66 protein-coding genes (2 of these 66 cut by a window edge) are annotated in these 56,756 nt (G+C 43.2%); 49 read left to right on the top strand and 17 right to left on the bottom strand.

What is annotated here, in order from left to right:
* The 8 genes from scpA to DFR59_RS13600 all read left to right on the top strand — a co-directional run.
* Positions 1–296: the final stretch of a methylmalonyl-CoA mutase gene (gene scpA, locus DFR59_RS13565; RefSeq protein WP_114746201.1), read on the top strand. The gene continues 1,864 nt to the left of window position 1, outside the view; only the last 296 of its 2,160 coding nucleotides appear in the window; the start codon falls outside the window, past its left edge; it ends in the stop codon at positions 294–296.
* Entirely contained in the window at positions 297–1,325 is a 1,029-nt protein-coding gene (meaB, locus tag DFR59_RS13570; RefSeq protein ID WP_114746202.1) for a methylmalonyl Co-A mutase-associated GTPase MeaB, read from the top strand. It begins immediately after the preceding gene.
* A 198-nt stretch (positions 1,326–1,523) separates the two neighbouring features.
* The gene (locus DFR59_RS13575; protein WP_114746203.1) at positions 1,524–1,961 is read left to right on the top strand and encodes a BrxA/BrxB family bacilliredoxin; all 438 of its coding nucleotides are present in this window, start codon (positions 1,524–1,526) and stop codon (positions 1,959–1,961) included.
* A 249-nt stretch (positions 1,962–2,210) separates the two neighbouring features.
* The gene (locus DFR59_RS13580) at positions 2,211–2,984 is read left to right on the top strand and encodes a transporter substrate-binding domain-containing protein (RefSeq protein WP_114746204.1); all 774 of its coding nucleotides are present in this window, start codon (positions 2,211–2,213) and stop codon (positions 2,982–2,984) included.
* A gap of 93 nt (positions 2,985–3,077) precedes the next feature.
* Positions 3,078–3,737 (top strand): amino acid ABC transporter permease, encoded by a 660-nt coding sequence (locus DFR59_RS13585; protein WP_114746205.1) that lies wholly within the window; start codon positions 3,078–3,080, stop codon positions 3,735–3,737.
* Positions 3,730–4,452, top strand: a complete 723-nt coding sequence (locus DFR59_RS13590) for an amino acid ABC transporter ATP-binding protein (RefSeq protein WP_114746206.1) — start codon at positions 3,730–3,732, stop codon at positions 4,450–4,452. The genes DFR59_RS13585 and DFR59_RS13590 overlap by 8 nt, the downstream gene beginning before the upstream one ends.
* Positions 4,453–4,537: 85 nt before the next feature.
* The gene (locus tag DFR59_RS13595; protein ID WP_114746207.1) at positions 4,538–5,527 is read left to right on the top strand and encodes an aromatic acid exporter family protein; all 990 of its coding nucleotides are present in this window, start codon (positions 4,538–4,540) and stop codon (positions 5,525–5,527) included.
* 23 nt (positions 5,528–5,550) lie between these two features.
* Positions 5,551–6,057: a L,D-transpeptidase gene (locus DFR59_RS13600; RefSeq protein ID WP_114746208.1), complete on the top strand. Its 507-nt coding sequence runs from the start codon at positions 5,551–5,553 to the stop codon at positions 6,055–6,057.
* Between the two features lie 36 nt (positions 6,058–6,093).
* On the opposite strand, the gene prli42 is transcribed toward DFR59_RS13600, so the two are convergent.
* Positions 6,094–6,189 carry a stressosome-associated protein Prli42 gene (gene prli42 / locus DFR59_RS20095; protein ID WP_158538390.1) on the bottom strand — a complete coding sequence of 32 codons (96 nt, stop codon included), beginning with the start codon at positions 6,187–6,189 and terminating at the stop codon, positions 6,094–6,096.
* A gap of 190 nt (positions 6,190–6,379) precedes the next feature.
* Between prli42 and mce the strand changes: the two genes are divergently transcribed.
* From mce to gndA, 6 genes are all read left to right on the top strand, one after another.
* Entirely contained in the window at positions 6,380–6,799 is a 420-nt protein-coding gene (gene mce, locus DFR59_RS13605) for a methylmalonyl-CoA epimerase (RefSeq protein ID WP_114746282.1), read from the top strand.
* Complete coding sequence (locus DFR59_RS13610; protein WP_114746209.1) at positions 6,796–8,346, top strand: acyl-CoA carboxylase subunit beta; 1,551 nt, start codon at positions 6,796–6,798, stop codon at positions 8,344–8,346. The genes mce and DFR59_RS13610 overlap by 4 nt, the downstream gene beginning before the upstream one ends.
* A gap of 231 nt (positions 8,347–8,577) precedes the next feature.
* A complete protein-coding gene (locus DFR59_RS13615; protein ID WP_114746210.1) occupies positions 8,578–9,699 on the top strand; it encodes a tripeptidase T in 1,122 nt (373 codons plus the stop codon).
* A 146-nt stretch (positions 9,700–9,845) separates the two neighbouring features.
* Positions 9,846–10,313 carry a chemotaxis protein CheW gene (locus tag DFR59_RS13620; protein ID WP_114746211.1) on the top strand — a complete coding sequence of 156 codons (468 nt, stop codon included), beginning with the start codon at positions 9,846–9,848 and terminating at the stop codon, positions 10,311–10,313.
* 130 nt (positions 10,314–10,443) lie between these two features.
* A complete protein-coding gene (locus DFR59_RS13625) occupies positions 10,444–11,703 on the top strand; it encodes a DNA polymerase IV (RefSeq protein ID WP_114746212.1) in 1,260 nt (419 codons plus the stop codon).
* Between the two features lie 114 nt (positions 11,704–11,817).
* Positions 11,818–13,230 (top strand): NADP-dependent phosphogluconate dehydrogenase, encoded by a 1,413-nt coding sequence (gene gndA / locus DFR59_RS13630; protein WP_114746213.1) that lies wholly within the window; start codon positions 11,818–11,820, stop codon positions 13,228–13,230.
* 54 nt (positions 13,231–13,284) lie between these two features.
* On the opposite strand, the gene DFR59_RS13635 is transcribed toward gndA, so the two are convergent.
* From DFR59_RS13635 to zwf, 4 genes are all read right to left on the bottom strand, one after another.
* Positions 13,285–14,004: a YebC/PmpR family DNA-binding transcriptional regulator gene (locus DFR59_RS13635; protein ID WP_114746283.1), complete on the bottom strand. Its 720-nt coding sequence runs from the start codon at positions 14,002–14,004 to the stop codon at positions 13,285–13,287.
* A gap of 176 nt (positions 14,005–14,180) precedes the next feature.
* Positions 14,181–14,618: a YueI family protein gene (locus tag DFR59_RS13640; protein ID WP_114746214.1), complete on the bottom strand. Its 438-nt coding sequence runs from the start codon at positions 14,616–14,618 to the stop codon at positions 14,181–14,183.
* A 141-nt stretch (positions 14,619–14,759) separates the two neighbouring features.
* Positions 14,760–15,380 carry a cyclase family protein gene (locus DFR59_RS13645; protein WP_114746215.1) on the bottom strand — a complete coding sequence of 207 codons (621 nt, stop codon included), beginning with the start codon at positions 15,378–15,380 and terminating at the stop codon, positions 14,760–14,762.
* 317 nt (positions 15,381–15,697) lie between these two features.
* A complete protein-coding gene (gene zwf, locus DFR59_RS13650; RefSeq protein ID WP_245948491.1) occupies positions 15,698–17,167 on the bottom strand; it encodes a glucose-6-phosphate dehydrogenase in 1,470 nt (489 codons plus the stop codon).
* Between the two features lie 265 nt (positions 17,168–17,432).
* On the opposite strand from zwf, the gene DFR59_RS13655 reads away from it, so the two are divergent.
* From DFR59_RS13655 to DFR59_RS13670, 4 genes are read left to right on the top strand one after another with little or no spacing between them, the layout of a single operon-like run.
* Entirely contained in the window at positions 17,433–18,131 is a 699-nt protein-coding gene (locus DFR59_RS13655; protein WP_114746217.1) for an ABC transporter ATP-binding protein, read from the top strand.
* Positions 18,128–20,383 (top strand): ABC transporter permease, encoded by a 2,256-nt coding sequence (locus DFR59_RS13660; protein WP_114746218.1) that lies wholly within the window; start codon positions 18,128–18,130, stop codon positions 20,381–20,383. Before DFR59_RS13655 ends, DFR59_RS13660 begins: the two co-directional genes overlap by 4 nt.
* 49 nt (positions 20,384–20,432) lie before the next feature.
* A complete protein-coding gene (gene rnz, locus DFR59_RS13665) occupies positions 20,433–21,380 on the top strand; it encodes a ribonuclease Z (RefSeq protein ID WP_114746219.1) in 948 nt (315 codons plus the stop codon).
* Entirely contained in the window at positions 21,377–21,916 is a 540-nt protein-coding gene (locus DFR59_RS13670) for a histidine phosphatase family protein (RefSeq protein ID WP_114746220.1), read from the top strand. Before rnz ends, DFR59_RS13670 begins: the two co-directional genes overlap by 4 nt.
* A 41-nt stretch (positions 21,917–21,957) precedes the next feature.
* Here DFR59_RS13670 and namA read toward each other — a convergent pair whose 3' ends face one another.
* Positions 21,958–22,980, bottom strand: a complete 1,023-nt coding sequence (gene namA, locus DFR59_RS13675) for an NADPH dehydrogenase NamA (RefSeq protein ID WP_281269365.1) — start codon at positions 22,978–22,980, stop codon at positions 21,958–21,960.
* A 115-nt stretch (positions 22,981–23,095) separates the two neighbouring features.
* The gene (locus DFR59_RS13680; RefSeq protein ID WP_245948488.1) at positions 23,096–24,235 is read right to left on the bottom strand and encodes a glycosyltransferase family 2 protein; all 1,140 of its coding nucleotides are present in this window, start codon (positions 24,233–24,235) and stop codon (positions 23,096–23,098) included.
* Positions 24,236–24,430: 195 nt separating this feature from the next.
* Between DFR59_RS13680 and DFR59_RS13685 the strand changes: the two genes are divergently transcribed.
* A complete protein-coding gene (locus DFR59_RS13685; RefSeq protein WP_114746223.1) occupies positions 24,431–25,414 on the top strand; it encodes an MBL fold metallo-hydrolase in 984 nt (327 codons plus the stop codon).
* Positions 25,411–26,208, top strand: coding sequence for an SDR family NAD(P)-dependent oxidoreductase (locus tag DFR59_RS13690; protein WP_114746224.1), 798 nt, complete (start codon positions 25,411–25,413; stop codon positions 26,206–26,208). The genes DFR59_RS13685 and DFR59_RS13690 overlap by 4 nt, the downstream gene beginning before the upstream one ends.
* Before the next feature lie 70 nt (positions 26,209–26,278).
* On the opposite strand, the gene DFR59_RS13695 is transcribed toward DFR59_RS13690, so the two are convergent.
* Positions 26,279–27,112: an alpha/beta fold hydrolase gene (locus DFR59_RS13695; RefSeq protein ID WP_114746225.1), complete on the bottom strand. Its 834-nt coding sequence runs from the start codon at positions 27,110–27,112 to the stop codon at positions 26,279–26,281.
* A gap of 188 nt (positions 27,113–27,300) precedes the next feature.
* Positions 27,301–27,669, bottom strand: a complete 369-nt coding sequence (locus DFR59_RS13700) for a YqzH family protein (protein ID WP_114746226.1) — start codon at positions 27,667–27,669, stop codon at positions 27,301–27,303.
* Positions 27,670–27,827: 158 nt separating this feature from the next.
* Here DFR59_RS13700 and DFR59_RS13705 point away from each other — a divergent pair, with 158 nt between their 5' ends.
* Positions 27,828–29,090, top strand: a complete 1,263-nt coding sequence (locus DFR59_RS13705) for a Y-family DNA polymerase (protein ID WP_114746227.1) — start codon at positions 27,828–27,830, stop codon at positions 29,088–29,090.
* A gap of 14 nt (positions 29,091–29,104) precedes the next feature.
* Positions 29,105–29,437 (top strand): YolD-like family protein, encoded by a 333-nt coding sequence (locus DFR59_RS13710; RefSeq protein ID WP_114746228.1) that lies wholly within the window; start codon positions 29,105–29,107, stop codon positions 29,435–29,437.
* 151 nt (positions 29,438–29,588) lie between these two features.
* Here the strand turns inward: DFR59_RS13710 and DFR59_RS13715 are convergent, their stop codons facing one another.
* Complete coding sequence (locus DFR59_RS13715) at positions 29,589–29,807, bottom strand: CDGSH iron-sulfur domain-containing protein (RefSeq protein ID WP_114746229.1); 219 nt, start codon at positions 29,805–29,807, stop codon at positions 29,589–29,591.
* Between the two features lie 134 nt (positions 29,808–29,941).
* Between DFR59_RS13715 and DFR59_RS13720 the strand changes: the two genes are divergently transcribed.
* Positions 29,942–30,274, top strand: coding sequence for an iron-sulfur cluster biosynthesis family protein (locus DFR59_RS13720; protein WP_114746230.1), 333 nt, complete (start codon positions 29,942–29,944; stop codon positions 30,272–30,274).
* A 165-nt stretch (positions 30,275–30,439) separates the two neighbouring features.
* On the opposite strand, the gene DFR59_RS13725 is transcribed toward DFR59_RS13720, so the two are convergent.
* The 4 genes from DFR59_RS13725 to DFR59_RS13735 all read right to left on the bottom strand — a co-directional run bounded on the left by DFR59_RS13725 (position 30,440) and on the right by DFR59_RS13735 (position 33,460).
* Entirely contained in the window at positions 30,440–31,336 is an 897-nt protein-coding gene (locus DFR59_RS13725) for an aminoglycoside phosphotransferase family protein (protein WP_158538391.1), read from the bottom strand.
* Entirely contained in the window at positions 31,333–32,265 is a 933-nt protein-coding gene (locus DFR59_RS13730; protein ID WP_114746232.1) for an alpha/beta hydrolase, read from the bottom strand. Before DFR59_RS13730 ends, DFR59_RS13725 begins: the two co-directional genes overlap by 4 nt.
* Before the next feature lie 106 nt (positions 32,266–32,371).
* Positions 32,372–32,506, bottom strand: coding sequence for a hypothetical protein (locus DFR59_RS20525; protein WP_281269366.1), 135 nt, complete (start codon positions 32,504–32,506; stop codon positions 32,372–32,374).
* Between the two features lie 60 nt (positions 32,507–32,566).
* The gene (locus DFR59_RS13735) at positions 32,567–33,460 is read right to left on the bottom strand and encodes a hydroxymethylglutaryl-CoA lyase (protein WP_114746233.1); all 894 of its coding nucleotides are present in this window, start codon (positions 33,458–33,460) and stop codon (positions 32,567–32,569) included.
* Positions 33,461–33,615: 155 nt separating this feature from the next.
* Here DFR59_RS13735 and DFR59_RS13740 point away from each other — a divergent pair, with 155 nt between their 5' ends.
* From DFR59_RS13740 to DFR59_RS13760, 5 genes are all read left to right on the top strand, one after another.
* Entirely contained in the window at positions 33,616–34,803 is a 1,188-nt protein-coding gene (locus DFR59_RS13740) for an acetyl-CoA C-acetyltransferase (RefSeq protein WP_114746234.1), read from the top strand.
* 45 nt (positions 34,804–34,848) lie between these two features.
* Entirely contained in the window at positions 34,849–35,541 is a 693-nt protein-coding gene (locus tag DFR59_RS13745; protein ID WP_114746235.1) for a CoA transferase subunit A, read from the top strand.
* An 18-nt stretch (positions 35,542–35,559) separates the two neighbouring features.
* On the top strand, positions 35,560–36,213 hold the full coding sequence (locus DFR59_RS13750) for a CoA transferase subunit B (RefSeq protein ID WP_114746236.1): 654 nt from the start codon (positions 35,560–35,562) through the stop codon (positions 36,211–36,213).
* A 64-nt stretch (positions 36,214–36,277) separates the two neighbouring features.
* A complete protein-coding gene (locus DFR59_RS13755; protein ID WP_114746237.1) occupies positions 36,278–36,535 on the top strand; it encodes a YqkE family protein in 258 nt (85 codons plus the stop codon).
* Positions 36,535–37,071, top strand: coding sequence for a GrpB family protein (locus tag DFR59_RS13760; protein ID WP_114746238.1), 537 nt, complete (start codon positions 36,535–36,537; stop codon positions 37,069–37,071). The genes DFR59_RS13755 and DFR59_RS13760 overlap by 1 nt, the downstream gene beginning before the upstream one ends.
* A gap of 38 nt (positions 37,072–37,109) precedes the next feature.
* Here DFR59_RS13760 and DFR59_RS13765 read toward each other — a convergent pair whose 3' ends face one another.
* Both DFR59_RS13765 and mciZ read right to left on the bottom strand, forming a co-directional pair.
* Positions 37,110–38,030: an aldo/keto reductase gene (locus DFR59_RS13765; protein ID WP_114746239.1), complete on the bottom strand. Its 921-nt coding sequence runs from the start codon at positions 38,028–38,030 to the stop codon at positions 37,110–37,112.
* A gap of 71 nt (positions 38,031–38,101) precedes the next feature.
* Positions 38,102–38,236 (bottom strand): Z-ring formation inhibitor MciZ, encoded by a 135-nt coding sequence (gene mciZ / locus DFR59_RS13770; protein WP_114746240.1) that lies wholly within the window; start codon positions 38,234–38,236, stop codon positions 38,102–38,104.
* Between the two features lie 76 nt (positions 38,237–38,312).
* On the opposite strand from mciZ, the gene DFR59_RS13775 reads away from it, so the two are divergent.
* The 19 genes from DFR59_RS13775 (at position 38,313) to DFR59_RS13870 (ending at position 54,761) form a co-directional block, all read left to right on the top strand.
* Entirely contained in the window at positions 38,313–38,867 is a 555-nt protein-coding gene (locus tag DFR59_RS13775) for an NUDIX domain-containing protein (RefSeq protein WP_114746241.1), read from the top strand.
* Complete coding sequence (locus DFR59_RS13780; RefSeq protein ID WP_114746242.1) at positions 38,864–40,024, top strand: endonuclease Q family protein; 1,161 nt, start codon at positions 38,864–38,866, stop codon at positions 40,022–40,024. The genes DFR59_RS13775 and DFR59_RS13780 overlap by 4 nt, the downstream gene beginning before the upstream one ends.
* Before the next feature lie 69 nt (positions 40,025–40,093).
* Complete coding sequence (gene spoIIM, locus DFR59_RS13785; protein WP_114746243.1) at positions 40,094–40,741, top strand: stage II sporulation protein M; 648 nt, start codon at positions 40,094–40,096, stop codon at positions 40,739–40,741.
* A 125-nt stretch (positions 40,742–40,866) separates the two neighbouring features.
* Positions 40,867–41,328, top strand: coding sequence for a ferric iron uptake transcriptional regulator (gene fur / locus DFR59_RS13790; RefSeq protein WP_114746244.1), 462 nt, complete (start codon positions 40,867–40,869; stop codon positions 41,326–41,328).
* 143 nt (positions 41,329–41,471) lie between these two features.
* Complete coding sequence (locus DFR59_RS13795) at positions 41,472–41,699, top strand: YqzK family protein (protein ID WP_114746245.1); 228 nt, start codon at positions 41,472–41,474, stop codon at positions 41,697–41,699.
* Positions 41,700–41,704: 5 nt separating this feature from the next.
* Positions 41,705–42,598: a site-specific tyrosine recombinase XerD gene (xerD, locus tag DFR59_RS13800; RefSeq protein WP_114746246.1), complete on the top strand. Its 894-nt coding sequence runs from the start codon at positions 41,705–41,707 to the stop codon at positions 42,596–42,598.
* Between the two features lie 206 nt (positions 42,599–42,804).
* Entirely contained in the window at positions 42,805–43,986 is a 1,182-nt protein-coding gene (gene deoB / locus DFR59_RS13805; RefSeq protein ID WP_114746247.1) for a phosphopentomutase, read from the top strand.
* An 11-nt stretch (positions 43,987–43,997) separates the two neighbouring features.
* A complete protein-coding gene (locus DFR59_RS13810) occupies positions 43,998–44,813 on the top strand; it encodes a purine-nucleoside phosphorylase (RefSeq protein WP_114746248.1) in 816 nt (271 codons plus the stop codon).
* A gap of 23 nt (positions 44,814–44,836) precedes the next feature.
* Entirely contained in the window at positions 44,837–46,147 is a 1,311-nt protein-coding gene (locus tag DFR59_RS13815; protein ID WP_114746249.1) for a pyrimidine-nucleoside phosphorylase, read from the top strand.
* A gap of 144 nt (positions 46,148–46,291) precedes the next feature.
* The gene (locus tag DFR59_RS13820) at positions 46,292–47,458 is read left to right on the top strand and encodes a D-alanyl-D-alanine carboxypeptidase family protein (protein ID WP_114746250.1); all 1,167 of its coding nucleotides are present in this window, start codon (positions 46,292–46,294) and stop codon (positions 47,456–47,458) included.
* 115 nt (positions 47,459–47,573) lie between these two features.
* Positions 47,574–47,924: an anti-sigma F factor antagonist gene (gene spoIIAA, locus DFR59_RS13825; protein WP_114746251.1), complete on the top strand. Its 351-nt coding sequence runs from the start codon at positions 47,574–47,576 to the stop codon at positions 47,922–47,924.
* 2 nt (positions 47,925–47,926) lie between these two features.
* On the top strand, positions 47,927–48,367 hold the full coding sequence (gene spoIIAB / locus DFR59_RS13830) for an anti-sigma F factor (protein WP_114746252.1): 441 nt from the start codon (positions 47,927–47,929) through the stop codon (positions 48,365–48,367).
* Positions 48,368–48,379: 12 nt separating this feature from the next.
* Positions 48,380–49,138, top strand: coding sequence for an RNA polymerase sporulation sigma factor SigF (gene sigF, locus DFR59_RS13835; RefSeq protein WP_114746253.1), 759 nt, complete (start codon positions 48,380–48,382; stop codon positions 49,136–49,138).
* 125 nt (positions 49,139–49,263) lie between these two features.
* Positions 49,264–49,884, top strand: coding sequence for a stage V sporulation protein AA (locus DFR59_RS13840; protein WP_114746254.1), 621 nt, complete (start codon positions 49,264–49,266; stop codon positions 49,882–49,884).
* Positions 49,874–50,296, top strand: a complete 423-nt coding sequence (locus DFR59_RS13845; protein WP_114746255.1) for a stage V sporulation protein AB — start codon at positions 49,874–49,876, stop codon at positions 50,294–50,296. The genes DFR59_RS13840 and DFR59_RS13845 overlap by 11 nt, the downstream gene beginning before the upstream one ends.
* A 36-nt stretch (positions 50,297–50,332) precedes the next feature.
* Positions 50,333–50,905 (top strand): stage V sporulation protein SpoVABEA, encoded by a 573-nt coding sequence (gene spoVAEA / locus DFR59_RS13850; protein ID WP_158538392.1) that lies wholly within the window; start codon positions 50,333–50,335, stop codon positions 50,903–50,905.
* Positions 50,892–52,376, top strand: a complete 1,485-nt coding sequence (locus DFR59_RS13855) for a spore germination protein (RefSeq protein ID WP_114746257.1) — start codon at positions 50,892–50,894, stop codon at positions 52,374–52,376. The genes spoVAEA and DFR59_RS13855 overlap by 14 nt, the downstream gene beginning before the upstream one ends.
* Before the next feature lie 147 nt (positions 52,377–52,523).
* Entirely contained in the window at positions 52,524–53,852 is a 1,329-nt protein-coding gene (lysA, locus tag DFR59_RS13860) for a diaminopimelate decarboxylase (RefSeq protein ID WP_114746258.1), read from the top strand.
* A 552-nt stretch (positions 53,853–54,404) separates the two neighbouring features.
* Entirely contained in the window at positions 54,405–54,761 is a 357-nt protein-coding gene (locus DFR59_RS13870) for a GNAT family N-acetyltransferase (protein ID WP_114746260.1), read from the top strand.
* A gap of 43 nt (positions 54,762–54,804) precedes the next feature.
* On the opposite strand, the gene DFR59_RS13875 is transcribed toward DFR59_RS13870, so the two are convergent.
* The gene (locus tag DFR59_RS13875) at positions 54,805–55,329 is read right to left on the bottom strand and encodes a DUF309 domain-containing protein (protein ID WP_114746261.1); all 525 of its coding nucleotides are present in this window, start codon (positions 55,327–55,329) and stop codon (positions 54,805–54,807) included.
* Positions 55,330–55,503: 174 nt separating this feature from the next.
* Here DFR59_RS13875 and DFR59_RS13880 point away from each other — a divergent pair, with 174 nt between their 5' ends.
* Together DFR59_RS13880 and scpB are read left to right on the top strand one after the other, a co-directional pair.
* Positions 55,504–56,271 carry a segregation/condensation protein A gene (locus tag DFR59_RS13880; RefSeq protein WP_245948489.1) on the top strand — a complete coding sequence of 256 codons (768 nt, stop codon included), beginning with the start codon at positions 55,504–55,506 and terminating at the stop codon, positions 56,269–56,271.
* Positions 56,258–56,756, top strand: the 5' portion of a protein-coding gene (gene scpB / locus DFR59_RS13885) for an SMC-Scp complex subunit ScpB (RefSeq protein ID WP_114746263.1). 92 nt of this gene lie beyond the right edge of the window; the window shows 499 of its 591 coding nt (coding positions 1–499); the start codon lies at positions 56,258–56,260; its stop codon lies off the right edge, out of view. The genes DFR59_RS13880 and scpB overlap by 14 nt, the downstream gene beginning before the upstream one ends.

Raw genomic sequence — 56,756 nt, forward strand, 5'->3', positions numbered from 1 at the left:
CCCCTGCTGAAACGGCTATGCAGGCAGTCGAAAATGATGTACATGTCATTGGGGTCAGTTCACTTGCAGCAGGACATAAAACATTGCTTCCACAGTTGGTAGGAGAGCTGAAAAAACTAGGTAGAGATGACATTCTTGTCGTAATCGGAGGAGTCATCCCTCCTCAAGATTATGCTTATTTATATGAGCAGGGAGCAGCAGCCATTTTTGGACCAGGAACAGTCATTCCTCCTGCTGCACAAAAAGTGATCGAAGAAATTTATCGGAGATTGGGCTATGAGGAAGTGATGGAATAAATGGAAGAAAGCCAAAAGCGTCCTCGATTCAAAAAAAAGAGCGGTTTGACTATTGATGTGAATGCGCTTGTTAATGGAGTCCTGGCGAAAGAAAGGACATCTTTGGCCAAAGCGATAACATTGATTGAAAGCAATTCTTCCGAGCATCAATCCCTTAGCCAGACAATGTTAAAACAGCTGCTTCCCCATACAGGGAAATCAGTCCGTATCGGGATCACCGGGGTGCCGGGGGCGGGAAAAAGCACGTTCATCGAATCGTTTGGTACAATGCTCTGTGACATGGGCCATAGGGTAGCGGTGCTCGCAGTGGATCCAAGCTCTACCATGACCGGGGGGAGCATTCTTGGCGACAAAACAAGGATGGAAAAGCTTGTAAGGCATCCACGTGCATTTGTCCGCCCTTCCCCTTCCGGCGGGACCCTCGGCGGGGTGCATCGGAAAACAAGAGAATCAATTGCTGCATGTGAAGCTGCAGGCTATGATGTCATCTTAGTGGAAACCGTCGGAGTGGGTCAGAGCGAAGTAATTGTGAGGGGCATGGTAGACTTCTTTATGCTTCTTGTTCTGACGGGGGCAGGCGACGAATTACAAGGTATGAAAAAAGGGATCATGGAGCTTGCAGATGCCATTATTGTGAATAAAGCAGATGGCGGGAATATAAAGCCCGCACAAAAAACCAAGTCTGAATATAATCAAATCCTGCACTTCCTGCAGCCGGCGACGAAGGGATGGACCACACGGGCTTATACCTGTTCGGCACTACATTATACGGGGATAGAAGAAATTTGGGATATCATCGATTCATTTATGGAGAATACGAAGAAAACAGGGATCTTTATGGAAAGACGGCATTCGCAGGCAAAGGAATGGCTTTATTCTTCCATCCATGACCGACTTGCGCAGGAATTCTTTCAGGACGAAAGGATAAAGAAAGCTTTACCGTCCATCCTTGAACAAGTAACGAAAGAAGAAAGAACCGTATCAAGCGCGCTCGAACACCTTTTTGATGTATATAATAAAAATTCATAAAAAAAGGGATAGCGTTATTCCGCTATCCGAGACATCTAGGGAGTTTTAGGGGTATGGATCTAGATGTACTATTATTCTACCCCTCAAATTCCTTTATAAACCCAATTACTATAAAAATTAGCTGAAATCGAATATAATGATAGTAATGATGAAGACTGTTCTTTTTTTGGGGCAGTCGATCAAGAAGGAGAGAATAAAATGAGCATGGATTTTAACTTATTTATGAATGATGTAGTAAGACAGGCCCGCCAGGAAATAGAAGCAGCCGGCTACGAACAATTGAAGACTGCTGAAGAAGTGGAAGCAGCCTTTGCCAATAAAGGAACTACATTGGTCATGATCAACTCTGTCTGCGGCTGTGCCGGGGGAATTGCAAGACCAGCAGCTGCCCACGCCATCCATTATGATAATCGCCCAGATCACTTAGTGACTGTCTTTGCAGGTCAAGATAAAGAAGCTACTGCAAAAGCAAGAAGCTATTTTACTGAATATCCGCCATCCTCTCCATCTTTCGCTATCTTAAAAGATGGGAAATTATGTACGATGGTAGAACGGCATGAGATTGAAGGACATGATCCAATGTCTGTCGTTAACAAGCTTCAATCATACTTTGATCAATATTGTGAAGAAATGTAATTCCTTCTTCTGATTGAATAAACCGGCCAGGGTTCCCTTGGCCGGTTTTTTAATTTTACAATTCCCATTAGAAAGCACTGAAACCTCGTGTATTAATCACATTTATTTTCAGAATTTTAGAACTTTATCCTCCTGTATATAAATATTTATTAAAAATGTTGCATAAATATTTAATCGTGTTAAAATGCAAATAGGTTAATTATTATACTAATTTTTGAATTTATATACAAACCACAGGAGGAGAAAAGTATGAAAAAAATAGCATCTGCAATTATTGCCAGTTTACTAGTTATTTCAGCGTTGGCTGCATGCGATAAAGATGAGTCTGCAGCAGACAAAAAAACTTTGGTGATGGCGACATCAGCCGACTACCCGCCATTTGAATATGTCGATACAGCGAACAGTGATGAGATCGTAGGTTTTGACGTTGATCTTGCTAAGGCATTGGGCAAAAAACTCGGCTACAAAATCAAAGTTGAAGATAAAGATTTCAGCGGTTTGATCACAGCTTTGAAAACAAAACAGGCTGACCTTGTATTGGCCGGGATGACACCTACTCCTAAACGAAAGAAAAATGTTGACTTCAGTGATGTCTACTATAAAGCAAACGATATGATCGTGACGAAAAAGGATAGCAATATCAAGAGTGTAGAAGATTTAAAAGGCGGGAAAATAGGGGTTCAATTGGGCTCAATCCAAGAAGACGCTGCAAAGGAACTGCAAAAAAATACAGCATTTGATATTGAAACAAGAAACCGCATCCCTGAACTTGTCCAGGATGTACAGAATGGAAGGTTCCAGGCAGCAATCATTGAAGATACAGTAGCACAGGGATTCCTTAAGAAGCATCAGGAGCTGCAAGGTTTTAATATCAAAACAAGTGATGATGAAGCAGGGTCTGCCATCGCTTTTCCTAAAAATAGCGACTTGACTCCTAAATTCAATAAGGCATTAAATGAAATGAAAGACAGCGGCGAACTGGATAAATTAATCATCAAATGGTTCGGAGCAGATTCAAAATAATAAAATTCAAGAGACGTTCAGGCATCAGTTTGAACGTCTCATCTATTTAATCGCAGCCTGCATGCATTTTTGCAGGAGAAAGGATGGTGTACAATGGGACTGGATTTTCAGCAGTTAATCCCTTCGGTGCCATTTATATTAAAAGGAATTGGCGTCACATTAAAAATCGTCCTGCTGGCAGGGGTCATAGGATTTTTATTCGGCATCATTTTGGCATTATTTAAAATCAGTAAACTGAAAGTGCTGGGCATCATAGCGGATGTGTATACTTCAATATTCAGGGGTACGCCGCTCGTACTTCAATTGATGATCATCTTCTATGGTTCACCACAGATTTTCGGAACTCAAATCGATCCATATACTGCAGCGGTCTCTGCATTTGCCATGAACTCTGCTGCCTATATCTCAGAAATCATCCGTGCAGGAATTCAGGCAGTCGACAAAGGACAGCAGGAAGCGGCAGCCGCTCTGGGAATATCGTATAAACAAATGATGAAAGACATCATTCTTCCTCAGGCATTGAAAAATATCCTGCCTGCACTAATGAATGAATTCATCACACTTACGAAAGAATCCGCCATTGTAACCGTCATCGGCGTAACAGATGTCATGAGAAGATCTTATATGGTTGGAAGCGATTTATATTCTTTCTTTGAACCGCTATTATTCGCAGGGCTTGTATATTATCTGCTTGTCATTATCCTAACGGTCTTAGGCAAGGCAGTCGAAAGGAGAATGAGAGTCAGTGATTAATGTGAACGGATTATCCAAAATGTTTGGGAAAAATGAAGTATTGAAAGATATCAGCGTTTCGATTGATCCAGGGGAGGTTGTTGTTGTCATCGGACCTTCCGGATCTGGGAAATCCACTTTCCTCCGCTCCTTGAATCTGCTTGAAACTCCAACAGCAGGTGACATTTTGATAGACAATCATTCTATCACCGGAAAAAAAGTGGATATACAAGCATTCAGAAAAGAAATAGGCATGGTGTTCCAGCACTTTCACCTTTTCCCTCATATGACAGTCCTCGAGAACATCACTTATGCCCCAATAAAAGTGAAGGGGTTGACTAAGTCGGAGGCAGAAGAGCTTGGGAAAGAGCTCCTTTCTAAAGTGGGACTTGTTGAAAAAGCTGATGAATATCCAAACAGATTGTCAGGCGGCCAGAAGCAGCGTGTGGCTATCGCAAGGGCCCTCGCTATGAATCCTAAAATTATGCTATTTGATGAACCAACCTCAGCACTCGATCCAGAGATGGTGAAAGAAGTGCTTGACGTTATGAAATCACTGGCTCATACAGGAATGACCATGATTATTGTCACGCATGAAATGGGATTTGCAAAAGAAGTGGCAGACCGTGTATTATTTTTGGACGATGGCCAGCTTGTAGAGGATGAAGACCCGCAAGTATTCTTCTCAAATCCATCTTCCAAGCGTGCTCAAGATTTCTTGCAAAAAGTACTGTAAACATATTATCCTTAGAAAAGATGATCAGCTGATCATCTTTTCTTTTTTGAGAATTTGAATTGTATATAAAGCGAGGAGCAGGTTCATGTTTCGTATTGGCTATAGGACCATTAAAACAGCAATCGGAACTGTGCTGGCCATCATGCTTGCTCAGTGGTTCGATCTGCATAATTTCGTTTCAGCCGGAATCATCACAGTTCTGTGCATCCAAGTCACAAAAAGGCAGTCCATCAAGGCTGCATGGACCAGATTTTTGGCCTGTGTACTTGCAATGATTTTTTCATCAGTGTTTTTTGAAGCAATAGGCTATTATCCGTTTGTGATCGGATTGCTGCTTCTCGTATTCATCCCTACTACTGTTATGCTGAAAGCGAAAGAAGGGATTGTCACAAGCATCGTCATCATCCTTCATATTTATTCTGCCGGCCAGGTGACCGTCCACTCAATTTTCAATGAATTTTGCATCATCCTTATCGGCATCGGGATTGCCCTTGTTATGAATTTATATATGCCGAGCATGGAAAACAGGCTGCTTTCCCTTCTTGAAAAAATAGAAGAGAACTTTCATTCAATCTTTACAGAAATCATCTCTTATTTGCGCATGCATAAAAGCGAATGGGACGGCAAAGAAATTACCGAAACTGCCCGGATGCTCGAAGAAGCAAAAGGACTCGCCGTACGTGATCTTCAAAATCATGTTTTGAAAAGCGAAGATTCATACTACCACTATTTTAAAATGAGAGAGAAGCAATTTGAAATCATTGAGCGGGTCCTGCCCATTATTACTTCCCTTGAAATGAATGTAGAGCAGTCCAAAATTGTTGCCGATTTCCTTGAAGAAGTAAGTAATAATATCCACCCGGGAAACACAGCATTTTTATATTTGAAAAAATTATATGATATGAAACTTCATTTCGAAGGGATGGAGCTTCCTAAAACGCGAAGCGAATTTGAAGTCCGAGCGGCGCTTTTTCAATTTGTGAGGGAAATGGAGCAGTATTTGCTCATTAAAAGTTCATTTAAAGGCATAAAAGGGAAAAAGATGAATCAGAAGACTGGACAAAATGCACACTAAGGAAAAAAGTGTGGTGAGTCTTTTTGAAGATCCTTCTAGTCTGCATCTTGCTTATCGGCTCTCCTATTTGGCCAATTGGACGGAACCCCATTCAAGGTGATCCTTTTATCATTGTAAACAAAAGGATAAATCAATTGGCTTTTTATTATGAAGGCCGGCAGCAGCTAAAAACAAAAATAGCTACCGGCAAAACGAATGATCTCACACCGGAGGGACTTTTCACGGTGACGGTAAAAGCAAAAGACCCTTATTATCGCCGTAAAAATATTCCGGGCGGCGACCCAAAAAACCCCCTTGGCACACGATGGATAGGATTTGATGCCATGGGGACGGATGGAAGGATTTATGGACTGCATGGTACAAACCAGCCGTCGTCCATAGGAATGTATATTTCAAATGGCTGCGTTCGCCTGCCGAAAGCAGCCGTCGAAGAATTATATGACAAGGTGCCGCTTGGAACAAAAGTGAATATCGTCAATTCCTCCAAAAGCTTCGATCAAATAGCGAAGGAAAATGGAGCAATACACTAAAAAAACCCGGATCCTGTACGGAACCGGGTTTTGCTTTTATAGAACCATCGCCAATCCGAAAATAATTGTTGAAGCAATCATTGCGAGCAGCATCAAATAAACGATCACTTTTTGAAATGTTTTATTTCTCATCATTTTCTCTCCTTTAAAGAAGGCTGTTGCTTATTATTTTAGCTAGTGAAGAAAGATCTGACAAGCAGTGAATGATAATGAAATTTGAAAACGCTTCCGAAAAGTGTCGAATAAAGCAGGAATTTAGAAAACATTTAGCGAATATAATTAATGTTTTGTCTATTTAACTCAGCAAGGAGGAAGACAGATGATCAAAAAAGTAGACCATATCGGAATTGCGGTTCGTTCTATTGAAGATTCATTATCCTTTTATACGGAAATCTTAGGACTGCAATGCCTCAAAATCGAAGAGGTGCCATCCGAGTCAGTCAAAGTGGCATTCATTGACTGCGGTAATACAAAACTCGAGTTGCTTGAACCAACAAGTGAAAATAGTGCAGTTTGGAAATTTATTGACAAAAAGGGTGAAGGCATCCATCATGTTGCCCTTGGAGTTGAATCCATAAAAGAGAGAATGGAAGAATTGAAAGAAAAGGGAATACGGCTTATACAAGATGAGCCAAAGGTTGGAGCCGGCGGGGCAGAAGTGGCATTCCTGCATCCGAAGTCAGGAATGGGCGTCCTTTACGAACTTTGCGAGAAAAATCAGGCGGGAGGAGAAGGGAAATGACAGATATCTACGAAAAAATCAATGAATTATATGATATGCGCCGAAAAGTAGAACTAGGCGGCGGAGATGAAAAGATAGAGAAGCAGCATGAAAAGGGAAAGTTGACGGCCAGAGAACGCATTGACCTATTGGTGGATGAAGGCACATTTGTTGAATTGAATCCTTTTATTCAACATCGCTGCAATGATTTTGGACTTGATCAGATGGAAGGCCCGGGGGACGGGGTAGTGACCGGATATGGAAAAGTGAACGGCAGGCCGATATACCTTTTTTCACAGGACTTCACGGTTTTTGGCGGTGCCTTGGGAGAAATGCATGCAAAGAAAATTGCTAATGTCATGGATCTTGCCGCTAAAAATGGAGCTCCGTTCATCGGTTTGAATGATTCAGGCGGGGCACGCATCCAGGAAGGCGTCGTTTCATTGGATGGATACGGCCATATATTTTATCGAAACGCCATTTATTCAGGGGTCATTCCTCAGATTTCTGTCATCATGGGACCGTGTGCAGGTGGAGCAGTCTATTCGCCGGCCATCACCGATTTTGTATTCATGGTGGATGACACAAGCCAAATGTTCATTACAGGACCGAAAGTCATTGAGACAGTAACAGGAGAGAAAATCTCATCGGAAGATCTCGGAGGATCAAAAGTGCATAACTCAATCAGCGGCAATGCCCATTTCAGGGCCAAGACCGAGATGGAAGTGCTCGAGAAAGTCCGGACTCTCATTGGCTACCTTCCGCAAAATAATGAAGAAAGACCGGCTGCAGCCTCTTATGATGAAGAGGACCATTATCGTCCGGAGCTGACCGACATCATCCCGTTTGATGCCGTCCGCCCGTACGATGTAAGAAAAGTGATTGAGCAGGTTGTGGACACAGGATCCTTCTTTGAGGTGCAAGAAGAATTCGCGAAAAATATTGTGGTAGGTTTTGCACGGATCAAAGGAGAAGTAGTTGGTCTCGTCTGCAATCAGCCTAAGTTTATGGCGGGAGGGCTTGATATCGATTCATCCGACAAGGCATCCCGATTCATCCGATTCTGTGATTCTTTCAATATTCCATTGATTACCTTTGAAGATGTCACCGGCTTCTTCCCGGGAATCAAACAGGAACATGGAGGCATCATCAGGCATGGAGCGAAGATTCTTTATGCATATTCTGAAGCCACAGTCCCGAAAATCACTGTGATTCTCCGAAAAGCATTTGGGGGAGCCTACGTTGCCTTGAACAGCAAATCAATTGGAGCGGATCTCGTATATGCATGGCCGAATGCCGAAGTAGCTGTTATGGGGCCTCAGGGAGCCGCTAATATAATTTTTGCCCGGGAAATACAAAACAGCGAAAATCCGGAAGAGCTGCGCAATCAAAAGATTGAGGAATATCGTGAGAAATTTGCAAACCCTTATGTAGCTGCATCCAGGGGAATGGTGGATGATGTAATCGACCCGAGGGAAACAAGGATAAAATTGATTCAGGCCCTCGAAATCATGAGGAATAAAAAGGAAGAGCGTCCAAAGAAAAAGCACGGCAATATCCCATTGTAGGAACGTTTCTTTTTTGAATCTTTGCAAGACACAGGTAATCAGACTTGTCCAGCTCCAGCGCCCAGCCCCTCGAGTCATAAGTCGTACCTCTACGGAAATCAGGATTTCCTTCGAGCTCCGTCTTATGCTGGTCGGGGCTTAGCAGGGCGCTTCCGCTCTTCTAATTATTTGTTCTCTCCAGCGTTTCACGATATACTAAATATGTGAATACATATTTGGAGGTCCTTGATTATGATTAACGAAGAACGTTTATTGAATGAGTTTCTAGAGTTGGTTCAAATTGACTCAGAAACTAAAAATGAAAGCGAAATCGCAAAAGTTTTGAAAAAGAAATTTGAGGATCTTGGCGTAGAAGTTTTTGAAGACGATACTATGGAGCAGACAGGCCATGGAGCAGGTAACCTTGTTTGCACCCTTAAAGGAACGAAAGAAGGAGTGGATACCATCTACTTCACTTCCCACATGGATACAGTTGTTCCCGGCAAAGGAATCAAGCCTTCTGTAAAAGATGGCTACGTGGTGACTGACGGAACTACAATCCTTGGTGCAGATGATAAAGCCGGTCTTGCCAGCATGTTTGAAGCGATCCGTGCTTTGAAAGAACAAAATGTAGAGCATGGTACGATTCAATTCATCATCACAGTTGGAGAAGAGTCTGGTCTTGTTGGTGCGAAAGCATTGGATTCTTCCCTTGTGAAGGCGAAGTTTGGCTTCGCACTTGACAGTGATGGGCCTGTTGGAAACATCATCGTTGCTGCTCCGACTCAAGCAAAAGTAAAAGCATCCATCTTCGGGAAGACTGCACACGCAGGTGTAGCACCGGAAAAAGGCGTTTCTGCCATTACGTTGGCAGCTAAGGCTATTTCTAAAATGCCTCTTGGACGCATTGACGAAGAGACGACTGCCAATATCGGCCGATTCGAAGGCGGACAGGCAACAAACATCGTATGCGACCGAGTGGATATCCTAGCGGAAGCACGCTCTCTAGTCCCTGAAAAGATGGAAGCGCAAGTAGCAAAAATGAAGGAAGCTTTCGAAAAGACTGCTGAAGAGTTCGGCGGAAAAGCGGAAGTGGATGTTCAAGTCATGTACCCTGGCTTCAAATTTGGAGAAGGTGACCATGTAGTGGAAGTAGCGAAAAAAGCTGCTGCCAAAATTGGACGTGAAAGCAAACTATTGACAAGCGGCGGCGGAAGCGACGCAAACGTCATTGCAGGATTCGGCGTTCCAACTGTAAACCTTGCTGTAGGATACGAAGAAATCCATACAACAAATGAACGCATGCCTGTGGCTGAATTGACAAAATTAGCTGAAATGGTATTAGCCGTAGTCAAGGAAGTAGCAGAAGCGTAATATTTAATTCAACATACGAAAGGGGCTCCCTGTGGGAGCCCCTTTATTCATGAACTTATTTTCAAACGAACTTTATCTCCATCAACATGAAAAATATGATAAATTATACATAACAGGAAAATGAACATAAAGGGGATGCAGAGGATTTGAGTGAAAAAGCAGTTGTTTTTAAAATTAATGAAGAAGATTACGGGATTCCAATATCCTTTGTAATTTCCATCGAGAAAATTCCAGAAACGAATCCAATCCCGCAGCTTCCTTCATTCGTGAAAGGCATCGTGAAAGTCCGTGATGAACTGCTGCCGGCAATTGATTTAGAAGAATTGCTCTATGGAAGCCAGTTGAATCTTAATGAAATCTCACGCATGATTGTCCTGAAAACGGATAAACTTTCAATTGGTCTTTTCGTAAGGGAAGCAAAAGAAATCATCGATATTCCTGCTGAATTGTTAAAGAAAGTAGCTTTGATGGGCTACAAGAAAACGAAATTCTTTTCAGGAGTCGCAAACTTAGAAAAGGGCCTCATTACAATGATCGATCCAGATCTGTTGGTTGAATCCCTTGAAAACATCGATGCTATACAGGAATATGTAGAAAACTATGAAATGGCCTAATTCTCCCAGCCGGATATTCTAATATCCGGTTTTTTTAATTCCATATTACGGAGTTAGGCTATATGGTTAGGGAGGGCGTTCGAAAATTGATATAATAGAAGGAACAATACGTTTTGGGAAGTGAAGTTCTGTGAAGAGCTTTTATCCGAAGAATGGACGAGTCATTCTTCATGTAGATATGAATAGTTTTTACGCTTCTGTGGAAATGGCCTATAATCCTGCACTCAAAGGTAAGCCGCTTGCGATTGCAGGTAATCCCGAAGAAAGACGGGGCATCATTGTGACATGCAGCTATGAAGCCCGCAAGTTCGGGGTTAAAACCACCATGCCTCTTTGGGAGGCAAGAAAAAAATGTCCGGATATGATCGTCATGCGTCCCAACTTTGACCGTTATCGGGCAGCATCCAGAGGAATTTTTGATATTCTTAGAACCTATTCAGAATTGGTAGAGCCCGTATCAATCGATGAAGGGTATGTTGATATAACTGACAGCTATGAGCTTGGATCACCATTGCAAATCGCTGCCAGCATCCAAAGAAGCATCAAAGAACAGCTTGATCTCCCATGCAGCATTGGGATCGCCCCTAATAAATTTCTAGCTAAAATGGCTTCAGACATGAAAAAGCCGATGGGCATCACGGTCCTGAGGAAAAGAGACATCCCCAATATCCTTTGGCCGCTGCCTGTGCAGGAAATGCATGGTATCGGGGCTAAGACAGCAGAGAAACTAAAAGGAATCGATATTTTGACCATTAAGGATTTGGCATCAGGAAATGAGACTCAGTTAAAAAAGGTTCTCGGAATTAATGGGATACGGCTGAGGGAACGGGCAAACGGCATTGATTCAAGGGAAGTCGATCCGGAATCCGTCTACGATTTTAAAAGCATTGGCAATTCGACTACCCTTCCGAGGGATATTTCCAATCAGCAGGAGCTTCTTGCTGTATTAAAGGAACTGTCTCAAAAAGTTTCTGAACGTATGAGAAAGAAAAATGCACTTACAGTCAATATTTCTGTAATGATCCGATACAAAGACCGCAAAACAATTACAAGAAGCCGAAAACTGAAAAATCCCATTATCAAGCATGAAGATATTTTCGAAGCGGCCAGTTCACTGTTCATCGAACATTGGAACGGCAATGGTGTTCGGCTCTTGGGTGTGACGGCACAGGATTTGGTGGAAGAGGAAGATGCGCTTTTGCAGCTTGATCTTTTCTCCTATGAAAAAGAGGCAAAGAAGGAACCGCTGTATCAAGCCCTGGAAAACCTTAAGAGCAAGTTTGGAAAAAATGCAGTGACGAAAGGCGTTAAAGTGGATGCCTTGAAAAAAGATCCCCACACAGATACAAGCTTTAACAAGGATTTTCTTTATGAACGAAAAAAGGAATGAATTGAAGGGCATCCTGGAGAAACTTTTGCAGGGTGCCTTTTAATTGTTCCGGTATGGGAATACTGTTATAGTAATAGTCAATCGAAAATCAACGGATAGAAGGGACGTAATAGCATGGCAAAACAACAAATTGGTGTGATCGGGCTTGCTGTAATGGGGAAAAACCTTGCCTGGAACATCGAAAGCAGAGGCTATTCAGTTTCTGTCTATAATCGTTCAAGTGAAAAAACAGAAGAAATGCTGAATGAATCAAAAGGGAAAAATATTCATCCAGCCTATTCCATAGAAGAGTTTGTGCAATCATTGGAGATGCCGAGGAAGATATTATTGATGGTGAAAGCTGGTCCGGCTACAGATGCTACAATTGAACAGCTCCTGCCATTCCTTGAAGAAGGCGACATCCTGATCGATGGGGGCAATACGTTTTTCGAAGATACACAACGCCGCAATAAAGAACTTAGCGAGCGCGGGATTCATTTCATCGGTACCGGTGTTTCCGGAGGGGAAGAAGGGGCATTGACCGGTCCATCCATCATGCCTGGAGGGCAGAAGGAAGCTTATGACCTCGTTGAGCCAATTCTAAAAAGCATCGCGGCCAAAGTAGAAGGGGAAGCCTGTACAACCTATATCGGCCCTGATGGTGCAGGTCATTATGTCAAAATGGTCCACAATGGCATCGAATATGGCGATATGCAGCTGATTGCTGAATCTTATTTCCTTTTAAAGAATGTCCTGGGATTATCTGCAGATGAACTCCATGAAGTCTTTGCAGAATGGAATAAAGGGGAGCTCGACAGCTATCTTATTGAAATCACGGCTGATATTTTCACTAAAAAAGATGATGAAACAGGAAAGCCGATGGTCGATGTGATCCTCGATAAAGCAGGGCAAAAGGGAACCGGCAAGTGGACAAGCCAAAGTGCACTCGACCTTGGTGTACCTCTTCCAATCATTACTGAATCTGTTTTCGCCCGCTTTATTTCTGCAATGAAAGAAGAGAGGACAAAAGCAAGTAAACTTCTTAAGGGACCTGAAGCCAAAACGTTTGAAGGAAATCGTTCAAATCTGATTGAAGCAGTAAGAAAGGCACTTTACATGAGCAAGATCTGTTCATATGCTCAAGGATTTGCCCAAATGAAATCGGCTTCTGAGGAGTTTGGATGGGATCTTCGCTATGGCGATATCGCGATGATTTTCAGGGGCGGCTGCATTATTCGTGCGCAATTCCTTCAAAAAATCAAGGAAGCATATGATCGGGAGCCGAATCTCGATAACCTGATGCTGGATCCATATTTCAAAAGGATTGTTGAAAATTATCAATCCTCGCTCCGCGAAGTGATTTCTGCAGCTGTTATGAATGGCATTCCTGTTCCAGGTTTCTCCAGTGCCCTTTCCTACTATGACAGCTACCGGACAGAGACCCTGCCGGCAAACCTCATTCAGGCCCAGCGTGACTACTTCGGTGCCCACACATACGAACGCGTGGATAAAGAAGGGGTTTTCCATACGGAATGGATGAAAAAATAATGGCCAATGAAAAAGAAGACCTGCAGAGAGGTCTTCTTTTTCATTGTGGTGGAATTACTCACCAAGATCTACATTGTGGTAGACTTGCTGCACATCTTCAAGATCTTCAATAGCGTCGATCATTTTTTCGAATTGAGCTTTGGTATCTTCAGGAAGAACGACATCATTTTGTGCGAGCATCGTTAATTCAGCTACAGAGAATTCTGTGATGCCTGCTGCCTTAAATGCTTCCTGGACGGCATGGTATTGGTCAGGCTCTGCATAAACAATGACCGTTTCATCTTCTTCGATGATATCCCGTGCATCCACATCTGCTTCCATTAATAGCTCCATCACTTCTTCTTCGGACTTTCCTTCGATTCCGAATACGGCAGTAGCATCAAACATATAGGCAACAGATCCGCTGACTCCCATGTTTCCGCCATTCTTACCGAAGGCAGCACGGACTTCTGATGCAGTACGGTTGACGTTGTTTGTCAACGCATCGACGATGACCATGGAGCCGTTTGGACCGAAGCCTTCATAGCGAAGCTCGTCATAGTTTTCTTCTGCTCCGCCTTTTGCTTTTTCTATCGCACGGTCAATGATTGCTCTTGGGACATTATATGTTTTAGCTCTTTCTAAAACCATTTTTAATGCCTGATTGGACTCAGGATCCGGTTCTCCCTGTTTCGCTGCCACATAAATTTCCCGGCCGAATTTGGCATAAATCCGACTAGTATTGGCATCTTTGGCTGCTTTTTTTTCTTTGATATTATTCCATTTACGACCCATAAAAAATTCACTCTCTTTCAGCTTTGAATCTATGAATAATAGATGTTTGGAATTTGGCTGCAAAACTTGCAGTCATCCACTAGATAATATTATAACGCAAATTCAGAGGGACTTGCTAATTTTTCATATTCACATAAAAAAAGGCCCTAAAAAGAGCCGAAGATCCATATTGATTATTACTTCTTTCTGAATAATTTCTGAAAGAGGGATTGTTTTTTCTCTGTTGCAGCCGGTTGTTCCGTTTCTTCTTGTTTGAGATAAATTTCTTCTTTGTCGATCGCATGATCATATGCGAGGATGAGCCCTATATCTGTAGAAGACTGCTTATTCTCCACTATAGAGAAGGATAGCCGATGCTTATTTGCAAGTTTGATAAAAGGGGATAGATAAGAATAGTCCATTTCACCATTTAACAGCATTTTTGCTTTTTTATGGCTGCTTATGATTTCATCCAGCTCGTCTAAAATGTTCTTATCTCTTACTTGGCTCTTCGTGATCGCGACCACGATCCTTTCACGAAGAGTCCCCAAAAACTTTCTGCGCTCATCCGGTTTGGTCTGTTTCTCTCCGTAGATACCTTTCTGGATATAATCATCCACTGAAGTCCTTTCCATTTTCCTTTGGCCTCCTATTTGCTGAATATGGTCCGTGAACCCTCGTCAATGGTCCATTATATGTAGTAACCACAGGAATGGGAATGAAGCGAAAAAGAAAGCCAGCCTTACTTCTAAAAGAGGCTGGCTTTCTGTAGAAAATCAGGCAATGATTTGATCGAGCAGAAGAATCCTTGCGGGAGAAGCATCAGTTCCTTGGATTTTCAATGGTGCTGCAATCATGAAATAAGTGCCTTCTTCCACATCTTGAAGCTGCAGTCCTTCAATGATGATGACGTGGTTATTCATAAGCACCTTGTGTGTTGGATGTCCTTCCTGTGCACGTTCAATTCCAAGTGCATCGATTCCGACACCCGCAACCCCGAGATGTGCCAAATGCTGTGCGGCATCTTCAGCTAAGTAAATGAATTCAAAGTTAAATTCTTGATCAAATGAATTTTTTGTTTTGAATAGGAGGAAATCACCTTTTTGAATGTCATAAGATTCAATATCATTCTTTGTGATCTTTCCATCAAGCTTCGTCAAATCCATTACTTTACATGGGCGTACTAATTGTTCTATATCAATGGTTTCGATCGTTTCGCCATCATTGATCATGTGAAGGGGAGCATCTACATGCGTCCCGGTATGAACGTCAAGGCTGATTCTTGACTCTGTTACATGGCCATTGGTATCCGTTTTGATATCAGGCTGTTTCTCGGGCTTGTTTTTATAGACAGGCATTCCCTTAAAGATTGGAGCGGTTACATCATAAATTTTCATTGTATTTTCCTCCTTTTTTATAAAACGACGTCATGCAGATGTGAACTGCATGACGTCAAAAAAATGTAGTTTTTTTGTCCAGCTCCAGCGCCCAGCCCCTCGAGTCATAAGCCGCACCTCTACGGAAATCAGGATTTCCTTCGAGTTCCGTCTTATGCAGGTCGGGGCTTAGCAGGGCGCTTCCGCTTTTCTATTTGTCCAGCTCCAGCGCCTAGCCCCTCGAGTCATAAGCCGCACCTCTACGGAAATCAGGATTTCCTTCGCGTTCCGTCTTATGCTGGTCGGGGCTGACCAAGGCGCTTGCGCTTTTCTAAAAATCAGCAATTGTCTACTTCGAGATTTGCCACAGGCCACCAGAAGAAACCGTCTTTTGCCAACATTTCATCTGCTTCCCTTGGTCCCATTGTACCGGATTCGTAGTTCGGGAACTCGGTTTCTTTCGTGCTTTCCCAAATTTCCGAAATTTTATCTACAAAGCTCCATGAAAGGGCAACTTCATCCCAGTGAGTGAAGTTTGTGGCATCGCCGCGGATGCAGTCGAAAAGAAGTTTTTCATATGCTTCAGGTGTATTCATGCCATCGACGCTTTTATTGGAGAAATTCAGCTTGACCGTTTTAGCCTCTGTATTCTGACCTGATTTTTTGGCATTTAAGTGAAGGGTGATCCCTTCTTCAGGCTGTATATGGATGACTAAAAGGTTAGGCGCCAGCGGTTCATCTTTTCTGTAGTACAAATTCATCGGAATGTCCTTGAATTGTACAACGATTTTGGTTGATTTCGCTGTCATCCGCTTTCCGGTGCGGATATAAAATGGCACGCCTGCCCACCTGAAGTTATCGATCATCAATTTTCCAGCTACATATGTTTCAGTATTGGACTGTTCATCAACGTTATGTTCCTCACGGTAGCCTGGCAGTTCTTTGCCATCAACTTGTCCTGATCCATATTGTCCCCTGACAAAATAGTCTTTGATTTCTTCGCCTTCTATCGGGCGGAGAGCACGCAGGGCTTTTACTTTTTCACTTCTGATTTCTTCGGTCGTTAAACGGATCGGAGGCTCCATGGCCAGAAGGGCAACCATTTGAAGCATGTGGTTTTGCACCATATCTCTCAGCGCACCGCTTTTTTCATAGTACCCGCCGCGTTCTTCGACTCCCAGCGTTTCACTTGAAGTGACTTGGATGTTGGAAATATATCTATTGTTCCACAGAGGTTCAAACAGTGCATTGGAGAAGCGGATGACTTCGATGTTCTGCACCATTTCTTTCCCTAAATAGTGGTCGATCCGATAAATTTCACTTTCTGAAAAGGCTGTACGGATTCGGTCATTCAATTCTTGTGCTGATGGAAGGTCATGGCCAAATGGCTTTTCAATCACCAGGCGTTTAAATCCTTCTGTATCTGTCAGACCATCAGATTTCAAATGTTCAGCAATGGTGCCGAAAAATTCAGGTGCCATGGCCAAGTAGAAGATTCGGTTTCCGCCGATGGAATATTTCTCATCCAAATCCGCTGCCAGCTTGCGCAGTTCCTGATAGGAATCGGAGTCTGATACGTCATTGGCTTGATAGTAAAAATGAGAAATGAAATCATCGATGTCTGTTGATTCGCCTATCGATGTCAACACGGAGTCCTTGACCCGCTCTTTGAATTCTTCGTGTGAAAGAGGGCGTCGTGCGACTCCGACCACAGCGAAATGATCAGTTAATTTTCCTTTGCGATATAAATGATAAAGGGAAGGGAAAAGCTTTCGTTTCGCTAAATCTCCCGTAGCCCCGAATATCATAATTAAAGAAGATGGCGTTTCATTCGTATGTTCCACGTTCATTACCTCACTTTTTTGTAATGATCTATGTAGTATTCCCTAGATTTCCTGATTAAAAAAACCTCTGTACAAGTATTTAATTTTATCTGTTTACCTTTTATTTCGCAACAATTCAGCTTTAAAAAGAAAATTTATTTTATGAAATATATTAATAAAAATATTTCATAAATATATTGTGAGAAAGCAATGGTTTGTGTATGATGAAAATGGAAAGGGGAGGAATAATTTGTTATCACTGAAGAATGTCGTCAAAACATATAAGAGCGGAGAAGTTGAGGTAGCCGCTTTAAAGAATGTTTCATTTGATTTGCCTGAAAAGAGCATCTCTGTGATTTTGGGTCCGTCAGGTTCCGGTAAATCCACTTTATTAAATGTAATCGGCGGGATCGATCGTCCGGATCATGGGATGATCAAAGTAATGGAACGTGAAGTATCTTCTTATAAAGAAAAGGAACTGACTGAATATCGACGGGAACTGATTGGATTTATCTTTCAATCCTATAATCTCATCTCTACTTTAACGGTTGGGGAAAACGTTGAAGTGGGATCGGAAATCAGCCGAGATCCACTTAAAGTGGACGAGGTGCTTGATCGAGTGGGGATGCTCGATAAAAAGCATAAGTTCCCTCATCAATTAAGCGGAGGGGAGCAGCAGAGAACGGCTATTGCGAGAGCGCTTGTGAAGAATCCTAAGGTGCTTTTATGCGATGAACCGACCGGAGCCCTTGACGAGGATACCGGGAAGAAAATCCTGAGATTGCTGCAGGAAATCAATAAAAGATATGGAACGACCGTTTTAATCATCACCCATAATCAGGGATTTGCAGAAATGGCAGATTGGGTTGTAAAGATGAAGAGCGGAGGATTGGATTCCATCTTCCATAATGAAGCCCCAGTGCCAGCAGAGCAGGTGAAGTGGGGATGAGTAATCGGTATAAAGCGATAATCAGGGAAATGAGGCAGAAGAAATGGCAGTATGGCGGAACGTCCTTGCTGATTTTTTTGGCAGTCCTTCTCTATATAATGCTAAGTGCATCCATATCCGCAGTAGAGAACAGCAACATTAAATTCAAGAATGATTACAATCAGGAGGATTTCCATTTTTATACCTCGAGCCCCATTAGTGGAAAGGAAATAGATTCCCTTCAAAAAGAGCATGGGGTACGGCTCGAGAAAAGACTTTCTGCAGATGCCTTATATAAGGGAAGTAAAAGTATCCGCTTTTTCAATGTACCGGAATCAGTCAATATCCCTTTCCTTTCAAAAGGGAAGCTTCCCTCCAAACCTGATGAACTTGCTCTCTCCGCAATCTTTGCCAAACAGAATCATATTAAATCAGGAGATGAACTGACCGTCGGAGGCAAACAGTGGAAGGTGACTGGATTATTTTATCTCCCGGATTATATTTATTCCCTTAAAAACGAAAGCGATCTCGTTAATGATTCCAACAATTTTGGATTGGCTTTGGCTACGGAAAAAGGAATCTCGGGACTTGGCGCAGGTTCTCCTTATTATATTGGGGAATGGGACAAAGGACATCATTCGCTGAAGGATCTTAAAGAAGATATATCAACTATTTCTCCTATCATTAAATGGGTGAATGCGAAGGAAAACTCACGCATCTCCTATATCGATTCTGAAATAAAAGGAACGAAATCATTCACAACCACTTTGCCGATTTTTATTTCAATCATCGCCATGATGATGGTTGTCATTTTGATCAGAAGGCGCTTGGATATACAAAGAAAGCAAATCGGAACGCAGCTTGCGCTGGGGTACCGCCCGGATGAATTGATAAGGGCGTATTTGATTTACCCTGTCGTTGTCAGCTTGTCTGGGTCTATATTTGGGATTGCTGCAGGTGCTGTCCTATCCATTCCCTTGACCGACTATTATACGACTTTCTTCAATCTGCCGGTTCTTTCCCGGTGGGGAATCAACCCTTTACAATGGGTCGGTGCAATTGCGACTCCCCTTGTGCTATTGACGGGCTCCGGATATTGGGTGATCCGAAAGCAAGTTCGCCAATCGCCGATTCACTTATTGAAGCCTGCCCCAGAAAAGAAAAAGGTCAAGAAAAACAGAAAACCCATTTTGATGATGAGAAGTTTTAAAAACCGTTTCCGCATCAGGATGATTTCTAAAAACATCGGCCGGATCCTCTATTTGACCATCGGGATATGCTTTGCGACCATTCTTCTGATGTATGGATTCATCAGTATGAATTCAATCGATGTCCTGATTAATAAAACCTATAAAGAATCCATTAATTATCAATATGGGGTTTATTACCAGGAGCTGAAAGGGAATGACGGTCAGGTCGACGGCGATGTCTTTTCCATTGCAGAGGCTGAAGCAAAGACAGCGGGTGAAGCCCCGAAGAAAATCCAATTATATGGTGTGGATGATGGAATGAAGTCCATTTCCCTCCGTGATGAGAACGGCCGCTCTTTGAATCCATCTACTGACGATGGGATTGTTCTTAGTAAAGTGCTTGCCTATACCCTTCATGTAAAAAAAGGGGATTCCATCACGGTGAAGCTACTTTCAAACGGCAAAGAAAAAACATTGACGGTTCAAGGGGTGGCAGAAATGTATACAGGGACTGCCGCTTATCTCGACCGCCAGGAATTGAATGGACTTGCACAGTATCCAAAGAATGCTTATCTCGGGAAATGGACTAATGAAAAGCCACGAGCCGAGTCATCCATTCTAATGGTGGAAAATAAACAGGATATGATGGATACCATGGAATCCTTGATGGGGCCGATGAGATATTCTATTTTCATCATGGCCGGTCTCGCGTTTATGATCGGATTGATCATCATTACGCTCATCACCAATTTGATCGTGGACGAAAATATGGGATCCATATCTCTGTTAAAAGTCATTGGGTATGAGGATTCAGCCATATCAAAGCTCTTGCTCAACATATACACACCGGTCGTGGTGATTGCTTACTTAATCGGGGTGCCGGCTGCTATGTTCAGCATCGATGGACTGATGAAATCCATGGCAAGCCAGACAAATTATGTCCTGCCGGTGTCTGTCAATCCTGTTATGTTCATTTTGGGCTTTGTTCTTATATTTGCAAGCTATTATACATCCATTCTGTTCTCCAGACGGAAGTTGAGGAAGGTATCCTTGCAGGAAGTATTGAAGAGGCAGGAAGCATGACGAATGTGTTAAAATGGCTTCATGAAAGTCCTGCAGGAGGTAATGAAACGTGGAGTTGTTGTTTTTAGGAACGGGTGCCGGCGTACCAGCCAAAGTCAGAAATGTTACTTCCCTGGCTCTAAAGCTTTTGGAAGAGAGGAATGCTGTTTGGCTTTTCGATTGTGGAGAAGCGACTCAGCACCAAATTCTTTCCACTTCTTTAAAGCCGAGGAAGATTGAGAAAATATTCATTACCCATCTTCATGGAGATCATATTTTTGGTCTTCCCGGCCTTCTTGGAAGCCGCTCCTTTCAAGGAGGAACTTCCCTTTTGACGATTTACGGTCCAAAAGGGATCAAAGAGTTTATTGAGGTCTCATTAAAAATCAGCGAGACGCATCTTCAATATCCTTTGGAAATCATTGAAATGGAAGAGGGCGTGATCTTTGACGACGGGCAATTTAAGGTGGAAGCACTTCCTCTCGATCATGCGCTTCCAAGCTGGGGGTTTCGAATTATTGAAAGTGATAAGCCTGGGACTTTGATGGCGGAAAAGCTGGAAGCGGAAGGTGTGTTTCCCGGCCCACATTACAAAGAGCTGAAAGCCGGAAAGTCAGTACAGCTGGACGATGGCCGGATCATTCATGGTCCAGACTTTTTGGGGCCGGACCAAAAAGGGAGGATAGTGGCCATTTTAGGGGATACCCGCCCATGTGAAAATGCCGTCCATCTTGCATCAGAAGCAGATGTGCTTGTCCATGAAGCAACTTTCTCGGGTGACAGTAGTGAAATGGCCCACCGCTATTTCCATTCCACCACCCTTCAAGCGGCTGAAATTGCTAAAAAGGCTGATGCGTTCAAACTTGTCTTGACTCATATCAGTTCACGATACGGAAAGGCAGATTGGAACACATTGCGGGACGAGGCAAGGACCATTTTTCCTGATGCAGAAATTGCCAATGATTTTTTGGAAGTGCCTGTTCCATATCGTTCTACTGGAGGTGCGTCTTTAAAATGAAAAACATTTATATCATTCGGCATGCAAAAGCGGAAGGACAGCCGTTTTCAGCTCCTTTGACACAGGAAGGAAGGGAACAGGCAGAAGCGCTTGTCGATTTCTTTGAAGGGAAAGACATCGATTGCATCTTTTCCAGCCCTTATTTAAGAACGCTCGAGACCATTCGTCCTCTTGCTTTAAAGAGGGGAATCGACATCACCGAAGATGAGCGTCTTTCCGAACGGGTGCTGAGCGGTGACGATTTGCCTGATTGGAAAGAAAAGCTGGAACAAAGTTTTGACGATTTTTCCTATGTTCTTCCCGGTGGGGAATCATCCATCGATGCCTATGAACGTGCAGCTTCAATCCTCGAACAAATCACTGCTTCATCTGAAGACAATATTGTTATTGTAAGCCATGGAAACCTGACCACATTGCTTCTAAGATATTTCGACGGGCGTTTCGGTTTTAAAGAATTGATGGAATTGACGAATCCAGACGTCTATCATATCCATTATGATGGAGAAAAAGGTGAAGTTAAGCGGATTTGGGAATAAAAGAAGAGTCCTGATCCCCAGTGGGGATCAGGACTTCTTTTTTAATTCCAGCCTCTTTCATATTGCTTCGGCGTATTGATTTCTGCACCTAATTCTTTTGCGGCTGTCCGCGGCCAGTATGGATCGCGCAGCAATTCCCTTGCAAGGAAAATGAGGTCGGATCGGTCGTTCTGAAGGATTTCTTCTGCTTGGATGGCTGAAGTGATAAGTCCGACTGCTCCCGTAGGAATATCGGCTCCATGTTTAATCATTTCTGCTGGTTTGACTTGGTACCCTGGGAAAACGGGGATGCGGGCAGGTACAACTGCTCCTGTACTAACATCAATCAAGTCAACCCCTTGTTCTTTCATGGTCTTGGCCATTTGGACATAATTTTCTGCATCAAGTCCATCCGGATGGTAATCTCTTGCTGACACCCTTACAAAGAGTGGGCCGTTCCAGACTTTTTTCACGGCATCGATTATTTCTTGAAGGAAGCGGTAGCGGTTTTCATCAGATCCGCCATATTCGTCGTTTCGCTTATTTGTAAGCGGTGAAAGGAATTGATTGATTAAATATCCATGTGCTCCATGGAGTTCAATGATGTCAAATCCAGCTTTTTTCGCTCTTTCTGCTCCCTTTTGGAACGCTGTGATCGTTTCGTTTATTTCCTCTTTCGTCATTTCTTTAGGCGTTTTCATCTCATCATTGAATGGGATGGCAGAAGGTGCGATGATTTCTCCATCAATGACGGCTTTTCTTCCTGCATGCCCAAGCTGAATGCCTGCAGCAGATCCATGGCTTTTCATTAATTTTACAAGCTTCGCTAAGCCTTCAACATGTTCATCATCCCAAATTCCAAGATCTTGAGGGGAAATGCGGCCCTGCGGCGTGACGGATGTAGCTTCGAGAATGATCAGTCCAACCTGGCCGACAGCCCGGCTTGTATAGTGAGTCAAATGCCAGTCATTCACTTTCCCATCTTCATCATGGCAGGAATACATGCACATCGGGGCCATAACGATTCGGTTTTTTAACTCGACATTCTTCATTTTATAAGGTTCAAACAGTTTGATTTTTGACACTTTCATACCTCCCTAAACAGGTTATCCATTAGAGTTCCCTTGAATTGCTATTTCGGATCTCTAAATATATCCATCATTATAACAAGGGGAGTTCCGGGTTCAAAGAAAGTTGCCTTCATCTCTCTCTTTTTCGCAGTTCTTTTAATGAATAAACCGTCCCTCTCCATTCAATTCCCCCTCTTTTAATGGTCAGCAATACAGCTCTCACAATCGAATAGATAAAGAGAAGAGCGGTAGCAGGGAATACGAAAAACAACAGTGGGGAAAAGGACGTCAATTTTTTAACGATTAAATAATAGAGGGAAAAAATCAGTATAACGACTATGAACGAAAGAACCCTTAGGAGGGGATCGGGACTGAAAATCGTCAGGAAAGGCAGAACCTGTGAGCAAAAGACTCCTGCGACAGCCAAAAAGACCATGGGAAATTGATAATGCAGCCCGGCAAATGTATTTTTCTCCAACCCTTTAAATGCTGCTTGAAGGGAAGGGTACCATTCCACTTTCAGGAGCTTTGTCGCAGACACCATCCTTTGTTTCAGACCAAATTTTTTCACCATCATCCCTAATTGGAGATCGTCGTCCGGCCGTTCCTTGATGGATTGGTGCGTTCCAATTGTCTCATATGCCTTTTTTCTGATTAAATTAAATGCACCTACACCCACTCCGATTTTAGAGGAATCGATGTTAGCTCTCCATGGACGTTTATAATAGGAAAATCCAAATAAGAAAAAGGCTACAAACGACTTCAGCCAAAATCCCTTTGCATATAGATCGGGCGCTGCCGTCATATGATCGATGCTATTCCTTGAGAGGAAGGAAGCGGCTTTTCCCACGGTCTCTTCTTTGTAAAGGACATCAGCATCCGTGAACAGCAGCCATTCTCCTTTTGATTCGAGATAGCCTTTATAAAGGGCATGGTTTTTCCCAAGCCATCCTTCCGGCAATTCTTTGATATGAATCACTTTCATATGTGGATGCCTTACTGAAAGTCCATCCATTATGTCGCCGGTGCGGTCCTCCGACCTGTCATTGACCAAAATCCACTCTATCAGTTTATACTTTTGGCTGAGCTGGCTTTCAATGCTTTTCCTGATATGTTCTTCTTCATTTTTAGCTGCCACAATGATGGAAATCAGCGGCCCATCTTCAAGCTCCTTTTCCGATTCAAGCCTTTCAATGGTCCGAAGCCCCCAAGCGGCATCTATAAAAAAGGCAATCCAAATCAACAGAATCAAACTCATTAAATAAATCATGATTTCTCCATTTCTTTTCTCGACCTCCTTTTATTATATCCACTGGAAGATTTTTTTGAAATGAATGAATCCGTTCTTAGAGCATTGGTATAGGTATATAATGACAATGCGAACAATTATCGGTACACTATAAATATCTGATGTACTTCAATTACATACTTTTTTATATAAAAATAATAATGACAGGTGATCAATATGAGTTTTTGGCAAGATGGTATTGCAAAATTGACAGTTCCTACGCCGTTTGCTGTCGGGGATGTCAATATGTATATAGTCAAAGGGGAGAAGTTGACGCTGATTGACGCAGGCCCAAAAACAGAAGAGGCATGGGATGGATTCAAGCTGCAGCTTTCCATATTGGGCCTTACACCGGATGACATTGAGCAGGTAGTCTTGACCCACCATCATCCCGACCATGTGGGCCTTTTGGATTTTCTTCCGGATGATATCGATGTTTACGGACATCCTTACTGTGAACAATGGATAAATAGGGATGAACATTTCAATTCCATGCATGACGAGTTTTACGGGGAATTGTTCCGGAAATTCGGGATCATGGGGGATATGGAGAAAATGCTTAAGGTGATGAAATCCCCATTGAAATATTCTTGTCATCGGCCGTTGACAGGGGTATTGAGAGAAGGCGGTGCTATACCGGGAATGGCTGGCTGGACGGTGTATGAAACACCGGGACACGCCCAGAGCCATCTTAGTTTTTATCATGAAGGAACAGGTGTATTGATCGCAGGGGACCATATCCTTGCTACAATCTCCTCCAACCCCTTGATAGAACCGCCATATACGCCAGGCGATGAACGGCCGCGTCCTCAGCTGCAATACAATGAGTCTTTAAAGAAAATGCTGAAGCTTCCCATTTCCAAGGTCTATACAGGACACGGTACAGAAGTGGCGAAAGTCGGGCCGCTTGTGGAAAGAAGGCTGAAAAAGCAGCATGACCGTGCCATGCAGGTGAAAGGGATGATTGCAGAGGAATCCAAAACGGTTTTTGAAATCTGCAAAGAACTTTTTCCAGCAGTCTATGAAAGGGAGCTTGGCCTGACTATTTCTGAAACGGCTGCACAGCTGGACTATCTGCTTTCTATCGGAGAGGCAGCAGTCTCTGAAGTTGAAGGGGTGCAGTATTTTTCTGCAATCAAACCAGGAGGGATTTCTTCGTGAAAAATCCAAGACTTAAAGGGAAAAATGTCGTCATAACAGGGGCTTCTGGCGGAATCGGGGAGCAAATGGCGCTCTTATGTGCTGCTAACGGAGCGAATCTTTATCTGCTTGCTAGAAGTCTTGATAAATTGGAAGCTGTAAAGGAAAAGATTCAAGCTCAATTTCCGGTGGAGTGCTTTATTGCTAGTCTGGATGTTTCTGAGCATGACAGCATTCCTGAAGCTTTCCTCGCCATCTATGAAAAAATGGGCCAAGTGGATGTGCTGGTCAATAACGCAGGCTTTGGGGTTTTCGATGAAGTCGCAGAAGCAAAGTTCGAAGACATTGCAGGGATGTTCAACGTCAATGTCCTTGGATTGATTGCCTGCACCAAGCAGGTTGTTCCTGATATGATCAGCCGTCATTCCGGGCATATCATTAATGTCGCATCGCAGGCCGGGAAGATCGCGACACCGAAATCAAGCGTGTATTCTGCTTCCAAGCATGCCGTTCTTGGTTTCACCAACAGCATGCGCATGGAGCTGTCCCTTTCAGGCGTTTATGTGACGGCTGTTAATCCGGGGCCTATCGCAACGAACTTCTTCAACATTGCGGACGAATCGGGATCCTATGTGAAAAATGTAGAAAAATTCATGCTTACACCGGAATATGTAGCTGAAAAGGTAGTCAGCATCATGTTCACCAACACAAGGGAAGTCAACCTGCCGCGCTGGATGAATGCGGGAAGCACATTGTATACCCTTTTTCCACGCTTGATCGAGCGCCTGGGGAAAAATGCATTCTTTAAAAAATGATTGTGTTAAGCCGCAGGGGGTCCTGCGGCTTTTTGTATGAGCTAATTCATCATGCAGATAACCCGCGGCATTAGAGTGTTTGTGCCACGAACTCCCTGAATGACTCTTCTTCTTCGATATACGGATAATGATTGCTGAAATGAAAAGTTGTCATCGACCCATTTGGCATGATGGTTGCTGCTTCTAAGGAAAACTTATGCGGGCATTGAGTATCGTATAGCCCTGAATAGAGGTATGCCTCAGTGCTCGTTTCTTTTAGCTGTTTTCGCAAATCAAATTCCGGCAGTTCTTTATAAGAAAAATAATCGAGTCTGCTTGCTACACTTTTCCCGCTATTTGGCCTGGACGACATCATTTCATATGTCTTTGGATCATATAACGACATCAGCGTCCATTCTTTCCCTGCGTTCCTTCTTTCTTCAATGGTGGATGATTGGTTCCCAAGTATCGTTAATATTTCCTTGATACGGGCATTATTCGGATTTTCAGGACAATAGATGCTGCCTTTGTGGCGCATATAATCCGAGGACGCACATAAGCCACCGGCAATGATTTTAGTCAGGCTTTCCGGATGCATGATGGCATACTTTAATGCAAGCATCCCTCCTGTTGAATGTCCGGCGAATGTCCATTGATCGATATTCAGAGCTTGCCGTACCGCTTCTAAATCCCCTACTGCATCGGTCATCCCCAGACTGAATCGGGTGGTGTCTCCTGTTGAATTACCGCTTCCCCTCAAATTTACGAGATAGACTGTATAATGGTCTGCTAATGATGAGGCGAGCAGATTTCCTTTCTCGTTAAATTCGCTGTACAAATGTGTTGTGCAAAGAGGCGGTCCTTCTCCCTTTGTAAACAGTTCAAACGTTCCTCTGGATGTTTCAATCATTCGTTTCTCCCACATATTGATAAACCCTCCATAAAATTTCACTTTAACTAAAGCTTCGACAAATAGAATTTTTATCCTTTTTTTTGGATATTGATTGAAACTATTTGTTTGCTGCTTCGTAGGAGTAGGAAGGGAAAGGAGTAGTGTGAATGACTTTAGTTCTCATTTTAATTTTAATCGGTTTTATCATTTCCGTTCCAGCATTAATACTGAACAAACTTGAAGGATCGATGAAAGGATTTTTCCAAAAGGGATTTGGCGGCCTTGGCCCTTCTGATGAGCCCTATATAGAATGCCCGAGCTGCCACTGCAGAAAAAAGCGGGGGCACTCTGCACCTTATTGCGAAAAGTGCAGGAAATTCTTTTAGAGATGCAACTTGCTGCGTCAAATACTCATAAACGACATCTTCCACCAGCTCGTGAATTTCGCTATCGGGCTGTTTTTTCTTCTCCTCGGTTACCCTTGCCGACAATTCATCATATTCTTCCGCACTCAATGGAATGGAGTCCCTTACATGGTTATACTGCAAAAAGCAGTGTTCAATCATTTTATGTAAAATTTTTCTATTCATATTCTACACCTCAGGATGATTATAGCGTGTATCAATGCTAGTATTCAGCAGCAGAGGAAAAATTTTTTCATTGAAAGCGAACGTATATTCGATTACAATCATACATATACTAGAACAAGTGTTCGTTTTAATTTTGCAGAGTAATGAAGGTGAAAATGATGACTGTCGATTATCGTATGCTTCCCCGGCATAAAATCCTCTGTATCGATATGAAAAGCTTTTATGCCAGCTGTTCAGCGGTAATGGAAGGACTTGACCCATTGGAATCCTATATTGCCATTGTGGGGGATAAAGAGCGGAAGGGCAGTGTGGTTTTGGCAGCCTCTCCAAAGATGAAGAAGGAGTTTGGCATCAAGACGGGATCGCGCATGTTTGAAGTCCCAAATGATCCGCGCATTCAATTCATCGAGCCCAAAATGGCCACATATCTTCGGATTTCAACTGAGATCACCCGCTTGTTCCACCGCTATGTCCCGAAGGAAGCCATCCATACGTACAGTGTCGATGAAAGCTTCCTCAAAGTTGATGGCACTGATCATATCTGGGGGGATGCCCATACCATCGCCCGGAAGATCAAAGACGAAATCGAAAGGGAGTTCCAGCTGCCCTGTGCCATCGGAATTGGTCCGAATATGCTCCTGGCTAAATTATGCCTGGACTTGGAAGCAAAGAAAAAAGGCATTTCCGAATGGACATATGAAGATGTTCCGGAGAAACTATGGACTGTTTCGCCGCTGAGCGAAATGTGGGGGATCGGAAGAAGGATGGAGCGGAACTTGAACCGCATGGGGATTTTCACGGTCGGCCAGATTGCCCGCTATGATCTTGAAAAGCTGGAAGCGAAATTTGGGGTCATGGGAAATCAGCTTTATTATCATGCCTGGGGAGTGGACCTTTCCGATATCGGGGCACCGATCATGGAAGGGCAGATAAGCTTCGGCAAAAGTCAGATCCTTCTCCGGGATTACAAGGAGGAGGAAGAGGTGAAGCACGTCATTCTCGAGATCTGCGAAGAAGTGGCAAGGAGGGCGAGGGTGCACGGGAAAGCCGGCAGGACCATCAGCCTGGGAATCGGCTACAGCCAGGAAGAGTTCGGAGGCGGTTTCCACCGTGCAAGGACGATGGAGCAGCCGACAAATATCACGATGGATTTATATAAGACCTGCCTGGAGCTGTTCCATGAAAATTACAGCCATAAAACGGTGAGGCAGATTTCTGTTACGCTTTCCAACATTGTAGAGGACAGGGAAATGCAGCTGAGTTTATTCGAACTCAACCGTGGACAGAAGCGGGAGCTGGGGTTCGTCATGGATTCCATCCGCCGGCGCTTCGGTTCAGGCTCCCTGCTCAGGGCTGTTTCCTATACAGAAGCAGGTACGGCCCTGTACCGTGCGAAATTAGTGGGAGGACATAAATCTTAAGAGGAGGGATGCATATGATCCGCGATAGAGGAAGAATTAAATGGACCTCCATGATGCTTCCGGAGCACGTGAAAATGCTGCGCGATTGGGCAAAGGAGGATACATTCAAGGAAAAAATCGAGCTCGATGAACAGCAGCTGGAAGAGCTGAACAGCATCGCCGCTGAAGCAATGGAGGAAAGGAGGCAGGTGGCGATCACCCATTATGCCTCAAGGCAATACGAACTTTTTATCGGATTCATCCATTACTTTGACCCGCTTCAACAGAGGCTCCACACAGTAGACCAATTTGACCACCCCGAGTACCTCCTCATGGAAAACATAGTGGATATCCGGTTTTACGAATAGGCTGTTTTCGTAAACATTGTTGTTAAAATCTTACTGCCGATTTTAACGTGAAATTACCGGTTTTGCGCGTTGAACTGGAGTATCCAGGCTCTTTTTGAGAAAAGAGCCTATGAATAAGAAAAGGACAGCACGCTGCTGTCCTTTCTAGAAATTATTCTTTATCATCCAATACTTTCTCAGCGCGGACGCAGGATTCGAACTTGCCTTTGTGGCTTGCATCGCAGAATGGCAGCTTGGAAGAAAGGCCGCATCGGCAAAGGGTAAAAGCTTGCTTTGTTTCGAATACGTTGCCTTCTGCATCAATGAGCTCAACATCTCCCATTACACGATAGCCGCCGTTGTCATTTACTTTGATCTGAACTTTTGTCAAATTAATCCACCCCTTCTTAAAATTAACAGATAGTATGATGGTAAAAGGAAACAGCTAAAAAAGCAAGACGGAAGGAAAAAAAGATTCCTTATGTTAAACTAAAGCCATGAACCATCGAAAGGAGCGTACAAGATATGAACATTACCATCACGACTGAAGCGCTTGCCAAAATAGAAGAGAAAATCAATGGAAGCGGTAAAGTATTGAAATTAAAATATGAAACAGAAGGCTGCGGCTGCGTCATGAGCGGCGTCCCTACTTTGATGGCCGTTGGGCAGGATGAGCTGGACCAAGGCGAGGATATTGAGATGGAGACAAACGGAATGCCGATTTATATGGAAAAATCCAAATTGGTGTTTTTTGATGAAGACTTGAAAATTGATTACTCTGCCAGCAGCAACGCATACCAATTAAAAAGTCCGAACCAAATCTTAAATGGCAGGATGAGCTTCATCCTCACCAACTAGACAAAAAATCCATGTCCCGAAAGCAGGGGGCGTGGATTTTTTCGACGTCCAGCTCCAGCGCCTAGCCCCTCGAGTCATAAGCCGTACCTCTACAGAAATCAGGATTTCCTTCGAGTTCCGTCTTATGCTGGTCGGGGCTGATTGAGGCGCTTACGCTTTTGTTCTTTATGAAAGCAAACGGTCAAATAACTCTGCACAGCTGATTCCCCATTTCCAGCTGTCGCCGCCTTCTTCTGTGCTCCAGGAGGCAGAAAGGACGCTGTGGCAGAATCCCCATTGAATCATCCGCTCAGGATCCAGATGCAGCAGTTCGCAGAAGAGGTCAATCCTGTGAGACAAGATTTCGAACGGATTGCTTTGTTCAAGCAGTTCATTCATTAAAAATTGGATGCAGTCATATTCTTTTTCCCCAATCAGCCCTTTTGCATCGATGGCTGTCCATCCTCTATCCGCATCAAACAGGATATTCCCGTGGTGAAGGTCGCCGTGAAGAAGAAAGACTTCCCTTTCATTTTCAAGCAGATGGGAGAAAAGAAATTCTGCTTTTTCTACGAGATGAGGGGGAAGGGGGCCTGTTCCGCCTTGAAAACGACTGCGCAGTTTCTCCAATCCTTTCGCCCAATCCTTGACTTTTGGAAAGTCATCCGTAGAAGGTTTTTCCCATAAGGTTGGAAGAATGGATGCAGCAATCTTGACGCCTTCACTGTCAGATACAGTCGATTCCTTCAGCATCTTTCCAGGGGTGAGCTGTTCGATCAGCAGCCACTCATTGTCTGGGTCTGCCTCCAATATTCCCGCAATGTTTCCGCCTTTGAAGTTTTCGAGCGCATGAATTTCCTGAACGATTTCTTTTGAGGAAAACCCCAATTTGAATACTGCGGACCGGCCATCATGAAATTTGACGGGAGCCACGTAATTATAGCTGAGCTCAAAAGGGGGGAGTATGTCAGCGTGATGCTCTTCCTGCCATTTTTTAAGCCGCGCCGGCAATTCACTCAGCCAGCGTTTCCCATTTTCTCCATGAATGCCGGCAATGATTCTATGGAATTTAGAAGTACTCATAGGTTTGGCCATTCCCTTCCGGGGAAAAAATCGGCAAGAAAACCGGATACTGCACGTTCATAGTCTTCCGGATTTTCATTCAGTGATTGGGCGTGGGCCCCTTTTTCAGCGAGATAGATTCTCTTCGGCCCTTTTTTATGGTCGAAAAGATCCTTCGACATTTCTGGAAGAATGAAATCGTCCCCAAGACTGTGGATGAAGAGAATCGGCTTTTCGATATGTTGAATAGCCTGAAGTGGGGAAACATCCTTGAAAGAATAGCGGTCCCTTAGCTTAAGAAAGACGTCAGCAAGCGGCATCAGCCATTCACCCGGTATTTTTAACACACGTTTTAACTGGTGGGCCACTTGGGCGCTGAATTCAGAAAATGGACAGTCCGCAACATAAAAGTCTGCACGGTCTTCAAGCGTCCCTGCATAAAGGAGGGTAGTGACTGCTCCCATCGATTCCCCGTGAATGCCGAAAAAAGTATTTTCGCCTTCCCGTATTAAAAGTTCATCTACCACATTTTTTAAATCATGTTTTTCATAGTGGCCGTAGCTGCTTGTTTCGCCGCCGGACTCCCCGTGTCTACGGTGGTCATATAAGACCGCATTAAATCCGAACTTGAGGAATAGATTCATATATTTGATGGAATTGGTTTTGCTTTCCGAAATCCCGTGGGCAAAAATCATGAATTTTTTCGACTCAGGAAAGGGTTTGATGAAAACCGTTTTTAAAGGATAGCCGTAGGAAGAATGGATCCAGACTTCTTCTTTTGGCAGTTCCTCATAACGTTTAAGATCGATTCTTTTGGCAGAAACTTCTCGGTCGAGGATAAATTGCTCTTCTTTTTTTCTGTAATACATCAAACGATTGGACAGGTATACGCCAAGACCAGAAGCCGCCAGGGCAGCGCTCCCTATGGCACCAAGCCATTTCTTCTTCATAGTCAGTCCCCCATTATTCCTTTTCCTTTTAGTTTATTTTACCATTTGGATTTGGAATTGGTCTAAAAAAAAGAAGCCGTGAACCGGCTCCTTCAGAATAATTCAATCATTGTTCGGAATTTTGATCTTTAGCAGGGTGAACCACTTTCTCCACTTCTTCGGCAGAAACGGTATTTTTAATATCGACCCCAGCTGTCACCGTTCCTTTCTGGCTATTTCCTTTATCTCGTTTTTGGCTCATTTTTCATTGCTCCCTTCAAGTTGGATACGCTTTAATTTTTTCGAAAGGAGCGTGAATTATTCACTCTGCTTTCGATAAACGATAATATCCAGTCTCAATGGTCCTGGAAAGGTGGGGAGCCACAAGATCGACCGCTTCGACGAGCGTGTCCAGATCGATTCCGGTGTGGACACCCATCCTTTCGAGCATATATGCTACATCTTCTGTGGCCACATTCCCTGTAGCGCCGGGTGCGAACGGGCAGCCTCCAAGACCGCCTGCTGAAGTGTCAAATCTAGTGATGCCTGCTTGCAATGCAGCATATATATTGGCGAGTGCCATCTTCCTTGTATCGTGGAAATGTGCTGTCAATAAAGTATCCGGCAAATTCGCCTTGATCTTCGAAAATAAGGAATAGGACTCTGAAGGAACAGCCATTCCGATGGTATCTGCCACACTCAGCTCATCGACTCCAGCTTCTGCAAATTCCCTGCAGAGTTCAAGAACGGCTTCTTCAGAAATCTTCCCTTCATATGGACAATAAAAGGAAGTCGAGATGCAGGCGCGGACAAAGTACCCCTTTTCTTTTAATTGGCCAATCAACGGCTTGAGTTCATCCATGCTTTCACGGGTTGATTTGTTGATATTCTTTTTGTTGAAAGAATCGCTCACTCCTACAAAAACAGCAACGGCCCGGCAATCTGTTTCCATGACTCTTTCAATACCTTTTTGATTTGGGGCTAGGACAAAGTTCCTTCTATTGTCCAGACAGGACCCGACAATTTCAGCAGCATCTTTCATCTGCGGCACCCACTTGGGGGACACAAATGACGTCAGTTCCATCTCCTTGAACCCTGCTTGCTTCAACTTATGAATAAAAGCTTTTTTGACTTCAGTGGGAATGAAATTTTTCTCATTCTGCAGACCGTCCCGGGGGCCGACTTCAATCAATACAGCTTCTTTTAGAAAATCCATCATAAAAACTCCCTTCCATGTGCAATCAATTTATTGTAAAAACGTTTTGTGCAGAAAAGCAAGAATAATACGATTTTTGACAAAATTAGAGGAATTTTTTTATTTACATCGAAATTAAAATAGTGACTTTAACTATTGAACAGGAGGAAACTGCAATGGAAAAACAGGAAGTAGTCATCGTAAGTGCAGTTCGTACTGCAATTGGAAGCTTCAATGGAAGCCTAAAAAATATCTCGGCTCCGGAGTTGGGGGCAGTTGTTATAAAGGAAGCCTTAAAAAGAGGCGGTTTAACGGGTGAGCAAGTAGACGAAGTCATCATGGGAAATGTCCTGCAGGCAGGACTGGGACAGAATCCGGCAAGGCAGGCTGCTATTAAGGCGGGCCTTCCTGAAAGCGTTTCCGCGATGACCATCAATAAAGTATGCGGTTCTGGATTGAAGGCCGTGCATTTGGCGGCGCAGGCGATTTTGGCGGGAGATGCCGATGTTGTTGTGGCAGGCGGAATGGAAAACATGAGCCAGGCGCCATATTTATTAAAGAATGCCCGTGAAGGCTTCAAAATGGGCGATCAAAAGATGGTCGACAGCATGATTTCAGATGGATTATGGTGTGCATTCAACGACTATCATATGGGGGTCACAGCAGAAAACCTGTGCGATGCCTACCAATTGACAAGGGAAGAGCAGGATGCGTTCTCAGCTGCCAGCCAGGCAAAGGCTGCAAAAGCCATCGAGGAAGGAAAGTTCAAGGAGGAAATTGTTCCTGTGGCCATTCCTCAACGAAAAGGGGAGCCGGTTCTTTTCGAGACAGATGAATATGTGAAAAAAGGGACGACTGCTGAAAAGCTTGCAGGATTAAGACCGGCATTCAAAAAGGATGGAAGCGTAACAGCAGGCAATGCATCCGGGATCAATGACGGTGCAGCTGCCTTTGTCGTAATGTCCAAAACAAAAGCGGAAGAACTGGGGATCAAACCGCTTGTTGTCATTAAAGGAAATGCCAGTGCAGGGGTAGACCCAAGCATAATGGGAATCGGTCCGGTTTCAGCAGTGAAAAAGGCATTGGCCAAAACAGGTATGCAATTAAGCGAAATGGATCTGATTGAAGCGAATGAAGCGTTCGCTGCCCAGTCTTTGGCAGTAGGGAAAGAGTTGGATTTCAATAAAGAAATATTGAACGTCAATGGCGGGGCGATTGCCTTGGGGCACCCGATTGGGGCAAGCGGGGCGAGGATCCTAGTGACGCTGATCCACGAAATGAAGAAGCGGGAAGCGAAAAAAGGATTGGCAACCCTCTGCATCGGCGGAGGACAGGGCGTGGCTACAATCGTGGAATTGGTTTAAGCAAAGAGGTCACTGTCTGATAACGACAAAAGGAGATGAGTAAACATGAAACAAGTTTTTTCCACTTTTCAAGAAGCGGTGAAGGATATTAATGATGGAGCGGTTCTGATGGTCGGCGGCTTTGGTTTATGCGGCATCCCGGAAAACCTGATCCTTGCCTTGGTTGAAAAAGGTGTTAAGGATTTGACGGTCATTTCCAATAACTGTGGAGTCGACGATTGGGGACTTGGACTTCTCATGAAAAATAAGCAGATCAAGAAAATGATTGGCTCTTACGTTGGAGAGAATAAGGAATTTGAAAGACAGGTACTATCTGGCGAGATTGAAGTGGAACTGGTGCCGCAGGGTACACTTGCTGAAAAAATCCGTGCAGGCGGAGCAGGGATCCCGGCATTCTACACACCTGCGGGAGTTGGGACGCCGATTGCAGAAGGCAAGGAAACAAGGGAATTCAATGGCAAGGAATATCTTCTGGAAGAAGCCTATAAGGCGGATTTCAGTTTAGTCAGAGCTTGGAAAGCGGATAAGATGGGGAACTTGATCTACAACAAAACCGCGAGGAATTTCAATCCGATGATTGCCGCTGCCGGCAAAGTGACCATTGCCGAAGTGGAAGAGCTTTATGAAATTGGAGAACTTAATCCAAACGATATCCATACGCCAAGCATCTATGTCCAAGGACTGATCCAAGGAAAACAGGAAAAAAGAATTGAACGCAGAACAGTCCAATCAAAATAAAGAAGGGAGAGCTGAAAGATGAGCAATCGTGAAAAAATTGCCAGAAGAGCAGAAAAAGAGATTGAAAATGGCTTTTATGTGAATCTTGGAATCGGGATGCCGACCCTGGTCGCAAACTATATTTCAGAAAATAAACAAGTGGTCCTGCAGTCTGAAAATGGCTTGCTGGGAATAGGCCCTTACCCTGCCGATGAGGAAGTCGAAGCAGATTTGATCAATGCTGGGAAAGAAACGGTAACGGCAATTCCGGGAGCTTCATATTTTGATAGTTCAGAGTCCTTTGCCATGATCCGAGGAGGCCATATCGACATTGCCATCCTTGGGGGAATGGAAGTTTCAGAAAACGGGGACCTTGCCAACTGGATGATCCCGGGGAAAATGATCAAAGGAATGGGTGGAGCCATGGACTTAGTCCACGGTGCAAGAAAAATCATCGTCATTATGGACCATGTCAACAAAAGCGGTGAACCTAAAATCCTGAAATCATGCAGCCTTCCTTTGACAGGCAAAGGAGTAGTCGATCGAATCATCACTGACCGGGCTGTCATAGATGTGACAGACAGCGGCCTTCTCCTCAAAGAAGTAGCAAAAGGCTATACAGTCGAAGAAATTCTTGCATCGACAGAACCGGAATTAAAAGTAGACCAAAACGTACTGACCGAAGCCTTTTAAAAAAGTCCGCAGCGGAAATTTCAGACCCTTTTTGCTATAATAGAAGGAAAAAAGGAGAAACACCATGAAGAAAAAGAAGCGACAGCAGCATGCCAAACCACAGCATCGGAAAAAAGAAGATTCCCTTTCATTGAAAGACGCATTAAGTCCCGATCTATTACAGCAGTTGAAAGCCAAGCAAAAAGAACTTGAGCAGACAGAAGCTGAAAAGAGGGAAGCGGAAGAAGCAAGAAAAAGAGAAGAACGAAGACTCCGCGAAAAAAATAAGTCGTTTGAAGAGCTCTTCGAAGAAAGCTCAATGAACTGGAAAGAATTCAAATAATGCTGAGAAAGGTGACGGTTGAAGATTCTCAATTGGGCTGGAAGAAGCAATTTGAAGAAGAAGCCAGACGGCTTAAGGACTTTTTTTGGAAAGAATCTTCGCTGTTCATTCATCATATTGGTTCTACTTCCATTGAGGGTCTGGCTGCTAAGCCTATTATTGATATTCTGATAGAAGTACCTGATATCAATAAAATAGATGATCAGACATCTATGATGGAAAGACAATTGGGCATCAAGGCAAAAGGGGAAAATGGCATTCCTGGGAGAAGGTATTTCCAGAGGCTGGATGAAAACGGGGTTCATCTTACGCATCTGCATATCTATCCAATCGGCCATCCCGACATTGAACGGCACCTTGTTTTCCGCGACTATTTGAGAGAACATCCTGACAGGGCAAAGGATTATGGTGATTTGAAAAGGGAATTGGCAGTGAAATATCCTTTTGATATTGCATCCTATATCGACGGAAAAGATGCATTGGTCAAAGAAATCGAAGAAGAAGCGTTAAAATGGAAAAAGTCAGGGGCGGAATAGAATCATTCCTTCCCCTGACTTTTTTTGTTCCTCGAATATCAGCGATGCTGTTCGTATTTATCGTTTTTGGCAAGTTGTCTAATGAGTTCGATTTCATCTTTAGAAAGTGCGCTTCCTTTAACTGCACGGGCATTGTTTTTGACTTGCTCCACTGTGCTCGCACCTGGAACTACAGCGGCAACAGCTGGTGAACTCAAAACATATTGGAGGGCAAGTTCGGTCATTTGCCGATCATTCAAAAGCTTATGTTGAATGGACGAAAGCAATTCAGATAGTTCATTATAAGTGTAGGAGAGGAATCCTTCTTTCTTGATTTTATCCGATGCCTTGTCCAGCATTTTATCGGAGAGAAGTCCTTTGGCAAGAGGGCCCCTCGCAACGACGCTGATCTTTTTCTCTTCGAGGAGCGGCAGCCATTCCTCCGGCCGCCTGTCAAGAATGCTGTACTGCATCATGATGCTTTTGATGGAAGATTTCTCAGCAAAGGCTTTAATCACATTCGGACGAATGGAGGAAATCCCATACTCTCTTATTAAACCCTCTGCCTTCAATTCTTCAAATCCTTCGATGGTCTCTTCAAAGGGATCTTCAATGGTTCCCCCGTGCAATTGATACAGATCGATATAATCAATCCCCAAACGATGAAGGCTGTCTTTTACTGCTGATTTGATATAGGATTTCGAAGGGTCCCAGCTCCAGCTGTCTTTGGCTTCATTCCATCTATTTCCCACCTTGGTTGCAATGACAACATCGTCCCTGACATTTTTCAACGCCTTTCCGACAAGTTCCTCATTTACACCAAAGTCATATAAATCAGCCGTGTCAAAGTAATTAATGCCTTCTTCAAGTGCTGCTTCTACAATGGACAGCGCATGTTTTTCATCCGTTCCCAGCGACATGCAGCCAAGCCCCATTTTACTTACGAGCAATCCGGAATTTCCAAGTGGTCTCTTTTCCATGTGTTCCATCCTCCCAATAAGTCATTTTCTTAATATTAATGGAAAGGAGGGGACGAGGCAAAGCGAAAGGCCTAGGACTGCTTGGACAATTCATTGATCCAGTCAGCAACAAGGGGAAACCGCTTCTGCTGCAGTTTAAGATAGTGTTTAATTTCCCACGCTTTCCCAGCGATTACTACTCCCTTTTCAGTGATATACACCTTCATTAAGATTCCTCCTTGGCGGGTATGATAAAATGTATGAAAAGCTAATGAAGATAGAACCCAGGAGGAGCTGGATGAAATGAAGAAATTTGAAGAAAAAACAATAGAATCAAAAGAAATTTTTAAAGGGAAGATCATCACACTGCAAGAAGATATTGTGGAGCTTCCAAACGGAAAAACTTCTAAAAGGGAAATAATTAAACACCCCGGAGCTGTAGCCGTCATAGCACTTACAGAAGAAGGAAAGATCGTCATGGTGGAGCAGTACCGGAAGGCGCTTGAACGTTCAATTGTAGAAATTCCGGCTGGCAAGCTTGAACCGGGAGAAGATCCATACGATTCAGCCATGAGGGAGCTTGAGGAGGAAACCAGCTATACATGCGGCGCATTGGAACACCTCATTTCCTTTTATACCTCTCCCGGTTTTGCAGATGAACTTGTCCATCTGTACCTGGCAAAAGACGTTGTACTGAAAGAAAATGCCCGTCCCGCAGATGAAGATGAATTTGTGGAAATGCTTCATTTGAGCCTTGAAGAAGCACAGGAATATGTCCTCCATCAAAAAATTTATGATGCAAAGACAGCTTATGCGGTCCAATATCTACTGATCCAAAAGCTGCAGGGGAAAAGATGAATTCATACTATGCAGACCTGCATATCCATATAGGCCGAGACTTCCATGGAAGACCTGTTAAAATTACGGGTGCCAAATCCTTGACCTTGCAGAATATCCTTGAATTTTCGATGGGGCAAAAAGGGGTGGACATCGTTGGCATCATTGATTGTCATTCACCCGGGGTCATAGAAGAAATTGAATTTCTAACATCTACAGGGGATTTGAAGACCCATAGTGGGGGTGGACTGGTCTATAAGGATACTGTCACTCTTATTGCGGGATCTGAGCTTGAGATTTATGATGAAAACTGTAAAGGACCGGTGCATGTCCTTGCTTATTTTCCGACGATGGAAAAAATGAAGCACTTCTCGGATTGGCTCAGTCCGTATGTAACGAATATCCATCTTAGTTCACAAAGAGTCTACATTGATGGAAGGGCCCTTCAGGGGAAAGTCAAAGAACTGGATGGGCTGTTCATCCCTGCCCATGTGTTTACTCCGTTCAAAAGTCTGTTTGGGAAAGGTGTTGTTTCATCTATTACGGAAGTGTTTGACCCTGAACTGATCGATGCTATCGAGCTGGGATTGAGTGCTGATACCCATATGGCTGATCAAATCCTCGAACTGCACAGCTATCCTTTTCTCACAAACTCTGACGCACACTCTCTTCAGAAAATTGCGAGGGAATATCAAGAATTGAAGCTGAATGAACCTACATTTCAAGAATTTGTTTATGCGCTGAAAGGATTGCAAGGGCGAGGGATAATAAGTAATTACGGATTGGATCCGCTGCTTGGGAAGTATCATGAGACTTCTTGCGCTGACTGTGGAAGCAGGCCAGGAGAGGAAAAAATTTGTCCGAATTGCGGAAGCCGCAAACTGATTAAAGGAGTTTCAAAAAGAATCAAAGAACTATCATCCGATTCCTCTGAACATCCGAATCGTCCTCCCTATATCCATCAGGTGCCGCTTGAATTTCTTCCAGGGCTTGGGCCGAAGACGTTAAATAAGCTGCTTGCTCGTTTTGGGACTGAGATGGCGACCATCCACGAATCGAAATGGGAAGAATTGATCGAAATCGTCCCTGCCAAGATTGCGGAACTCATCGTGGAAGCACGAAACGGTACATTGAAAGTAAGGCCAGGCGGCGGAGGAGTTTATGGGAAAATCGAATGACGAGAAAATGGAATAACGGCAGACTTGTCCGCATACATTTGAATTAACCTGTTCTAGGAGGAAATGTAGATGCGGAAAAGAATATCGGCGAATCCTATCACACATCATATTCAGGAAAACTCCTCAATCTATTCATTCATCATCGTCCTATTCCTAATGGGTGTCATCTTTGGGGCGATTGTGGTAAATAGTTTATCGATTGCGCAAAAAGAAGATTTATACTATTATTTGAGCCAGTTTTTTGGACAGGTGTCAGATGGGAAAGTAGCAGCATCTGAAGATCTTTTCAGACAAAGCTTCCTTCATAATATAAAATTCCTGGGTCTGATATGGATACTCGGCATTTCGATCATCGGGCTGCCTTTAATTCTGATACTCTTGTTCATGAAGGGTGTTGTGGTAGGTTTTACTGTAGGTTTTTTAGTCAATCAAATGGGATGGGGAGGATTTCTCCTTTCATTTGTAACCGTGCTGCCACAAAATCTATTTATTATCCCGATATTTATTTTTATCACTGTCTTGGCAGTTAGTTTTTCTATCAAATTGATTCGAAAGATTTTCATGAAGCAAAATATGAATTTTATTTTCGGTCCGATCTTTGGAAGATATATTGCTGCTTTTGTGCTGGCAATCGGGGTGGTGTCCATCTCGGCAGGGATAGAAGCTTATTTGTCTCCTGGCCTGATGAAATCAATCGTCACTTCGATTAAAAAGTAAATACTATATAATATTAATTATTATAAAATAATAAATACAAACCCCAGTTGATAATAATTTTATTTTGCTTATTTCCCTTCGTCTGGTATAATAGGATAGACAGTGGCGAGGGAGGAACTCTTGACATGGAAGGCAGAATTGACCGTATTAAAAAACAACTGCATTCGGCTAGCTATAAGCTTACTCCGCAGCGCGAAGCAACTGTGCGTGTATTGCTTGAACATGAAGAGGATCATTTAAGTGCAGAAGATGTATACCTCCTCGTTAAGGATAAATCACCTGAAATCGGGCTTGCTACAGTTTACAGAACGCTGGAACTGCTAACCGAGCTTAAGGTAGTCGATAAAATCAACTTTGGCGACGGCGTTTCACGATATGATCTCCGCCAAGAAGGCGCAGCGCATTTTCATCATCATTTAGTATGTATTGAATGCGGTGCAGTGGATGAAATCCAGGAAGATCTATTGGAAGAAGTAGAAGCTGTGGTAGAAAAGGGATGGAATTTCAAGATTAAAGACCATCGTCTGACATTCCACGGAATATGCTGGCGCTGCCAAGATAAAAATGAAAATGATGATTCACAATAAACAAAAGACCTTTCCAGTGGGAAATGGTCTTTTTTCGTTTTTGGAAGTCCTTCCTCCGGGTCTTTTTAAGGATCCAGGTATAAAAAATGTCCAGACTGGCATAGCTTGTATTAATGGATTTTTCGAAAAGGGGGAGGGGCCATTTGAGATCGTGGCTAGCATTATTCTGGCAGTCAATGAAGGTTTTCATCTTATTTACTGGATGCACGATCCTCTTCTACTGTGGTATTATGTGGGTAAACCAAGAGTATCAGGATTATCATAAGTATGATAAGCCGGAAGGGGCTGCTGTGAAAGTTTACAATTCAGCTACAGGGGAAGATGTAGATTGGTTCAACCGGCTGGTGCTCTTTTATTTAGACGGGGAGTAATGAATGTGGAGGACCATTTAAGAGATTTTATCCATTACATGGTAGTGGAAAAGGGATTGGCCAAAAATACAATCGTATCCTATGAGAGAGATTTGAAAGCGTACATCAACTACTTAATGAAGGTAGAGGGAATGGATTCTTTAAATGATGTGGCAAGAACGCATATCGTCCATTTTTTAGGCCACCTCAAACAACAGGGGAAATCAGTCAGGACCATAGCACGCCATATTGCATCCATAAGATCATTCCATCAATTCTTATTAAGGGAGAAAGCGGTTGAAGCAGATCCGTCTGTCCATATCGACACTCCGCAGCACGGGAGGAGTCTCCCTAAAGTTTTGAGTCTGGAAGAGGTTGAATCCCTTCTTGAAGCACCGGATGATTCCACGCCGATCGGAGCCAGGGACAAGGCGATGCTTGAAATCCTATATGCTACCGGCATTCGTGTCAGTGAATTGATAGGTTTGAACCTGGATGATGTCCACCTGACTATGGGATTTGTAAAGTGCATTGGAAAAGGGAACAAGGAGCGGATTATTCCCATTGGACGGACTGCTGTTACAGTATTGGAGAAATACATGAGCGGAAGCCGTTTACGGTTAAGATCTTCCAAGTATAAGACAGATGCATTATTTCTGAATCACCATGGCAATCGGTTGACGCGGCAGGGTTTTTGGAAAATCCTTAAAGGACTCGCGAAAAAGGCAAATATTGAAAAAGAACTGACTCCACATACACTTAGGCATTCGTTTGCCACACATTTGCTGGAAAATGGTGCGGACCTGCGTGCCGTCCAGGAGATGCTGGGACATGCAGATATATCCACAACCCAAATCTATACGCATGTCACCAAGACGAGATTGAAAGATGTCTATTCCAAGTTCCACCCAAGGGCATAAAGAAACAGCCTTTCCTATTGAAGAAAGTAAAGAAAACTTCAATGGGAGAAGGCTTTTTTTCTTGTAAAATCAGCGCCTTATAGATTACAATATAGATGTCAGACTTCTGACGTATAGCGATAGTGGTTAACCCCCATAAAAAGGGGTATGATAGGTTTAGCAGCGATGAAAACGCTTTATTTTATAAATTTCGGGAGGGTGTTCACATGAAAGATACATATAAGAAAATTCATTTGATCGTGATGGATTCCGTAGGCATAGGAGAGGCTCCGGATGCTGAGAAATTCAATGATAAAGGGGCAGATACCCTTGGTCACATTGCAGAGAAAATGAATGGCTTGAATATGCCTAATATGGGAAAGCTCGGACTTTCTAATATCCGTAGTTTACAAGGGATTGAGAAAGCTTCCAAGCCTCTTTCCTACTATACAAAAATGCAGGAAGCTTCAAATGGAAAAGATACGATGACCGGCCATTGGGAAATCATGGGTCTGAACATTGAAACACCGTTCAGAGTTTTTCCGGATGGATTCCCGGATGAATTAATTAATGCATTGGAAGAGAAATCCGGACGGAAAATCATCGGGAACAAACCGGCAAGTGGAACGGAAATTCTCGATGAGCTGGGAAAAGAGCATATGGATACAGGTGCCCTGATTGTGTATACATCCGCTGATTCCGTCCTTCAAATTGCAGCCCATGAAGAAATTGTTCCATTGGATGAGCTGTATAATATCTGCGAGATCGCAAGAGAAATGACACTTGATGAAAAATACATGGTCGGAAGAATCATTGCACGGCCATTTGTTGGAGAGCCGGGCGACTTCAAACGTACAAGCAACAGACACGATTATGCTTTGAAACCGTTTGACAGGACCGTCATGAACGAATTGAAGGATGCCGGAAAAGATGTCATTGCGCTCGGGAAGATTTCTGACATTTATGATGGAGAGGGCGTTACGGAAGCGATCCGTACTAAATCCAATATGGATGGAATGGATCAATTCATCAAAGTCATGGATAAGGATTTCAATGGTTTGAGCTTCCTTAACCTGGTTGACTTTGATGCACTATACGGGCATCGACGTGATCCTGAAGGATATGGGAAGGCGTTGGAGGAATATGATGCAAGGCTTCCTGAAGTATTCGAAAAAATGGGTGATGAAGATTTGCTCATCATCACTGCAGACCATGGAAATGATCCTGTTGCCCCTGGTACGGATCATACGCGTGAATATGTACCATTGCTGGTCTACTCAAAGCGTATGAAAGAAGGAAAAGAATTGCCGATCAGAGAGACATTTGCAGATATCGGTGCTACTGTTGCAGAAAATTTCGGCGTGAAAATGCCTCAATACGGAAAAAGCTTCTTAAGTGAGCTTGATTAAGGAGAATATTGATGAACTTAGAACAAATAAAGAAAGCATCTGAATTTTTACAGAACAAATATACCGGTACTCCCGCCATTGGATTAATTTTAGGATCAGGCCTTGGAGTACTTGCCGATGAAATTCAAAATCCTGTGAGGATCCCTTACAGTGAGGTCCCTGATTTTCCGGTTTCAACTGTCGCAGGACACGCTGGACAACTTGTATTTGGCCAATTAAATGGAAAAGAAGTTGTGGCCATGCAGGGGAGATTTCATTATTACGAAGGCTATGAATTCAATCAAGTGACTTTCCCTGTCCGTGTCATGAAAGAACTTGGAGTTGAAACATTGATTGTGACGAATGCAGCAGGCGGTGTTAATGAAAGCTTTGAGCCTGGAGATTTGATGATCATTTCCGATCATATCAATAATATGGGCGGCAACCCGCTAATCGGGCCGAATGATTCCAGATTAGGGGTCCGTTTCCCTGATCTGTCTGAAGCTTACAATAGACAGCTCCGCACAATGGCGAAAGAAATCGCTGAAAAACTGGGCATCAATGTCCAAGAAGGTGTATACGTCGGAAACACAGGTCCTATGTATGAAACACCTGCTGAAATTAGAATGTTCCGTACACTTGGTGGAGATGCAGTAGGGATGTCAACTGTTCCTGAGGTCATCGTCGCACGCCACGCAGGAATGAAAGTGCTTGGCATTTCCTGCATTTCAAATATGGCTGCAGGCATTCTGGACCAGCCGTTGACTCATGATGAGGTCATTGAAACGACTGAAATGGTAAAAACAAATTTCTTAACATACGTAAAGGAAATAACAGCTGCGATATAGGACAGCAGAAAGTGGTGTCAAACATGAGAATGGTTGATTTAATCGAAAAAAAGCGTGATGGAAAAGAATTGAGCAAGGAAGAAATTCAATTCATCATCAAAGGATATACTGATGGGTCAATCCCGGATTATCAAATGAGCGCCTGGACGATGGCGGTATATTTTCAAGGGATGACGGAAAGTGAACGCGCGGAACTGACAATGGCTATGGTTCATTCCGGTGATACGATTGATTTAAGCGCCATCAACGGCGTAAAGGTCGACAAACATTCTACTGGAGGAGTAGGCGACACGACAACGCTTGTTCTTGGACCACTTGTAGCAGCAGTGGGTGTACCTGTAGCCAAGATGTCCGGAAGAGGCCTAGGGCATACCGGCGGAACAATCGATAAGCTTGAGGCGGTAGAAGGATTCCATGTTGAAATTGAAAATGAGGAATTCATCCGTTTAGTCAACGAAAACAAGATTGCCGTTATCGGTCAAAGCGGTAATTTGACTCCTGCCGATAAAAAGCTGTATTCATTGAGAGATGTAACTGCCACTGTCAACTCCATTCCATTGATTGCAAGTTCGATCATGAGCAAAAAAATCGCTGCAGGTGCTGACGCGATTGTACTGGATGTAAAGACTGGTGCAGGTGCATTCATGAAGACGCTGGATGATTCCCGCGATCTTGCCCAAGCAATGGTTAATATCGGCAATAATGTCGGCCGTAAAACAATGGCGATCATTTCTGATATGAGCCAGCCTTTAGGTTTTGCTATTGGAAATGCATTGGAAGTAAAAGAAGCCATCGATACATTAAAAGGTGAAGGCCCTGAAGATCTTACCGAATTATGCTTGGCACTCGGAAGCAATATGGTTCTTTTAGCCGGCAAAGCTTCTTCAGCTGAGGAAGCAAGGAAGATGCTGATTGAAGTAATGGAAAACGGCAAAGCACTCGAATCATTCAAAACATTCCTTTCAGCTCAAGGTGGAGATGCTTCAGTCATCGATCAGCCTGAAAAGCTCCCTCAAGCAAAATATACCTTTGAATTGGAAGCGAAGGAAGATGGGTATGTTTCTGAAATTGTTGCAGATGAGATTGGCACAGCAGCTATGCTCCTTGGGGCAGGAAGAGCGACGAAGGAATCAGAAATCGATTTGGCCGTTGGTTTGATGCTGCGCAAAAAGATTGGCGATGAAGTGAAAAAAGGAGAATCCCTTGTCACTATTTATGCCAATTCCAATGATGTGGAAGATGTGAAAGACAAGCTTTATTCCAATATCAAGGTTTCTAAAGAAAAAGTCGATGCACCAAAGCTTGTGCATGAAGAAGTCCATTTTCAAAAGTAAAATGAATCCCTGAACGACTGAAAAGCCGGTGGCTCTGCCATCGGCTTTTTGTTATGTCTGGAAGTATAATATTGATTTATATGGAAAGAATGGGCTAGTAAGGTAAAAATACCAATTTAGACTGTTTTTTCGGAGGGATCAAGCATGAAACGTTTAGCATTAGCAGTAACAGCGGCAATAATGATGTATTCCATGAGTTTCACACCACTCTTTGCAAAAGAAGAAGGCCCTGCTTTGGCAGATGATGCAAGATCAGCGGTTTTAATTGAAAGAGATACCGGAAGCATTTTATATGATAAAAACAGTCATGAAAAACTTCCGCCTGCATCGATGACGAAGATCATGACGATGATTTTAATTATGCAGGCATTAGAACAGGGACAGCTGAAATGGGATGATAAAGTCCGGACTAGTGAGTATGCAGCTTCAATGGGCGGTTCCCAGATATTCCTGGAGCCGGGTGAAGAAATGACCGTGAAGCAGATGCTCATGGGGATTTCAATTGGATCTGCAAATGATGCCTCAGTTGCAATGGCAGAAAAAATTGCCGGAAGTGAAGATGCTTTCGTAGCAATGATGAATAAAAAAGTAAAAGAATTGGGATTGAAGGATACTAAGTTCCAGAATGCTACAGGGCTGCCTGCAAAAGATCATTACAGCTCTGCATATGATATGGCAATGATGGCGAAAGAACTCCTTAAATACGAAGATATCACGAAATTTACAGGAACATATGAGTCCTATTTAAGAGAGAATACAGATAATAAATTCTGGCTCGTCAATACAAATAAATTAGTCCGCTTCTATCCAGGAGTTGATGGATTGAAGACAGGATTTACAAACGAAGCAAAATATTGTCTGACAGCGACAGCCAAAAAAGACAATATGCGTGTAGTGGCTGTAGTATTCGGGGCGCCTACTACTAAATCCAGAAACGCTCAGGTAAGCCAGATGCTTGATTATGCGTTTGCGCAATATACAACAAAACCGTTATATGAAAAATGGCAGGCAATGGGCAAAACTTCCGTCAGTAAAGGCAGCGAGAATAAAGTAGAAGCGTATACAGATGAACCGATTTCCATCCTCCTTAAAAAAGGAGAGAAAACGGATAAGGTCGAGAAAATCGTCAAACTCGATCAAAATATTAAGGCACCTGTTTCCAAAGGGGATGCAATTGGCACCCTGACCATAAAAAAGGATGGAAAAGTAGTGGTCCAATCCACACTCGTGGCGAAGAAAAATGTCGCAAAGGCCAGCTGGTGGAAGCTTTATAAACGATCATTCGGGATTTTTGCAAAATACGGCAATTAATCTGGCGGATATTCACTTAAAATGGCGAATTCCTTCTAGTTTTGTCATCTAGAAGGAATCCGGCTTTATAAAATAGAATTGACTCACTATACAACTTTTAAGGAGGACTGTAATAGTGAGTCTTGCTATTGATTTAGAAGTAAAGCATGAAGTGTTGTGTATCCGTCTTCAAGGTGAACTGGATCATCATACCGCCGAATCACTGCGTGAAAGTGCCTCTGATGCAATTGAGAAATATGAAATCCGCCACATTATCTTGAATTTAGAGCATCTGTCTTTCATGGACAGCTCAGGTCTTGGGGTCATATTGGGAAGGTATAAACAAATTAAACAAAAGCATGGAGAAATGGTCGTCTGCGCAATCTCTCCTTCTGTAAAAAGACTATTTGAAATGTCGGGCCTATTCAAAATCATTCGATTAGAACCGTCAGAAGAGTTTGCTTTACAAAGATTGGGGGTTGCGTAAGCATGAGAAACGAAATGAACCTTGAATTCAGCGCTCTAAGCCAGAATGAATCTTTTGCCAGGGTGACGGTAGCGGCTTTTGTCGCACAGCTTGACCCCACAATGGATGAATTGACAGAACTGAAGACGGTTGTCTCTGAAGCTGTAACCAATGCGATCATCCATGGCTACGACAACAACCCGGCCGGAATGGTCTATATTTCAGCAGCCATTGAAGACGGTGTGGTTGAACTGACGATACGGGATGACGGCATGGGAATCAATGATATTGAAGAAGCACGCCAGCCATTATATACAACAAAGCCGGAACTTGAAAGATCAGGTATGGGCTTTACCATCATGGAAAATTTCATGGACGAAGTAGAGGTAGATTCACATCCGGGTACAGGCACCACCATTCGCATGAAAAAGCACCTCACTAAAAGTAAAGCGCTTTGCAATTAAGGGGTTATGCCTATGGATGTGGAATTGAAAAAAGAAAATGAAAAGGGATATCTGAAGGATCAAGAAGTGAAAGAGCTGATCAAGCTCAGCCAGGATGGAAGCCAGGAAGCACGGGACATCATTATTCAAAAAAATATGAGGCTTGTATGGTCTGTCGTACAGCGGTTCTTAAATAGGGGCTATGAACCGGATGACCTCTTTCAGATCGGAAGCATCGGATTGCTGAAATCTGTTGATAAATTCGATCTTTCCTATGATGTGAAATTTTCAACATATGCTGTACCGATGATTATTGGAGAAATTCAACGATTTATCCGTGATGACGGTACTGTGAAAGTAAGCAGATCCTTGAAGGAAATGGGGAACCGAATCCGAAAGGCGAAGGATGAGCTATCGAAAAAGTTCGGAAGAGTGCCTTCGGTTAATGAAATCGCTGAGTACCTGGAGCTTTCACCTGAAGAAGTGGTGATGGCCCAAGAAGCCAGCCGATCTCCATCTTCCATCCATGAGACGGTTTATGAAAATGATGGTGACCCAATCACGCTCCTTGATCAAATCGCTGATCAAAATGAACATAAATGGTTTGATAAAATTGCCCTCAAGGAGGCAATCCTCGAGCTTGATGAACGGGAGCGCCTTATCGTGTATCTAAGGTATTATAAAGATCAAACCCAATCTGAAGTCGCGGAAAGACTTGGCATCTCGCAAGTCCAAGTTTCCAGGCTGGAGAAAAAAATACTCCAGCAAATGAAAGACCGGATGGATGTATAAACTGGATATAAGAAAAGCATGGCTGATTCTCAGCCATGCTTTTTCTATTTATTGGCTTTCATGAAGTATTTGATTTGACTCATACTAACGTATACAAGGAAATTCATGTTCAGGAAGTGAAGAAAATGGAATCATCCATTTACTTAAAATTACGGCACCGCATACAAGTTCACCCTGAAAGTCCCGTTATCTTAAAAAGAATGGCACAAGTAATAGCACCGGAGGCATTGTTGGAGGAAATTAACTCCATGGTTGTCTATCAAGTGACAGAGGAAGATCAGAACATCATCATCATCGATGTCATGAAGGTCCTGCATCACTTGAGCATACGCTTCCCGGAATGTGATATCCAAACCATCGGCCCATCACAGACCATTGTCGAGGTAATTTATAAGAAGAAGAGGATGTCGATTCCGATGTTCATACTTGTCTGGCTTCTCCTTTTTATTGGTGCAGGGCTGGCCATAATGAATTTTCATGAAGACGTCAGCATGAGGGAAGTGCATCAGAACCTATATAAAATTATTACCGGCCATAAAAATGAAAAGCCTCTCATTTTCCAGATTCCTTATTCGCTAGGTCTTGGGGTAGGGATGATTTTATTTTTCAATCATGTCTTTCGGAAAAGAATCAATGAAGAACCGAGTCCATTGGAGGTCGAAATGTTCAATTACCAGTCCGATCTAGACCAGTATGTCATCATGAATGAAAACAAGGAAAGTATGAAACACATTGATGACGATTGAAGTATTGTTCATGGCTTTTGTCGGACTGGCAGGAGGATTGGCGGTAGGATCGGGATTTGTCGCATTTTTGACTGTGCTTGGGATCATCCCCCGTTTGACACAGCTGACGAAGACCATGAAGATGATCCATTATTACGAATGGGCAGTCATATTCGGAGCTGTAACAGGCGGGTGGCTTGGGCTGCGGGGCGAATCGTTTTCGTGGACTCCCTATCTATTGATATTCATTGGACTGGGCAGCGGGATATTTACTGGTATGCTGGCAGCTGCATTGACGGAGGTATTAAATGTATTCCCCATCCTTGCAAAGCGGATTGGGATTGATGATAGAATCGTGTATTTATTGATGGCGATTGTTTTTGGAAAAGTATTGGGTTCCCTGTTTCATTGGATGTATTTTGTAGATCAATGATGTTTGCAGCCTTATATGGAAAAGAAGGTGTTATCAATGAAGAAGCATCGTGTCATTTTGATTACAGATGGAGACGCATATGCACGAAAGGCCGTTGAGGCAGTGGCCAAAATATACGATGGAAGATGCATCTCCCAATCTTGCGGCAATCCTTCTGTTCTCAGTGGAAGTGATATTGTGAAGCTGATTAAGAAAACCCCTTATGATCCTGTATTTGTTATGTTTGATGACAGCGGATTTCTCGGGGAAGGGTCAGGGGAGCAGGCGATGAAATATGTAGCAAATCATAAAGAGATAGAAGTTCTCGGAGTCATCGCAGTTGCTTCAAGGACAAAGGATGCCGAATGGACCAAAGTGGATGTCTGCATTGATAACGAGGGAAATCTGACCAGCAACGGTGTGGACAAGTACGGTGTGCCGGAAATGGATATCGGACGAATCAATGGAGATACGGTCTATTGTCTGGATCAGCTGGATGTTCCCATCATCGTAGGAATCGGGGATATTGGAAAAATGGCGAAAAAAGATTCTTCCGATAAAGGAGCTCCAATTACAAAAAAAGCAGTTGAAATCATCATGGAAAGGAGCGGGTTCAATGCCAAAGGGTGATTTGAACACGAAAAAGCCGATTCCTCACAATCTGAAAGAAATGGAACAATACATGAAGGAAAGGGTGGGCTTAGGCACGAGCTTCGACCTGGGCTTGCGGAAACTGAAGATCCTCAAAAAGGATGTTCATATCTATTATGTGAATGGACTGTGCGATACGCAGTACATCATAAAATTATTCCAGGAACTCATTGAAATCAACGATAATGAAAGACTCTCTTCCAAATTATACGAGATTGTTGAAAACAGGCTGATCCATCAATCGGTACAGCCCGTCAAAACGATTGATGAAATGGTTGACCAAGTACTATCTGGTTTGATTGCCGTTTTAGTGGAAGGCGAAGAAAAAGCACTGATCGTAGACGTCCGAAGCTACCCTGGAAGACAGCCGCAGGAGCCGGATACAGAAAAAGTGGTAAGGGGTTCACGTGACGGGTATGTCGAAAACATCATCGTCAATACAGCTCTTACGAGAAGAAGGATCAGGGATGAACGGCTGCGGTTTGAAATGTTCAAAGCAGGCGAACGTTCAAAAATGGATATATCCATTGCCTATATAGAGGATGTAGCCAACCCCGATTTGATTAATACAATAAGGAAGGAAATAACCAATATTAAGATCGACGGGCTATCAATGGCTGATAAAGCTGTAGAAGAATTCATCGTCAAACAGGGATATAATCCATATCCAATGGTCCGATATACAGAGCGGGCGGACGTCGGCGCGACCCATTTGCTTGAGGGGCATGTCCTCATATTTGTTGATACTTCTCCAAGTGTCATCATCACTCCTACAACTTATTTTCATCATGTTCAGCATGCGGAAGAGTACCGTCAATCAGCTGCGGTCGGTACATTTGTCAGGTGGGTAAGATTCTTAGGGATTTTATCATCGATATTCCTAATTCCACTTTGGTATCTCTGTGTACAGCAGCCGTCTCTGCTTCCCGACAGGATAGCCTTCATTGGCCCAAATGAACAGACCCATATCCCGATATTGATCCAGATTTTAATAGCAGACCTTGGTCTGGAATTCTTAAGGATTGCCGCCATTCATACGCCGACCCCATTATCCACTGCGATGGGTTTAATCGCTGCAGTTATGATCGGGCAGATCGCGATCGATGTGGGGCTGTTTGTACCGGAGGTCATATTGTATATTTCCGTTGCTGCCATCGGGACATTTTCAACGCCAAGCTATGAATTGAGCGTAGCAAATAAATTAGTAAGGCTGTCCCTGCTATTCATCGTAGCAATCTTTGGTGTCCCGGGTCTGGTAATGGGCTCTACAATTTATGTGATACTTCTTGCGAGGCTGAAATCACTCAATACTCCATATTTATGGCCATTGATCCCATTCAGCCCCATGGCATTTCTGCAGATCCTCATCAGACGGTCTGTGCCTGGTTCTGTCGTACGGCCAAGCATTGTTCAGCCAAGGAACAAATTCAAACAGCCGCTCAAAGAATGAGCCATCGTTTTATTGCATGTCAAAGATTTCTATGATAAAGTTTAAGGCAAAATAAAAATAGAATGCAGGTCGTGATAGACAGTGAGTCGGAAGAAATCCTGGCTGCTGTCTATTTGTTTATGACAGCAAAATGGAGTGTGGGGAATCATGCATTTTTATGGAACTTCAGCAATCAACGAAGCCGGTCACCTGGAGATTGGCGGATGCGATACAGTAGAACTTGCCAAGAAGTATGGAACGCCGCTTTATGTATATGATGTAGCCTTAATCCGCGAACGGGCGAGGGGATTTAAGGAAACCTTTGACCGGTTGAATGTAAAAGCACAGGTAGCCTATGCAAGCAAAGCGTTTTCTTCCATCGCTATGGTGCAGCTGGCTGCGGAAGAAGGCCTTTCATTGGATGTGGTGTCAGCAGGAGAACTCTATACGGCGTTAGCAGCTGGATTCCCCACTGAGAAAATTCATTTCCATGGCAATAATAAAAGTGAAGAAGAATTGAAAATGGCGCTGGAGCATAAGGTAGGCTGCATCGTCGTTGATAATTTCTCTGAATTATCTCTTCTTGAAGAGGTTTGTTCCGAACAGAAAACACAAATGAGCGTGCTCTTGAGAGTCACTCCCGGTATCGAGGCGCATACACATGACTATATTCTGACGGGCCAGGAAGATTCGAAGTTCGGCTTCGACCTTCAAAACGGCCAGGCGGAAAAAGCTTTGCTGGCTGCTGCTGACTCTCCGTGGATTGATCTCCTAGGCATCCATTGCCATATCGGTTCCCAGATTTTTGATACAACAGGATTTGTACTTGCAGCGGAAAAAATCATGGAAAAACTCAATGAATGGAGCAAAAAGCATCATTTTGAGCCTAAAGTACTGAATTTAGGTGGAGGATTTGGCATCAGATATACCGCAGAAGATGATCCGATCCCGCCGGCAAGATATGTAGAGGAAATCATCACAAAGGTGAAGGAAGAAAGCATCAGATACGGGCTGGAAATGCCTGAGATTTGGATTGAACCGGGACGTTCACTTGTCGGGGATTCCGGTACGACATTGTATGAAGCAGGCTCCCAAAAAGATGTTCCGAATGTCCGCAAATATATTGCTGTCGATGGCGGAATGAACGATAATATCAGGCCGGCCCTATACGATGCAAAATATGAGGCAGTGCTTGCCAATAGAGCGAATGATCCAAAAGAAGAGCTTGTATCCATTGCAGGAAAGTGCTGCGAATCTGGGGATATGCTTATTTGGGACATCCATCTGCCGCAAGTCCAAAAAGGAGATTTACTTGCTGTCTTCTGTACAGGTGCATATGGGTATTCAATGGCTAATAATTATAATAGAATACCACGCCCTCCGGTAGTATTCGTGGAGAATGGCAGGGATGTCCTTGTTGTCCGCAGGGAAAGCCTTAAGGATATCATTCACTTGGATATGCCCCTCAATGCCAATGCAGGAAACTATTCCCGCTGATCCAAACGATAGATTTTAAAGAGCAGCGGCTTCCGCACATTGTTTTGACATACAATAGCGGAAGCCTGTTTTTATAGATAAGAGAGTATAAAAATTCTGAGTGAAGTGCTGTCCAGCTCCAGCGCCTAGCCCCTCGAGGTCATAAGTCGTACCTCTACGGAAATCAGGATTTCCTTCGAGTTCCGTCTTATGCGGGTCGGGGCTGATCGAGCCGCTTGCGCTTTTCTTATAATAGATTTGCAGAATCATAATAAAATGAATACAATAACAGACAAGAGTCTTTGTTAGGAAAAAAAGAATGGGAATGCCGTCTTGTTTTATAAAGGAGAAATGAAAATTGAAAGTCAATAATGCAGCGTTGTTTATTATTTTAGGCCTGTTGACAATCGGTTGGGGAATCATTTATTGGATTTTCATAGGCTCAAAGTAATGTGCTTGTCAAGATTGAATGTTGCTATTTTATCTAGTAAGATAGAGTACGATTAAGAATTAAGTTATTTGTAAATAATGGTAATAGCCAAAAGAAGCGGAAAATAAAAGAGGGATTATGTGATGTTAATACGCTTTAAAAAAACATTTGAAAAAATTGCAATGGGCTTGATGTCCTTCATGCCAAGTGAAAAAGATATAAAAAAGCTGCAGCAGACCATGAAAAATTATGAAGAAAACCAGGATTGGCAGCTATTTCTTTGGAAAGAGGAAGATATCATCGGTCTGATTGGCGTTGTTGTAGCTGAAGAGGAAGTTGAAATTCAGCATATTTCAGTGAATCCATCACATCGCCATGAAGGAATAGGCAAAAAAATGATAAAAGAACTCAGTCACTTATATGAGAATAAAGAACTAAAGCCAAACCAAAATACATCAGCTTTTTTTGATAAATGTGATTTTGAAGGAGAAGCTCTCTGAATGAAATCAATAAAAATGAGCACCTGCCATCAGGTGCTCATTTTTATTTTGGATCAATGTTCTTTTTCAATAAGGCATTATTCCTTGCATGGATGACTTCTGACCGATCCCTTGTCCGATGCCTATGGATTAGTGCATGGTTGGTGAGATCGCTTTTTTGCCAGCTATATTGATGTTTTTTACACTCTTGCCGGCATATTTTCATCAGATCCGGGTCTTTTATCGGTAATTCCATGCTTTCATATTCTTCTCTTTGATCGATCTTGGATAGAGAAATGGACAGAAGCTGGAAGAATTCATCGTCATTCAAGCCTAAATCAGAAACCATTTTGCTGCGTCCTTCAAACCCCTTTATCGCCTTGGACATCATCTTCCTGGCACCTGGCCAATTATTTCTTCTGTGATGATATTGAGCGACAGCTAACTGAATGAATGGGAGCCATATGGAATCTTTTCTTCGGCCTTCGCGATCTTTCCAATATTCTTCAAGGATTTCATGACATTCAAAATAGTCGCGGCAAGCATGAAATTGAACAAGATAGTCTATATATTCTCTAGGATATGACATGTTGTTCCCTACTTTCTTTCTATCCTACAAGTGTAGCATAATATATTTTGCGAAAAAACAATCCAACTTCCGCAGTGAAAGCTTTTCTTTCAAGTTTCCTATTGGAGAATGGGGAACTATCCTCTATACTTAAAGGTAGCCCAAAACAGCGGGTAAAAAGAACAGGTGATGAATTTGGAATATAGTGTTAAAGTAGATGCATTTGAAGGTCCATTGGATCTTTTGCTGCATTTAATCAATTCTCTGGAAATAGATATATATGATATCCCCATGGCTCAAATTACAGAACAGTATCTTATGTACGTCCATGCCATGAAGGAACTGAAACTTGATGTAGCAAGTGAATATCTGGTCATGGCTGCAACGCTTCTTGCCATTAAAAGCAAGACGCTTCTGCCAAAGCACCACGATGATCTGGACGAAGAAGAATTTGAGTTCGAAGATGAAATGGATCCGAGGGATGAATTAGTTGAAAGGCTAATAGAATATAAAAAGTATAAAAGTGCTGCAGACGAATTAAAGCAGAGGGAGCAGGAGCGAGGACAGATATTCACCAAACCTCCAAGCGATCTTTCTGAAATTGCCGGTGCAGCCTCAAGTGAGAAGCTCGAACTGAATGTAACCATTTATGATATGCTTGGAGCTTTTAATAAACTCCTTCGAAGAAAGAAACTGCAAAAGCCGGTAACCACCAGGATTTCAAGACAAGAACTGTCCATTGAGAAAAGAATGGAAGAAGTCATGGTGGAACTTAGGAGTTTTACAGGAAGAAAAAGTTTTGCTGAGTTATTTCCTTATGAAGAAAAGGACCATATCGTCGTTACATTCTTAGCAATCCTTGAACTGATGAAAAGGAATGAATTGCTTGTGGAGCAGGAAGGGAATTTCGATGACATTTTCATAACAGCAAAGGAAGGAGCAGAAGTCATTGGAAATCGTTAATTGGAAAGGCATCTTAGAAAGTCTGCTCTTCGTAGCAGGTGATGAAGGCTTGAATTTAAAGCAAATCATGACAGTAATGGAAATTGAAGAACATCAGGCATGGGAAATCATAGAGGTTTTAAAAGAAGACTATGAAACAAGTAATCGTGGAATGGAATTGAAGGAAATAGCAGGGACGTTCCAGCTGGTGACCAAAAAAGAATTTGCCCCATATCTAAAGAAATTGGTAGAATCCCCAGGGGTGAATACGCTATCCCAAGCAGCTCTGGAAAGCTTGGCTATTGTCGCCTATAAACAGCCGATTACGAGGGCGGAAATAGAGGATATAAGAGGAGTCAAAACAGAAAGGCCCCTTCAAACCCTCGTTTCCAAAGGGTTGATCAAAGAGGTTGGAAGAGCGGAAGGAACAGGTAGAGCCATATTATACGGAACGACAAAAGAATTCTTAGATTATTTTGGTCTTAAAAATATCAGTGAATTGCCGC

It is taken from the genome of Falsibacillus pallidus (genome assembly GCF_003350505.1).
GTDB lineage: Bacteria > Bacillota > Bacilli > Bacillales > DSM-25281 > Falsibacillus > Falsibacillus pallidus.

Bases quoted from the DNA above. Each gene is read 5' to 3' on its own strand.
- zwf (WP_245948491.1), bottom strand. From the start codon at position 17,167: ATGATATTCGGGGCTACGGGAGATTTAGCGAAACGAAAGCTTTTCCCT.
- DFR59_RS13820 (WP_114746250.1), top strand. From the start codon at position 46,292: ATGAAACGTTTAGCATTAGCAGTAACAGCGGCAATAATGATGTATTCC.
- DFR59_RS13765 (WP_114746239.1), bottom strand. From the start codon at position 38,030: ATGGAAAAGAGACCACTTGGAAATTCCGGATTGCTCGTAAGTAAAATG.
- DFR59_RS13735 (WP_114746233.1), bottom strand. From the start codon at position 33,460: ATGGATTTTCTAAAAGAAGCTGTATTGATTGAAGTCGGCCCCCGGGAC.
- DFR59_RS13635 (WP_114746283.1), bottom strand. From the start codon at position 14,004: ATGGGTCGTAAATGGAATAATATCAAAGAAAAAAAAGCAGCCAAAGAT.
- DFR59_RS13815 (WP_114746249.1), top strand. From the start codon at position 44,837: ATGAGAATGGTTGATTTAATCGAAAAAAAGCGTGATGGAAAAGAATTG.
- DFR59_RS13810 (WP_114746248.1), top strand. From the start codon at position 43,998: ATGAACTTAGAACAAATAAAGAAAGCATCTGAATTTTTACAGAACAAA.
- spoIIAB (WP_114746252.1), top strand. From the start codon at position 47,927: ATGAGAAACGAAATGAACCTTGAATTCAGCGCTCTAAGCCAGAATGAA.
- DFR59_RS13615 (WP_114746210.1), top strand. From the start codon at position 8,578: ATGATTAACGAAGAACGTTTATTGAATGAGTTTCTAGAGTTGGTTCAA.
- DFR59_RS13645 (WP_114746215.1), bottom strand. From the start codon at position 15,380: ATGAAAATTTATGATGTAACCGCTCCAATCTTTAAGGGAATGCCTGTC.
- DFR59_RS13575 (WP_114746203.1), top strand. From the start codon at position 1,524: ATGAGCATGGATTTTAACTTATTTATGAATGATGTAGTAAGACAGGCC.
- DFR59_RS13580 (WP_114746204.1), top strand. From the start codon at position 2,211: ATGAAAAAAATAGCATCTGCAATTATTGCCAGTTTACTAGTTATTTCA.
- prli42 (WP_158538390.1), bottom strand. From the start codon at position 6,189: ATGAGAAATAAAACATTTCAAAAAGTGATCGTTTATTTGATGCTGCTC.
- DFR59_RS13750 (WP_114746236.1), top strand. From the start codon at position 35,560: ATGAGCAATCGTGAAAAAATTGCCAGAAGAGCAGAAAAAGAGATTGAA.
- meaB (WP_114746202.1), top strand. From the start codon at position 297: ATGGAAGAAAGCCAAAAGCGTCCTCGATTCAAAAAAAAGAGCGGTTTG.
- DFR59_RS13640 (WP_114746214.1), bottom strand. From the start codon at position 14,618: ATGGAAAGGACTTCAGTGGATGATTATATCCAGAAAGGTATCTACGGA.
- DFR59_RS13710 (WP_114746228.1), top strand. From the start codon at position 29,105: ATGATCCGCGATAGAGGAAGAATTAAATGGACCTCCATGATGCTTCCG.
- DFR59_RS13670 (WP_114746220.1), top strand. From the start codon at position 21,377: ATGAAAAACATTTATATCATTCGGCATGCAAAAGCGGAAGGACAGCCG.
- deoB (WP_114746247.1), top strand. From the start codon at position 42,805: ATGAAAGATACATATAAGAAAATTCATTTGATCGTGATGGATTCCGTA.
- spoIIM (WP_114746243.1), top strand. From the start codon at position 40,094: ATGCGGAAAAGAATATCGGCGAATCCTATCACACATCATATTCAGGAA.
- DFR59_RS13845 (WP_114746255.1), top strand. From the start codon at position 49,874: ATGACGATTGAAGTATTGTTCATGGCTTTTGTCGGACTGGCAGGAGGA.
- DFR59_RS13760 (WP_114746238.1), top strand. From the start codon at position 36,535: ATGCTGAGAAAGGTGACGGTTGAAGATTCTCAATTGGGCTGGAAGAAG.
- DFR59_RS13720 (WP_114746230.1), top strand. From the start codon at position 29,942: ATGAACATTACCATCACGACTGAAGCGCTTGCCAAAATAGAAGAGAAA.
- mciZ (WP_114746240.1), bottom strand. From the start codon at position 38,236: ATGAAGGTGTATATCACTGAAAAGGGAGTAGTAATCGCTGGGAAAGCG.
- gndA (WP_114746213.1), top strand. From the start codon at position 11,818: ATGGCAAAACAACAAATTGGTGTGATCGGGCTTGCTGTAATGGGGAAA.
- DFR59_RS20525 (WP_281269366.1), bottom strand. From the start codon at position 32,506: ATGAGCCAAAAACGAGATAAAGGAAATAGCCAGAAAGGAACGGTGACA.
- DFR59_RS13725 (WP_158538391.1), bottom strand. From the start codon at position 31,336: ATGAGTACTTCTAAATTCCATAGAATCATTGCCGGCATTCATGGAGAA.
- DFR59_RS13695 (WP_114746225.1), bottom strand. From the start codon at position 27,112: ATGTGGGAGAAACGAATGATTGAAACATCCAGAGGAACGTTTGAACTG.
- DFR59_RS13595 (WP_114746207.1), top strand. From the start codon at position 4,538: ATGTTTCGTATTGGCTATAGGACCATTAAAACAGCAATCGGAACTGTG.
- DFR59_RS13855 (WP_114746257.1), top strand. From the start codon at position 50,892: ATGCCAAAGGGTGATTTGAACACGAAAAAGCCGATTCCTCACAATCTG.
- DFR59_RS13840 (WP_114746254.1), top strand. From the start codon at position 49,264: ATGGAATCATCCATTTACTTAAAATTACGGCACCGCATACAAGTTCAC.
- DFR59_RS13610 (WP_114746209.1), top strand. From the start codon at position 6,796: ATGACAGATATCTACGAAAAAATCAATGAATTATATGATATGCGCCGA.
- spoVAEA (WP_158538392.1), top strand. From the start codon at position 50,333: ATGAAGAAGCATCGTGTCATTTTGATTACAGATGGAGACGCATATGCA.
- DFR59_RS13700 (WP_114746226.1), bottom strand. From the start codon at position 27,669: ATGAATAGAAAAATTTTACATAAAATGATTGAACACTGCTTTTTGCAG.
- fur (WP_114746244.1), top strand. From the start codon at position 40,867: ATGGAAGGCAGAATTGACCGTATTAAAAAACAACTGCATTCGGCTAGC.
- DFR59_RS13685 (WP_114746223.1), top strand. From the start codon at position 24,431: ATGAGTTTTTGGCAAGATGGTATTGCAAAATTGACAGTTCCTACGCCG.
- DFR59_RS13680 (WP_245948488.1), bottom strand. From the start codon at position 24,235: ATGATTTATTTAATGAGTTTGATTCTGTTGATTTGGATTGCCTTTTTT.
- DFR59_RS13870 (WP_114746260.1), top strand. From the start codon at position 54,405: ATGTTAATACGCTTTAAAAAAACATTTGAAAAAATTGCAATGGGCTTG.
- DFR59_RS13740 (WP_114746234.1), top strand. From the start codon at position 33,616: ATGGAAAAACAGGAAGTAGTCATCGTAAGTGCAGTTCGTACTGCAATT.
- DFR59_RS13780 (WP_114746242.1), top strand. From the start codon at position 38,864: ATGAATTCATACTATGCAGACCTGCATATCCATATAGGCCGAGACTTC.
- lysA (WP_114746258.1), top strand. From the start codon at position 52,524: ATGCATTTTTATGGAACTTCAGCAATCAACGAAGCCGGTCACCTGGAG.
- sigF (WP_114746253.1), top strand. From the start codon at position 48,380: ATGGATGTGGAATTGAAAAAAGAAAATGAAAAGGGATATCTGAAGGAT.
- DFR59_RS13875 (WP_114746261.1), bottom strand. From the start codon at position 55,329: ATGTCATATCCTAGAGAATATATAGACTATCTTGTTCAATTTCATGCT.
- DFR59_RS13705 (WP_114746227.1), top strand. From the start codon at position 27,828: ATGACTGTCGATTATCGTATGCTTCCCCGGCATAAAATCCTCTGTATC.
- DFR59_RS13585 (WP_114746205.1), top strand. From the start codon at position 3,078: ATGGGACTGGATTTTCAGCAGTTAATCCCTTCGGTGCCATTTATATTA.
- DFR59_RS13755 (WP_114746237.1), top strand. From the start codon at position 36,278: ATGAAGAAAAAGAAGCGACAGCAGCATGCCAAACCACAGCATCGGAAA.
- DFR59_RS13730 (WP_114746232.1), bottom strand. From the start codon at position 32,265: ATGAAGAAGAAATGGCTTGGTGCCATAGGGAGCGCTGCCCTGGCGGCT.
- DFR59_RS13660 (WP_114746218.1), top strand. From the start codon at position 18,128: ATGAGTAATCGGTATAAAGCGATAATCAGGGAAATGAGGCAGAAGAAA.
- DFR59_RS13775 (WP_114746241.1), top strand. From the start codon at position 38,313: ATGAAGAAATTTGAAGAAAAAACAATAGAATCAAAAGAAATTTTTAAA.
- DFR59_RS13745 (WP_114746235.1), top strand. From the start codon at position 34,849: ATGAAACAAGTTTTTTCCACTTTTCAAGAAGCGGTGAAGGATATTAAT.